General features: G+C 69.7%; 47 protein-coding genes, 2 tRNA genes and 1 rRNA gene (2 of these 50 cut by a window edge). 20 read left to right on the forward strand and 30 right to left on the reverse strand.

Translation table 11 applies throughout. The features are described from left to right. The 4 genes from ACXKZF_RS13750 to ACXKZF_RS13765 form a co-directional block, all read right to left on the reverse strand. Window positions 1–451 (reverse strand): 16S ribosomal RNA (locus tag ACXKZF_RS13750); it reaches 1,071 nt to the left of the window's first position. A gap of 574 nt (window positions 452–1,025) precedes the next feature. After that, window positions 1,026–2,363, reverse strand: coding sequence for a glycosyltransferase family 2 protein (locus ACXKZF_RS13755; protein ID WP_488984564.1), 1,338 nt, complete (start codon window positions 2,361–2,363; stop codon window positions 1,026–1,028). Further along, entirely contained in the window at window positions 2,360–3,352 is a 993-nt protein-coding gene (locus tag ACXKZF_RS13760) for a glycosyltransferase family protein (RefSeq protein WP_488984565.1), read from the reverse strand. Before ACXKZF_RS13760 ends, ACXKZF_RS13755 begins: the two co-directional genes overlap by 4 nt. Next, complete coding sequence (locus tag ACXKZF_RS13765) at window positions 3,352–4,293, reverse strand: WcbI family polysaccharide biosynthesis putative acetyltransferase (protein ID WP_488984566.1); 942 nt, start codon at window positions 4,291–4,293, stop codon at window positions 3,352–3,354. The genes ACXKZF_RS13760 and ACXKZF_RS13765 overlap by 1 nt, the downstream gene beginning before the upstream one ends. A gap of 50 nt (window positions 4,294–4,343) precedes the next feature. On the opposite strand from ACXKZF_RS13765, the gene ACXKZF_RS13770 reads away from it, so the two are divergent. From ACXKZF_RS13770 to ACXKZF_RS13785, 4 genes are read left to right on the forward strand one after another with little or no spacing between them, the layout of a single operon-like run. Further along, window positions 4,344–5,504, forward strand: a complete 1,161-nt coding sequence (locus ACXKZF_RS13770) for a glycosyltransferase (protein WP_488984567.1) — start codon at window positions 4,344–4,346, stop codon at window positions 5,502–5,504. Beyond that, complete coding sequence (locus ACXKZF_RS13775; RefSeq protein WP_488984568.1) at window positions 5,501–6,637, forward strand: glycosyltransferase; 1,137 nt, start codon at window positions 5,501–5,503, stop codon at window positions 6,635–6,637. The genes ACXKZF_RS13770 and ACXKZF_RS13775 overlap by 4 nt, the downstream gene beginning before the upstream one ends. Beyond that, on the forward strand, window positions 6,634–7,638 hold the full coding sequence (locus ACXKZF_RS13780) for a glycosyltransferase (protein ID WP_488984569.1): 1,005 nt from the start codon (window positions 6,634–6,636) through the stop codon (window positions 7,636–7,638). Before ACXKZF_RS13775 ends, ACXKZF_RS13780 begins: the two co-directional genes overlap by 4 nt. Continuing rightward, window positions 7,635–8,447 carry a glycosyltransferase family 2 protein gene (locus tag ACXKZF_RS13785; RefSeq protein ID WP_488984570.1) on the forward strand — a complete coding sequence of 271 codons (813 nt, stop codon included), beginning with the start codon at window positions 7,635–7,637 and terminating at the stop codon, window positions 8,445–8,447. Before ACXKZF_RS13780 ends, ACXKZF_RS13785 begins: the two co-directional genes overlap by 4 nt. Window positions 8,448–8,608: 161 nt before the next feature. On the opposite strand, the gene ACXKZF_RS13790 is transcribed toward ACXKZF_RS13785, so the two are convergent. The 4 genes from ACXKZF_RS13790 to ACXKZF_RS13805 form a co-directional block, all read right to left on the reverse strand. Next, on the reverse strand, window positions 8,609–10,291 hold the full coding sequence (locus ACXKZF_RS13790) for a glycoside hydrolase family 13 protein (protein ID WP_488984571.1): 1,683 nt from the start codon (window positions 10,289–10,291) through the stop codon (window positions 8,609–8,611). 27 nt (window positions 10,292–10,318) lie between these two features. Then, on the reverse strand, window positions 10,319–11,140 hold the full coding sequence (locus tag ACXKZF_RS13795; RefSeq protein WP_055953213.1) for a carbohydrate ABC transporter permease: 822 nt from the start codon (window positions 11,138–11,140) through the stop codon (window positions 10,319–10,321). A gap of 116 nt (window positions 11,141–11,256) precedes the next feature. Beyond that, window positions 11,257–12,171 carry a carbohydrate ABC transporter permease gene (locus ACXKZF_RS13800; RefSeq protein ID WP_055951190.1) on the reverse strand — a complete coding sequence of 305 codons (915 nt, stop codon included), beginning with the start codon at window positions 12,169–12,171 and terminating at the stop codon, window positions 11,257–11,259. Continuing rightward, a complete protein-coding gene (locus ACXKZF_RS13805) occupies window positions 12,168–13,481 on the reverse strand; it encodes an ABC transporter substrate-binding protein (RefSeq protein ID WP_243223552.1) in 1,314 nt (437 codons plus the stop codon). The genes ACXKZF_RS13800 and ACXKZF_RS13805 overlap by 4 nt, the downstream gene beginning before the upstream one ends. 114 nt (window positions 13,482–13,595) lie before the next feature. Between ACXKZF_RS13805 and ACXKZF_RS13810 the strand changes: the two genes are divergently transcribed. Beyond that, the gene (locus ACXKZF_RS13810) at window positions 13,596–14,822 is read left to right on the forward strand and encodes an ROK family protein (protein ID WP_488984572.1); all 1,227 of its coding nucleotides are present in this window, start codon (window positions 13,596–13,598) and stop codon (window positions 14,820–14,822) included. Between the two features lie 139 nt (window positions 14,823–14,961). Next, window positions 14,962–16,245, forward strand: a complete 1,284-nt coding sequence (locus tag ACXKZF_RS13815; protein ID WP_488984573.1) for an alpha-amylase family protein — start codon at window positions 14,962–14,964, stop codon at window positions 16,243–16,245. 40 nt (window positions 16,246–16,285) lie between these two features. On the opposite strand, the gene ACXKZF_RS13820 is transcribed toward ACXKZF_RS13815, so the two are convergent. Both ACXKZF_RS13820 and ACXKZF_RS13825 read right to left on the reverse strand, forming a co-directional pair. After that, entirely contained in the window at window positions 16,286–16,936 is a 651-nt protein-coding gene (locus ACXKZF_RS13820; protein WP_488984574.1) for a response regulator, read from the reverse strand. Further along, window positions 16,933–18,576 carry a sensor histidine kinase gene (locus ACXKZF_RS13825; RefSeq protein ID WP_488984575.1) on the reverse strand — a complete coding sequence of 548 codons (1,644 nt, stop codon included), beginning with the start codon at window positions 18,574–18,576 and terminating at the stop codon, window positions 16,933–16,935. Before ACXKZF_RS13825 ends, ACXKZF_RS13820 begins: the two co-directional genes overlap by 4 nt. Window positions 18,577–18,744: 168 nt before the next feature. On the opposite strand from ACXKZF_RS13825, the gene ACXKZF_RS13830 reads away from it, so the two are divergent. From ACXKZF_RS13830 to ACXKZF_RS13840, 3 genes are all read left to right on the forward strand, one after another. Next, a complete protein-coding gene (locus ACXKZF_RS13830) occupies window positions 18,745–20,271 on the forward strand; it encodes a CitMHS family transporter (RefSeq protein WP_488984576.1) in 1,527 nt (508 codons plus the stop codon). A 149-nt stretch (window positions 20,272–20,420) separates the two neighbouring features. Beyond that, window positions 20,421–21,647 carry an acyltransferase family protein gene (locus ACXKZF_RS13835; RefSeq protein ID WP_488984577.1) on the forward strand — a complete coding sequence of 409 codons (1,227 nt, stop codon included), beginning with the start codon at window positions 20,421–20,423 and terminating at the stop codon, window positions 21,645–21,647. Window positions 21,648–21,769: 122 nt separating this feature from the next. Then, entirely contained in the window at window positions 21,770–22,330 is a 561-nt protein-coding gene (locus ACXKZF_RS13840) for a flavin reductase family protein (protein WP_055951210.1), read from the forward strand. Between the two features lie 31 nt (window positions 22,331–22,361). Here ACXKZF_RS13840 and ACXKZF_RS13845 read toward each other — a convergent pair whose 3' ends face one another. Next, window positions 22,362–23,249, reverse strand: a complete 888-nt coding sequence (locus ACXKZF_RS13845) for a DUF808 domain-containing protein (protein ID WP_488984578.1) — start codon at window positions 23,247–23,249, stop codon at window positions 22,362–22,364. 241 nt (window positions 23,250–23,490) lie between these two features. On the opposite strand from ACXKZF_RS13845, the gene ACXKZF_RS13850 reads away from it, so the two are divergent. Genes ACXKZF_RS13850 through ACXKZF_RS13870 form a run of 5 tightly spaced genes read left to right on the forward strand, consistent with a single transcriptional unit; the run spans window position 23,491 to window position 26,409 of the window. Then, window positions 23,491–24,081: a molybdopterin-dependent oxidoreductase gene (locus ACXKZF_RS13850; RefSeq protein ID WP_055951216.1), complete on the forward strand. Its 591-nt coding sequence runs from the start codon at window positions 23,491–23,493 to the stop codon at window positions 24,079–24,081. Next, the gene (locus tag ACXKZF_RS13855; protein WP_488984579.1) at window positions 24,078–24,809 is read left to right on the forward strand and encodes an FAD-binding oxidoreductase; all 732 of its coding nucleotides are present in this window, start codon (window positions 24,078–24,080) and stop codon (window positions 24,807–24,809) included. Before ACXKZF_RS13850 ends, ACXKZF_RS13855 begins: the two co-directional genes overlap by 4 nt. Beyond that, window positions 24,809–25,069: a DUF6510 family protein gene (locus tag ACXKZF_RS13860; RefSeq protein ID WP_243223561.1), complete on the forward strand. Its 261-nt coding sequence runs from the start codon at window positions 24,809–24,811 to the stop codon at window positions 25,067–25,069. Before ACXKZF_RS13855 ends, ACXKZF_RS13860 begins: the two co-directional genes overlap by 1 nt. A gap of 33 nt (window positions 25,070–25,102) precedes the next feature. Further along, window positions 25,103–25,867 carry a hypothetical protein gene (locus ACXKZF_RS13865; protein ID WP_488984580.1) on the forward strand — a complete coding sequence of 255 codons (765 nt, stop codon included), beginning with the start codon at window positions 25,103–25,105 and terminating at the stop codon, window positions 25,865–25,867. Then, the gene (locus ACXKZF_RS13870; protein ID WP_488984581.1) at window positions 25,864–26,409 is read left to right on the forward strand and encodes a hypothetical protein; all 546 of its coding nucleotides are present in this window, start codon (window positions 25,864–25,866) and stop codon (window positions 26,407–26,409) included. The genes ACXKZF_RS13865 and ACXKZF_RS13870 overlap by 4 nt, the downstream gene beginning before the upstream one ends. Window positions 26,410–26,795: 386 nt before the next feature. Here ACXKZF_RS13870 and ACXKZF_RS13875 read toward each other — a convergent pair whose 3' ends face one another. From ACXKZF_RS13875 to ACXKZF_RS13885, 3 genes are all read right to left on the reverse strand, one after another. Beyond that, window positions 26,796–28,178 (reverse strand): hypothetical protein, encoded by a 1,383-nt coding sequence (locus ACXKZF_RS13875; RefSeq protein ID WP_488984582.1) that lies wholly within the window; start codon window positions 28,176–28,178, stop codon window positions 26,796–26,798. 107 nt (window positions 28,179–28,285) lie between these two features. After that, window positions 28,286–28,374: transfer RNA gene (locus ACXKZF_RS13880), tRNA-Ser, on the reverse strand. Window positions 28,375–28,475: 101 nt separating this feature from the next. Continuing rightward, on the reverse strand, window positions 28,476–29,765 hold the full coding sequence (locus tag ACXKZF_RS13885) for an LCP family protein (protein ID WP_488984583.1): 1,290 nt from the start codon (window positions 29,763–29,765) through the stop codon (window positions 28,476–28,478). Between the two features lie 296 nt (window positions 29,766–30,061). On the opposite strand from ACXKZF_RS13885, the gene ACXKZF_RS13890 reads away from it, so the two are divergent. Both ACXKZF_RS13890 and ACXKZF_RS13895 read left to right on the forward strand, forming a co-directional pair. Continuing rightward, on the forward strand, window positions 30,062–34,909 hold the full coding sequence (locus tag ACXKZF_RS13890) for a 3-keto-alpha-glucoside-1,2-lyase-like domain-containing protein (RefSeq protein ID WP_488984584.1): 4,848 nt from the start codon (window positions 30,062–30,064) through the stop codon (window positions 34,907–34,909). A gap of 152 nt (window positions 34,910–35,061) precedes the next feature. After that, window positions 35,062–36,204, forward strand: coding sequence for a substrate-binding domain-containing protein (locus ACXKZF_RS13895; protein ID WP_243223567.1), 1,143 nt, complete (start codon window positions 35,062–35,064; stop codon window positions 36,202–36,204). A gap of 7 nt (window positions 36,205–36,211) precedes the next feature. Here ACXKZF_RS13895 and ACXKZF_RS13900 read toward each other — a convergent pair whose 3' ends face one another. From ACXKZF_RS13900 to ACXKZF_RS13955, 12 genes are all read right to left on the reverse strand, one after another. Continuing rightward, complete coding sequence (locus ACXKZF_RS13900) at window positions 36,212–37,888, reverse strand: acyltransferase (protein ID WP_488984585.1); 1,677 nt, start codon at window positions 37,886–37,888, stop codon at window positions 36,212–36,214. A 30-nt stretch (window positions 37,889–37,918) separates the two neighbouring features. Then, window positions 37,919–38,548, reverse strand: a complete 630-nt coding sequence (locus ACXKZF_RS13905) for a bifunctional 4-hydroxy-2-oxoglutarate aldolase/2-dehydro-3-deoxy-phosphogluconate aldolase (protein WP_488984586.1) — start codon at window positions 38,546–38,548, stop codon at window positions 37,919–37,921. Then, a complete protein-coding gene (locus tag ACXKZF_RS13910; protein ID WP_488984587.1) occupies window positions 38,545–39,444 on the reverse strand; it encodes a sugar kinase in 900 nt (299 codons plus the stop codon). Before ACXKZF_RS13910 ends, ACXKZF_RS13905 begins: the two co-directional genes overlap by 4 nt. Further along, window positions 39,441–40,289, reverse strand: coding sequence for a 5-dehydro-4-deoxy-D-glucuronate isomerase (gene kduI, locus ACXKZF_RS13915; protein ID WP_082484755.1), 849 nt, complete (start codon window positions 40,287–40,289; stop codon window positions 39,441–39,443). Before kduI ends, ACXKZF_RS13910 begins: the two co-directional genes overlap by 4 nt. Window positions 40,290–40,319: 30 nt before the next feature. Next, window positions 40,320–41,084, reverse strand: coding sequence for a 2-dehydro-3-deoxy-D-gluconate 5-dehydrogenase KduD (gene kduD, locus ACXKZF_RS13920; RefSeq protein ID WP_243223571.1), 765 nt, complete (start codon window positions 41,082–41,084; stop codon window positions 40,320–40,322). Next, window positions 41,081–41,989 carry a fumarylacetoacetate hydrolase family protein gene (locus ACXKZF_RS13925; protein ID WP_488984588.1) on the reverse strand — a complete coding sequence of 303 codons (909 nt, stop codon included), beginning with the start codon at window positions 41,987–41,989 and terminating at the stop codon, window positions 41,081–41,083. The genes kduD and ACXKZF_RS13925 overlap by 4 nt, the downstream gene beginning before the upstream one ends. Then, window positions 41,986–43,173, reverse strand: coding sequence for a glycoside hydrolase family 88 protein (locus ACXKZF_RS13930; RefSeq protein ID WP_243223572.1), 1,188 nt, complete (start codon window positions 43,171–43,173; stop codon window positions 41,986–41,988). Before ACXKZF_RS13930 ends, ACXKZF_RS13925 begins: the two co-directional genes overlap by 4 nt. A gap of 25 nt (window positions 43,174–43,198) precedes the next feature. Next, a complete protein-coding gene (locus tag ACXKZF_RS13935) occupies window positions 43,199–43,873 on the reverse strand; it encodes a ferredoxin-NADPH reductase (protein WP_488984589.1) in 675 nt (224 codons plus the stop codon). 2 nt (window positions 43,874–43,875) lie between these two features. Further along, window positions 43,876–44,829 carry a carbohydrate ABC transporter permease gene (locus ACXKZF_RS13940; RefSeq protein ID WP_082484756.1) on the reverse strand — a complete coding sequence of 318 codons (954 nt, stop codon included), beginning with the start codon at window positions 44,827–44,829 and terminating at the stop codon, window positions 43,876–43,878. Continuing rightward, on the reverse strand, window positions 44,829–45,773 hold the full coding sequence (locus ACXKZF_RS13945; protein ID WP_055951256.1) for a carbohydrate ABC transporter permease: 945 nt from the start codon (window positions 45,771–45,773) through the stop codon (window positions 44,829–44,831). Before ACXKZF_RS13945 ends, ACXKZF_RS13940 begins: the two co-directional genes overlap by 1 nt. 68 nt (window positions 45,774–45,841) lie before the next feature. Continuing rightward, window positions 45,842–47,143 carry an ABC transporter substrate-binding protein gene (locus ACXKZF_RS13950; RefSeq protein WP_055951257.1) on the reverse strand — a complete coding sequence of 434 codons (1,302 nt, stop codon included), beginning with the start codon at window positions 47,141–47,143 and terminating at the stop codon, window positions 45,842–45,844. A gap of 53 nt (window positions 47,144–47,196) precedes the next feature. Continuing rightward, the gene (locus ACXKZF_RS13955; RefSeq protein ID WP_488984590.1) at window positions 47,197–49,191 is read right to left on the reverse strand and encodes a DUF2264 domain-containing protein; all 1,995 of its coding nucleotides are present in this window, start codon (window positions 49,189–49,191) and stop codon (window positions 47,197–47,199) included. A gap of 120 nt (window positions 49,192–49,311) precedes the next feature. Here ACXKZF_RS13955 and ACXKZF_RS13960 point away from each other — a divergent pair, with 120 nt between their 5' ends. After that, window positions 49,312–51,273 carry a heparinase II/III domain-containing protein gene (locus tag ACXKZF_RS13960; protein WP_488984591.1) on the forward strand — a complete coding sequence of 654 codons (1,962 nt, stop codon included), beginning with the start codon at window positions 49,312–49,314 and terminating at the stop codon, window positions 51,271–51,273. Continuing rightward, window positions 51,270–52,382 carry a substrate-binding domain-containing protein gene (locus tag ACXKZF_RS13965; protein WP_055951265.1) on the forward strand — a complete coding sequence of 371 codons (1,113 nt, stop codon included), beginning with the start codon at window positions 51,270–51,272 and terminating at the stop codon, window positions 52,380–52,382. The genes ACXKZF_RS13960 and ACXKZF_RS13965 overlap by 4 nt, the downstream gene beginning before the upstream one ends. Window positions 52,383–52,576: 194 nt before the next feature. On the opposite strand, the gene ACXKZF_RS13970 is transcribed toward ACXKZF_RS13965, so the two are convergent. From ACXKZF_RS13970 to ACXKZF_RS13980, 3 genes are all read right to left on the reverse strand, one after another. After that, window positions 52,577–52,661, reverse strand: a tRNA-Ser gene (locus ACXKZF_RS13970). 115 nt (window positions 52,662–52,776) lie between these two features. After that, window positions 52,777–54,594, reverse strand: coding sequence for an amidase family protein (locus ACXKZF_RS13975; protein WP_488984592.1), 1,818 nt, complete (start codon window positions 54,592–54,594; stop codon window positions 52,777–52,779). A gap of 41 nt (window positions 54,595–54,635) precedes the next feature. Next, complete coding sequence (locus ACXKZF_RS13980; protein ID WP_488984593.1) at window positions 54,636–55,442, reverse strand: cohesin domain-containing protein; 807 nt, start codon at window positions 55,440–55,442, stop codon at window positions 54,636–54,638. Window positions 55,443–55,651: 209 nt separating this feature from the next. Between ACXKZF_RS13980 and ACXKZF_RS13985 the strand changes: the two genes are divergently transcribed. Together ACXKZF_RS13985 and ACXKZF_RS13990 are read left to right on the forward strand one after the other, a co-directional pair. Then, window positions 55,652–56,902, forward strand: a complete 1,251-nt coding sequence (locus ACXKZF_RS13985; protein WP_488984594.1) for a DUF2254 domain-containing protein — start codon at window positions 55,652–55,654, stop codon at window positions 56,900–56,902. 234 nt (window positions 56,903–57,136) lie between these two features. Further along, window positions 57,137–57,361 carry a PLDc N-terminal domain-containing protein gene (locus ACXKZF_RS13990; protein ID WP_243223581.1) on the forward strand — a complete coding sequence of 75 codons (225 nt, stop codon included), beginning with the start codon at window positions 57,137–57,139 and terminating at the stop codon, window positions 57,359–57,361. A gap of 29 nt (window positions 57,362–57,390) precedes the next feature. Here the strand turns inward: ACXKZF_RS13990 and ACXKZF_RS13995 are convergent, their stop codons facing one another. Then, on the reverse strand, window positions 57,391–57,671 hold the 3' end of the coding sequence (locus tag ACXKZF_RS13995; RefSeq protein WP_243223582.1) for an HAD family hydrolase. 619 nt of this gene lie beyond the right edge of the window; the window shows 281 of its 900 coding nt (coding positions 620–900); its start codon lies off the right edge, out of view; its stop codon occupies window positions 57,391–57,393.

The raw sequence follows: 57,671 nt of genomic DNA on the forward strand, positions 1-57,671 counted from the left end.
CGCTTCTTCCCTGCTAAAAGAGGTTTACAACCCGAAGGCCGTCATCCCTCACGCGGCGTTGCTGCATCAGGCTTCCGCCCATTGTGCAATATTCCCCACTGCTGCCTCCCGTAGGAGTCTGGGCCGTGTCTCAGTCCCAGTGTGGCCGGTCACCCTCTCAGGCCGGCTACCCGTCGACGCCTTGGTGAGCCATTACCTCACCAACAAGCTGATAGGCCGCGAGCCCATCCCAGACCAAAAAATCTTTCCAACCCCCACCATGCGATAGAGGCTCATATCCAGTATTAGACACCGTTTCCAGCGCTTATCCCAGAGTCCAGGGCAGGTTGCTCACGTGTTACTCACCCGTTCGCCACTGATCCACCAAGCAAGCTTGGCTTCACCGTTCGACTTGCATGTGTTAAGCACGCCGCCAGCGTTCATCCTGAGCCAGGATCAAACTCTCCGTAAAAGAAAAAAACCACAACACCGGGAAAACGATGCCGCAGCGAGTTCGAAACTGACCAAAGAGAAAACATCATTACTGACGAATCCATAATGCCAACCCCCGGAAGGGCTGGTCTTTGATCCAAAGGAATTCTCACCAGTCCGAAGACCGACGAGGAATAAAATTGGCATTTGACAAGTGCACGCTGTTGAGTTCTCAAGGAACGGACGCACCCACAGAAACAGTCTTCCGACCAACCCGTGAGGCAGTTCACGATATGAATGCCATGTTCGGCTCCCAGACCAGCAGGATCTCACTCCGAGAGGGAGTAGACGAGCTGAAGGTGTGCGCCGAGTGGCAGATCCCAACTGTAGCCGAGCGAGCCGAGACTCTCAAGTACTGGTGTTGGGGGCGGTTCGCTGCTTGAGAGGACGCGGGGCCTTTCGGCCGCTCCGCTCTCCCCTGTGGGGCGAACAAGTAATAACTTACGTGCGCCCGACCACCTCGGCGAATCCGCGCACATCCCGGGCGTGTCGCGACGTGGCGGTCGCAGAACCAGCGGATCGCGTCGGCACCGGACGGCCGCGCGTCTCGGACGTCACACGAAGCGCTCGGCCCCTCCCCAGCCGCCCACCCACGCGTCGACGTGCGGCTCATCGCGGAGGGCGTGCACCCCGTCGACCGTCAGCGCCACCTCGTCGAAACCGGCGGACGTCGCCCACCGGCGCTCGCGTCGGCGAGCGCGCCGCGCATCCGCACGCCCCAGGACGACGCCGTCGTCGCCGAGAAGGGTCATCGATCCGATAGACCCTTGCCCCAGGGAAGCCAGCGCCAACGCAAGGGGGCTGGCATCCTGAATCAGCAGAGCGCGGTCGAGGCGGAGTGTCACCCGCGCGTCGAGTCCGGACCCCTCAGCTCCCACGCGGACGCGAGGGTCGGCCCGCACGAGCGACTCCTGCGTCGGTGCCTGCACCACCACCGTCGCGAGAGGGAATGCCGCGAGCACGGAATCGACGCAAACGAACTCGGCGGACGGCGTGAGCCCCTCGGGGACGTGCACCACGAGATCGGGCGTGGCCGGCAGCAGGCCGCGTCCGCTCGACCCGGGGACGGAGATCTTCTGCGCGAGGAGCAACGACTGCCGATTGCCCTCGCGGACGCGGTCCTCACCGGAACGTCCCGCCCAGTCGGGACCGTCGTGCCAGGCGACGGCATCCGGAACGTGAGCCAGTACGGCCCCGGCCTGCCAAGCGCGATGCGCCCACTCCCAGTCCTCGCCGCCGTAGGAGGAGAACGATTCGTCGAATCCGCCGATCTCATCGAAGAAGGCCCGGGAGCAGGCGGCGACGGCGCTGATGATGAACCGGTATGAGCGGTCGTCGGCATGCAGGAGGTTGTCGCTGCGGGCGTACTCGTCGCGGAGCCACGCGGGCTCGGGCAACTCGCGGGCGGGGCCGACCTCGGCGACCGGCGTCTCGGCATCCAACCCGCTCAGGTCGGCGTGGCGGCGGCGCCCGACGGTGACCGCCTCGGGAAGGAGAGCGGGCAGGCGGGTCAGGCGGCGCACGTACTCCGGCTCGGGCGTGGTGTCGGCGTCGAGGAAGCACAGGACATCGCCCGTAGCCGCGGCGGCACCGAGATTCCGTGCGGCGGCTGCCCGGAACCCGCGGTCGTCCTGACGGACGAGCCGCACACCGGAGGGGACGACCGGCTCCGTCGGCGAGCCGTCGTCGGCGACGATGATCTCGAGGAGCTCGGCCGGGTGGTCTTGGTGCTGCAGGGCGGCGAGCGTCCGCGCCAGCTGCTCGGACTGGTCGAAGTGCGTCACGATGACGCTGACCCGCGGAGGATCCGGCTGCCGGTCGGCGACGAGATCCCACCGGTTGCCCGGGACCCACGGCATCCGGTCACCTGCCTCGGCGGCGGCCGCGCTCACGGGAAGACCTCCGCCCACCAACGCCGGTAGGCGCGTGCCGCGTCGGACCGACCGAACGGTACGGGGTCGAGACCGTGCCAGGTGCGCACCGCCTCGTGGCGGGCGATCGCCACCTCGGCGGCGAGGTCTTCGGGATCGACCACGCGCAGTGCGCCCGGACGCAGCTCGACCATCTCGTCGATGTAGCGATTGCGCACGGCGAGGGGCCGGCGACCCCAGCCGATCCACGACGTCAGCGAGCCGGACGCCGACACGTGCCGGTGGGCGATCACGGGTACGGAGACGCGACGCGCCCGCGCGATCATCTCGGCATCGTCGAGCCATCCCGTCACCTCGACGTCGACGCCCGCGGCGGACGCGCGACGGACGAACGCGTCGAGGTCTTCGGCGTGCCCGTCGGAGGCGCGTCCCAGCACGGTCAGTCGGGTCATCCCCGCCGCGACCGTCGCGGCCAGCGTCTCGTCGTGCCCCTTGCCGGGGTAGAAGTACCCGAGGACGCCGACCGCATCGTCGCCGGCGACGACTGTCGACGGCTCGACCGTCTCGACGGGCAGGGGAACGATCGCGACAGGGCCGTTCCAGACACCCTCCTCGCGGAGGAGCTCCCGCTCGTGCGCGCTGTTCACGGCCACCCCGCGCGCGGCCTCCGCCACCGACCGGTAGAACGCGCGGCGGCGGGGGCGATTGCGTTCGCCGTCCGACGCCTGGGGAACGTCGTGGAAGGTCACCGACAGCGGATGGCGGCCGGCCAGATCGACGACGACACGCGCCGCTTGTTCGGGCGAAGACCCCCACAACCGGTCGGTCACGTGAGCGTGCACGGGCGTGCCCGGGGGGACGGCCGCGAGCGCGTCAGCAGTGCTCAGCCGCGCCGACGGCTGCTGCTCGAGCACCTCGGTCGCGATCTCGCGGGCGTAGGCGGCGACGCCGTGCGGCCCCGGGTGCACGAGGAGCACGGGCGGGGTGGCATCCGGGATCGAGGACGCCATCACGCAGCGGCCGCCCACGTGCGGAGGAGGGGGGCCATCCGCGCGACGACGGCGGCGAGCAGCTCGGGACGTTCGGCGTAGTACGCGAGATGCGCTTCGCGAACGCTCTCTGCCGGGAGCGTCTCGCCCGCGACCGTCCAGTCGGGGCGGGGCGCGGCATCCAGGTTCCAGGCGTCGACGACCCACCGCTCCAATGGCGCGCGGACGCCCGCGAGGATGGGGCGACCGGGATCGACGACGCGACCGGGCGCGCCGAGGGCGGCGACGAGACGCTCCCCGAGCGGGAGGAAGAGGGCGTTTCCGGGATGGTTGACGGTGCGGGCGAGGTCGTCGACGACCGGGGCGAAGAGGTCGGATGCCATGACGTCGAGACCGAGAGCCTCGCGGCGACGCAGCTCGGCGACGGACGCATCGGCGATCTCGTGCACCGCCGCCGGTGGCAGTTCGGCGGGAACGGGAGTTCCCGCGGCCTCGGCGACGACGCGGACGTCGTGGTAGGCGACCAGGGGCGGATCCTCCGGAAACGCGGGCAGACGCAGCACCGCTTGGAACGGGTGCAGTCCTCCGAATCGGATGGCGGGAACCGTCACCAGCCGGGCCGCCGGGGGAAGCGAGGCGCGCAACTGCATCGTGCCGAGCGGAAGGTCGCGGTAGTCGTCGCGGATGGGCTGGGCGACGAGGAATGCGGCCCCGGCGAGGAGGGTGTGAAGGCGCTGCGCGTCGGTCGCGGTGAGCTCGTGCACCGCCGGCACGCGGATGGCGGGAAGAGCGTCGGATGCGATGACCAACCGAAGTGATTCCGCCTGGCAATTGCCCACGACCAGGCCGAAATTCTCCGGCACTGGCATCTCGCCGAAGAATTCTCCGTAGTGCCGCCGCCGCGCTATCACCGCGTCGCCGTGGTCCGCAAGGCTCTGCAGCCGCGCCGTCTCACCACCCATGATGTGAAGGTATCCGTCGGTGTCATCGTCGTCCCAACCGCCCCGTTGCATTGCGATGTGCCTGGCGATGCGGTACGCGTACGCACGCCACGCCACATCACTGCACGAGGAGGAGAGAGATCGTCGCCACCACCGTTTCCCCGGTTCGCGTCGCCGCCGTCCCGTCGTCCCACCCCTACGTCTCCGCCATCACCGACCCTGATCGCGTCAGGCTGCTCGCCGACCCGCCGCCTCCGGGCGCCCCGGCCGGCCAGTGGTGGCCGCCGCAGGTCCTACTGCCGGAGTGGCTCGAGGCTCACGCCGACGAATTCGACCTGGTCCATGTGCATTTCGGGATCGAGTCCTACTCTCCCGACGAACTGCAGGCGACGGTCGCGACCCTTCACCGGCTGGGACGGCCCCTCGTCTACACCGTGCACGATCTCGAGAACCCCCAGCTGACCGCACAGGAGACCCACCGCGCGTCCCTAGCCGTGCTGGCCGCCGGGGCCGAAGCGCTCATCGCCCTGACCGACACCGCCGGAGCTTCGGTGCGGGACATCGTCCGTCGCCCCGTCACCGTCATCCCCCACCCCACACTGCTCGGCGACGCACGACGTCCCACCGGGAATGGCCACGACGCCCTGCGCGTGGGCGTGCACCTGAGGGACCTCCGACCCAACATCGACGGCGTCGGAACGACCGCCACCCTCGTCCGCGCCGTTGCCGACCTGCGGGCGCAGGGCGCGCGCGTCGAGGCCGTGGTGCGCATGAACGAACGGGTCCGCGACGCGGAGGCCGCGGCATCCATCGCCCTTCTCGCCGAGGGGGCCGACGGCGTCACCGTCGAGCGCGGAACCCGCCTCGACGACGACGCCCTGGCCGCGTGGCTCGCCGACCTCGACGCGTGCGTACTCCCCTACCGCCACGGCACGCAGTCGGGGTGGGCGGAGCTCTGCTACGACCTCGCCGTGCCCATCGTCAGCACCCCCGTCGGACACATCGCCGCACAGCACCCCGCCGACTTTCACCCGTTCGACGTGGGCGACCCCGTCTCGCTCGCCCGGGCGATCATGGATGCCACGCACCAGGCATCGTCGGCTCCGGGATCGGCGGCGCGCTCCGCCGAGGTGGAGCGGCGACGAGCGGGGCGCCGCGCGGAACTCGACGGAGTGCGCGCCGCGCACGTCGCCGTGTACCGCCGCGCCCTCGCGGCGGAGGTCGCCGCGTGATCCGCGGGACGCGACCGCTGAGGGTGCTCGTCGTCGCGCCCTCGCGCTACCCCCTGCGCCAGCCGCACGCCGGCGGTCTCGAGGCGTGCGTCTGGGACCGCGTGCGATGGTTGCGCGCCCGGGGCCACGAGGTCTCCCTCTGCGCCGCCGACGGGTCTGATTTCCTTGGTGACGTGGCCGAATTCCGGCTGCCCGTCCCCGAATGGACGCGCCCCGAGCACTCATCGGACACCGAATACCCGGAGGGCTACGCCGTCGACGTCGACGCCGCCTACGACGCCGCCCTCGACCGTCTCATCGCCGACCGCCATCTGTACGACGTCGTCGACAACCACAGCCTGAACCCCGCTCCCATCCGATGGAGCCGCACGGCCGACATCCCGGTCGTCACGACCCTGCACACCCCGCCGCTCGAGCCGATGCTGGAGGCGGCGGCGGAGGTGGTCGACAGCCCGCACCGCTTCGTGGCGGTGAGCCAGGCCACGGCCCGGGCGTGGTCGATCGAGGGTGTCGACGCGTTCGTCTTCCCCAACGGCATCGACACCGAGCAGTGGACGCGCGGCGAGGGCGGGACCTCGTGGGTGTGGTCGGGTCGCGTGGTGCCCGAAAAGGCGCCTCACCTGGCCATCGAAGCCGCACGCTCGGCCGGCGCGCACATCGTGCTCGCGGGGCGGATCGGCGACGCGGACTACTTCCAGCAGGAGATCGTGCCCCGTCTCGGCTCCCACGCGCGCTACGTGGGGCCCCTTCACCAACCGGACCTCTGCCGCCTGGTGGGGTCATCGGCCGTCGCGTTGGTCACGCCCATGTGGGAGGAGCCCTTCGGTCTCGTCATCGCGGAGGCTCTCGCCACCGGCACACCGGTCGCGGCCTTCGACATCGGAGGGGTGTCGGAAGTGCTCGCGGGGATGCCGGGATCGGCGACGGTCATGCCCGGCGACGTGGTCGCCCTCGGACAGGCCGCGGCCCGTCTCGCCGCGGAGGGTGTCCGCGAGCCCCTCACGCGTGTGTGGACACGTCGGGCGGCCGTGCAGCAGCACTCCCTCGCCCAGCGCTACCGCGAGGTGGAACGCGTGCTCACCCACACCGCTCAGCCCGTCGCCGCACGGCGCGTGCCGGCGGTGTCGTGGTGATCGGCTGGTACGTCCACCATCACGGCTTCGGTCACGTCTCGAGATTCCTCGCCGTGCAGCCGCACCTGCGCGCACCGGTCATCGCGTTCTCGTCGATGCCCCGACCCGCCGAGCTCGCGGCCGACGTCGAGTGGGTGCTGCTGCCCCCGGATGCCGAACCGTTCGACGCCCCCGACGGCACGCGGGTGGACCCTCGCGACGCCGAACCGACGGCCCACGGTCACCTGCACTGGGCGCCGCACGGTCACCCGGGCCACCGGGAGCGGCTCGCGACGATCGCCGCGACCGCCGCGTCCCGCGATCTGCAGACGTTCGTCGTCGACGTCAGCGCCGAGGTCGTGGCGCTCGCGCGGCTGCTGGGTGCGCGGACGGTCGCGGTCACCCAGCCGGGCACGCGCACGGACGCCCCGCACGCCCTCGCGTACGGCCTGGCCGACCGGATCGTCGCTCCGTGGCCGGAGGGCGCCGTTCCGACGCCGGGGCTGGCCGCCCACGAAGATCGCGTCGCGTGGACGGGCGGGATCTCGCGCTTCGACGAGCGGGAGGCGCCCGACCCCGTCGATGAGCGTCGGGTGCTGCTCCTCGGCCAAGTGCTGTCTGCGGACATTCGCGGCGAGCTCACCCGCCGCCTGAGCGAGCGGGGATGGAACGTCACGTCCGTCGGGCATGACGACGCCTCGCGCGTCGACGATCCCTGGCCCCTGCTGACGGGGAGCACGGTGGTCGTCAGCGCCGCCGGGCAGAACAGCGTCGCCGACCTCGCGGCATCCGGTGCCCGAGCCGTCGTGATCGGACAGGACCGCCCCTTCGACGAGCAACGAGCGACCGCCGAGAGCCTCGAGGCGTGGGGGCTGGCTCGGCGGGCCGACGGCGACGTGTCGGCCGAAGAGCTGGTCGACCTCGTGGAGCGAGCGGCCGGGGATGCCCCCGACTGGGCCCGGTGGCGAGTCGCCGGCGCCGCCGCGCGGATGGCCGCCGTCATCGAGGAGAGACTGCCGTGAAGACCGCCGTCATCACCGTCGCCTCGGCCGCACGCCGCGAGCACCTCGACCGTCAACGGCGCGTGCTCGCCGAGGTGGCGGGCGACATCGTGCGTGTGGAGGCGTGGCTCGACGAGACACCGCCCGACGGCATCCGGGATGCCGGCACCCTGACGCTGCACGTGCCTCCCGGGCCGTCCGGACTGCGGGTGGGCGAAGGACGCAACCGCGCGGCGGAGGTCGCGATGGCGGCGGGCGCGGAACTGCTGGTGTTCCTCGACGTGGACTGCCTGCCCGGGCCTGAGCTGCTCTCCGCCTATCGCGCCGCGGCCGCCGCACACCCGGAGGGGCTGCTGGCCGGCGCGGTGACCTACCTCGCGAGCGTGCAGCGCCCCTACTACGCCGTCGACCTGCCCTTTCTCACCCGCCCGCATCGGGCGCGACCGTCTTTGCCCGCCGGGGAGACTCGGGCGGCGTCCGAAACGGAGTACGACCTGTTCTGGTCGCTGTCGTTCGCCGTGACGCCTGCCACCTGGCACCGCATCGGGGGCTTCCACCCCGGGTACGAGGGGTACGGCGCCGAGGACACGGACCTGGCCTGGACCGCTCGCGCGCGGGACGTCGAGCTGCGGTGGGTGGGCGGTGCGGACGCCTACCACCAGTGGCATCCGGTGTCTTCTCCCCCGTGGCAGCACCTCGACGACATCCTGCGCAACGGCGCCGCGTTCCACGAGCGGTGGGGCGTGTGGCCCATGGGCGGGTGGCTCCACGCGTTCGCCGCGGCCGGGGCGATCGAGCACCGCGGCGAGGACTGGGTGCGGGTGCGCTGAGGCACGTCGGACGACACCGGTCGAGCGTCCAAGACACGCCGGACCTCCGCGAACCGACCGGCGTGTCGTGGACACTCGACCCCGCTTTCGCGGCGGTCGCGGGCGCGCGAAAGCCCCGGCGCACACGGCACCGGGGCTTCCGCGGCGGGGCGGGCGGCGGGTCAGGCGCGACGCAGCCAGACCGTCGTCTCGGCGGGGAGGGCATCGCCCTCGAGCTCGGTGCTCGACAGCAGCACCTCGCCCGCGGGGAGCGCGACCGACTCGGTGCCGAAGTTCGTCACGACGGTCCACCCGTTCGGACGCGCGAAGGCCACCACGTCGTCACGGTCGGCGTCGACCCACTGCAGCTGCTCGTCGGTCTGCAGCGCGTGCCGCAGGTCGAGAGCGCGGCGGTAGAGCGACAGCGTCGACGCCGGGTCGCCGTCTTGGCGGTCGACGGCGTATGCACCGAACCACTCCGGCTGCGGGAGGTGGGCGCCCCCCGAACCGAAGCCGAACGCGGGGCCCTCGTCGCTCCACGGCAGGGGTACGCGGCATCCGTCGCGACCGAGGTCGACGCCGGGGCTGCGGAAGAACGTCGGGTCCTGACGCTGCTCGTCGGGGATCTCGGCGACCTCGTGAAGGCCCAGCTCCTCCCCCTGGTACAGGTACGCCGAGCCGGGCAGGCCCAGCACGAACAGCGCCGCCGCCCGTGCCCGGCGCTCACCGCGCGCCGTGTCGAGCACCGGCGTCCGCCCCCCGGAGAGCAACCACTCATTGCCGTGTTTGCGCGTGGGACGCCCGTCGTCGCCGCGCTCGGCATCCGGGAGCCCGTAACGCGTGGCGTGACGCACGACGTCGTGGTTGGAGAGCACCCACGTGGTCGACGAGCCGGACTGCGCGGCGAGTTCGAGGTTGTCGGCGACGATGCGACGGAACTGGCCCGCGTCGAAGTCGGCCTCGAGGAGGTCGAAGTTGAACGCCTGTCCCAGGCTCTCGATGCTCGCGTACAGCGGCACGCGGGAGGGGTGCACCCACGCCTCGGCGACAGCCGTGCGCGGCGGGTCGTAGGAGTTGAACACCGCGCGCCACTCGGCGTAGACCTCGTGCACGTCGTCACGATCGATGAGGGGGTGGTTGCCGTCCTGCGGCATCGCGTCGAGCTTCGCCTGCGAGGGCAACGGCTCCGTCAGGTCTTTCGTGAGCATGTGGGCGACGTCGATGCGGAACCCGTCGACGCCCCGGTCGCTCCAGAAGCGCAGAGTCTTGACGAAGTCCGCGCGCACCTCCGGGTTGGTCCAGTCGAGATCGGGCTGCGACACGTCGAAGTTGTGGAAGTACCACTGCCCGTCGTCGACGCGCTCCCAGCCCGCTCCGCCGAACACCGAGACCCAGTCGGTGGGCGGCTCGGCACCGTCCGGTCCGGTGCCCTCGCGGAAGATGTAGCGCCCGCGGGCCGCGGAGCCGCGACCGGCGGCCAGCGCCTCCTGGAACCAGGCGTGCTTGTCGGAGGTGTGGTTGGGCACGATGTCGACGACGACACGGATGCCGTGGGCGTGCAGCTGCGCGATGAGCTCGTCCATGTCGGCCAGTGTCCCCAGCCGCGGGTCGACGTCGCGGTAGTCGGCGACGTCGTACCCGCCATCGGCGAGGTCGGAGGGGTAGAAGGGGCTGAGCCAGATGGCATCCACCCCCAGCTCCGCCAGGTACGGCACGCGCGAGGTGATCCCGCGGATGTCGCCCAGGCCGTCGCCGTCGGTGTCGGCGAAGCTGCGGGGATACACCTGGTACACCACGGCCTGGCGCCACCAGTCGGGGGCGGCACTGAGTTCGCGGGTCTGCACGGAGGGTGCGGCGGTGGTCACGGTTGTTCCTTTCGAGGGGATGGTTGCTCAGCCCTTGATGGCGCCCTGCGTGACGCCGGCCATCACCCATCGCTGGGTGAACAGGTAGGCGACGATCGCGGGGGCCATGGCCATGAGGTAGGAGGCGAAGGCGACGTTGTAGTTGTTGCTGAACTGCGTCTGGAAGAGGTTCTGTCGCACCGGAAGGGTCTGCAGAGCCGGGTCGCTGATGATGAGCGAGGGCATCATGAAGTCGTTCCAGGCATAGAGGAACGCGAAGATGCCGACCGTCGCGCTCATCGGAGCCAGCAGCGGGAAGATCAGCTGCCAGAAGGTCTGCCAGGTGGTCGCGCCGTCGATGCGCGCGCTCTCTTCGAGTTCGAGCGGGATCGAGCGCAGGAACGCCGTGAACAGCAGCACGCTGAAGCTCAACTGGAACATGGTGGCGAGGATGATCACGCCCACGGGGTTGTCGAGCCCCACCCGCCCGGTCAGCTGGATCTGCGGCAGGGCCACCACGGGGAACGGGATGAACATGGCCGCGAGCAGGTAGAAGAACGAGTAGCGGAAGAGCTTGCGATCCCAGTTGCGAGCGATGGCATACGAGGCGAAGGCCGCCAGGATGATCGTCGCCACGACCGTTCCGGCCGTGACCAGAAGGGAGATCGCGAGACCCACCGGGAACCTCGTCAGCGTCCACGCCTGGACGAACCCGTCGAAGCTGATCGGAGAGGGGAACGAGAAGGCATTGCCGTCGACGACCTGCGTGCCGCTCTTGAGCGCCATCGAGACGGTGACGTACAGCGGCAGGAGCACCGTGAGGGAGCAGAGCACCAGGATGGTCGTCGTCGACCAGTTGATGCGTTCCATGCCGACGCGACGCACGCGTCGCCGCGAGGGGCCGTCGCCCCGGCCGTTCGTGCCCTGGCGGCCGGGGACGGCGAGTTCTGCCTGCTCGAACGCGAGCGCGGGCTGGTTGAGAGCGGTCATGACAGGGTGTTCCTTCCCCGGGTGAGGGAGAGCTGGAGGAGCGAGATCACGATGGCGACGATGAAGAACAGCGCCGCGTTCGCCATCTGGTAGGCGTAATCGCCGCCGTTGAAGCCGAGGATGATCGACATCGCGACGCTGCGGGTCGCGGTGCCGGGGCCACCGCCGGTGAGGCCCACGATGATGTCGTAGGCGTTCAAGAAGCCCTTGAAGCCCAGGATGATGTTGATGACGACGTACCCGGCCACGAGCGGCAGGGTGATGCGCAGCAGCTGCTGGGTCTTGCTGGCCCCGTCGAGGCCGGCGGCCTCGTACACGTCGCCGGGGACCGACAGCAGCCCCGCGATGTAGATGAGCAGCGTGCCGGGAATCGCCTGCCACGCGGTGACGATGACGATCGCGACCCACGCGAGATCGGGGTTGGCCAGAAGGCTCGTCTCGAGCCACGGGATGCCGAGCGACGCTCCGGCCTCGGGCACCGAGTTGCTGAAGAGGAAGTTGAAGACGTAGGCGATGATGATGCCCGAGATCACCATCGGGATGACGAAGACCGTGCGCAGCGCCTTCTTGAACCGGATCTGGGAGGTGAGGCCCACCGCCAGCAGGAACGCGGCGACGTTGACGACGAGGACCGTCGCCACCGAGAAGCCGAATGTGAACAGATAGGCCTGCAGGATCGCCGGGTCGCTGAAGATCGCGATGTAGTTCGTCAGGCCGGTGAAGTTCCACTCGCCGAGACCGATGGAGTCGGTGAAGCTGAAGAAGATGCCGATGATCCCCGGCACCGTGATCGCCAGGGTGAACAACACGAGCGTCGGCAGCAGGAACAGGTAGTAGATCGGCTCCACGCGGCGGGTGCTGCGACGCGCGGCCGCCTTCCCGCCCGTGACGATCGTGGTGGTGGTGCTCATCGCGCGTCCTCCTCGACGGCTGCGTCGGTGGTCGAGGCCGGCGGCTGGCGGAAGGCGAGCCGCGACCAGTCCTCGTCCATGGTGCGCAGCGTGCTCTCGGGCGAGGCGCCGAAGATCATCGCCTGCGCGTAGTTGAAGGTGGGGATGGTCTTGGGGACGAGCACCGAGGCGCCCTGGTAGATGCGCCCCTCGTCGTAGTAGGGGATCATCCCGGCGACGCGCGGGTCGCTCGGCGAGGGCGCGTCCTTCGTCGGCGCGAAGCCGAGCTGGGACTCGTTGTAGGCCTCGATGATCTCGGGCGTGTACAGGTACTCCAGGAAGTCGCGCGCGGCATCCTTGTGCCGGGAAGCTTCGGGGATGATCGCCGCGAGGTCCATGTTCACGCGCACCGCGAGGTCGTCGGGGTCGTCGGTCATGGGCAGTGGGAAGGTGCCGACGGGGAGGTCGGGCGCGGTCTTCGCGATCTCGCCGAGCGCCCAGGGGCCCTGTAAGTACATCGCCGCCTCACCCTGCGCGAAGGCGAGGTTGCCGTCGCCGTAGGCCCGGCTCTCGGCATCCGGGTTCGTGTAGTCCCGTGCGAGCTCGAGCATGCGGTCCATCGGCTCGGTGAAATCCTTGGCGAACGAGACCTGCGACTCGGGCCCCACCTCGGCGCCCTCTGCGGCGAGGCCGTCGAAGAAGTCGAGCACGTCGAGAGAGCCCCCGACGGAGTAGTCGTACCAGCCCTGGGCCACGGTCCAGTCGTCTTTGAACGTGCCGTAGAACGGCGTGACACCGTTGGCCTTGAGCGTGTCGGAGACCTGGAGCAGCTCGTCGTAGGTCGTCGGAACGGAGAGGCCCAGCTGCTCGAAGATCTGCTTGTTGTAGATCACCGACGCGGCCATCACCGAGTACGGCAGCGCGCTCGTGCGCCCCTCGCACGAGCCGTACTGATCGAGCAGCGGCTGCAGGTCCTCGCGCACGGTGCCCGCCGCCTCGGTGCCGCTGAGGTCGCTCAGTGCGCAGCGCTGCACGAAGCGGGCGACTTCGTAGTTGTAGTTCGCCAGCATGATGTCGGGCGGATTGCCGCGCACGAAGCTCGCCGAGACCACGTCGACACCCGAGCTGTCCATCTCGACGCGCACGCGGTCCTGCGACGCGTTGTACTCGGCGACGACGTCGTTCATGAACGACAGCGCCTCACGCTTGCTGAAGGTGAACCGGATGGTCTCGCGTCCATCGGTCGAGCACCCGGCGAGCATCGCCGCCCCGAGCACCCCCACGGTGGTCGCCGCGACCCATCGTCGCCTCGCCCTGATCTTCGTCGACACCTTCTGCCTCCTCCGCCGCACTGCGAATATGTTGTATCAGCCAGTAAATCTACTCGCCAAATCAATGTCGTGCAGGCAGTATTGCATCGGAAGCGAAAGGGGTCAAGAGTGACGATGGATGCCACCACGACGACGCCGTCGCTGCGCCGCCACAACCTCGACACGGTGCTCGGCCACGCCTGGGACGCCGAGGCGTTCACCGCCAGCGACGTGATCGCCGCCGTAGGCCTGACCCGGTCGACGGCGATCGATGTGCTCGACGAGCTATCCGCCCGCGGACTCCTCGCCGAGATGCCGAACGCCCGCGCGGTCGGCGAGTACTCCAAGGGCCGCCCGGCTCGCCGCTTCGCCTTCCGCCCGGAAGCCGGGGTCGTGGTCGGCGTCGACGCCGGTCGCGGACACCTCTCCGCGTCGGTGGCCGACCTGCGTGGCCGCACCCTCGGCACCTCGCGACTGACCGTCGACCCCGAGCTCGACGCCCCCGACAGGCGCCGGCGGGCAGCGGAAGCAACGGTGGACGCCGCCCTCACCCGCGCACGACGCACGCGCGGCGAAATCGTCGCCCTGTGCGTCGGGGTGCCCGCCCCCGTGAACAGGGCGGGCCGGTCGCCGGTGCACCACGACGGGTTCTGGGCCCGAATGAACCCGGACTTCGTCGACACCTTCGCCGCCTGGGCGCCGTTGGTGCGCGTCGAGAACGACGCCACCCTCGCCGCCGTCGCCGAGCGTTCGCACGGTGCCGCCGTGGGCTGCGACGACTTCGTCGCGCTGCTGGCCGGGGAACGATTCGGCGCCGGAATCAGCGTCGACGGTCGTCTGCTCCGCGGCACGCACGGCGGAGCCGGCGAGACGGTCGCCTTCGACCGCGTGGAGGGTGTCGGCAGCGCCTGGGGACTCGCACCGCGGTGCGTCGACGCGGCGCGCGCCGCCCTGGCATCCGGTTCGCTGCCGTCAGACAGTGCGCTTCGCGACGTCGACCCGGAGTCCATCGAAGCCAAGACCGTGCTGGATCTGGCAGCCGCGGGCGACGCCGGAGCCCTCGCGGTCGCACGCGAGGTCGGTGGGGCGCTCGCGGGGGTCGCGGCGGTGTTCGGCAGCCTGTTCGACGTGGAGCGCGTCGTGGTGTCGGGCGCGATCGCCGCCGGTGCAGGACCGATCATCGCGGCCGCGATCGACGCGATCCCCGACTCGTTGCACCTCCCGCCGCCGACGATCGTCGCCTCGACGCTCGGGGCCGACATCGTCTCGATCGGGGCGGTGGCCGCCGCGGTCGAAGCCGCGCGCACCCGCGCGCTGGATCTCGCCGCTTTCGCTCTGCCGGAGGACCGGGCGCGGGCGTGAGGGTCCCGCCGTGCGACGTGTCGGGATGACGCCGCGCTTCGGGCCGCGGTGACGGGGACGCAACCCCGGCGGGGCGAAGAGACGACGCCGATAGCGTCGAACCGATCCGGCACCCCTACCGCCGCCCGAAGGAGCACGCATGACCGACTGGCCCGAACACGTCATCTGGTGGCACGTCTACCCGCTGGGCTTCGTCGGAGCGCCGATCCGCGACGGCGTCGATCCGGATGCCGAGCCCGTGCACCGTCTCGAACGCCTCGAGCCGTGGCTCGACCACGTCATCTCGCTCGGGCTCAACGGTCTGCTGCTCGGGCCCGTCTTCGCCTCCGAGACCCACGGCTACGACACCGTCGACCACTTCCGCATCGACCCGCGTCTGGGCGACGACGGGGACTTCGCGCGGCTGGTCGCCGCGGCGCGGGAGCGCGGCATCCGGATCCTGCTCGACGGCGTCTTCAACCACGTGGGGCGGGGGCATCCGGCGTTCGACGCGCTCACCGAGGACGGGCCGCACCTGTTCCGGGGACGATGGACCGACGGGCGGTTCGAGGCCGACGTGTTCGAGGGTCACGACGCCCTCGTCGCGCTCGATCACTCCTCTCCCGCCGCGGTCGACCTCGTCGTCGACGTAATGTGCCACTGGCTCGACCGCGGGATCGACGGATGGCGGTTGGATGCCGCGTACGCGGTGCCGTCGTCGTTCTGGGCCGAGGTGCTGCCGAGGGTACGCGAGCGCTTCCCCGACGCGTGGTTCCTCGGCGAGGTGATCCATGGGGACGCGGTCGAGATCGTCCGCACGTCGAGCATGGACTCCCTCACGCAGTACGAGCTGTGGCAGGGCATCTGGCATGGCCTGAGCGACCGCAACCTCTTCGAATTGAGCCACGCCATCGAGCGACACGACGCGCTGCTCGCGACATTCGTGCCGCAGACCTTCGTCGGCAACCACGACGTCACCCGCATCGCCTCGGCAGTGGGCGTCGACCTCGTGCCGCACGCTCTCGCGGTGCTGTTCGCCGTGGCCGGTACACCCTCGGTGTACGCCGGCGACGAGTTCGGCTGGACGGGTGTCAAGGAGGAGCGACTGGGCGGTGATGACGCCGTGCGACCGGCCTTCCCCGCCCACCCCGGCGAGATCAAGCCCGATCAACGCATCCTGCAGGCCCACCAGGCGCTGATCGCTCTGCGGCGGCGGAAGCCCTGGCTCTGGCGCGCACACACCGACGTCATCGAGGTGTCGAACACCGCGGTCTCGCTGCGCACGGCGGTGGGCGACGACGCGGTGGTGGTGGCGTTGAACATCGGCGAGAAGCCCGTGTCGCTGCCTGTCGCCGACGGGCGGGGGCTGGTGGCCGGGGAGGGCGCACCGGTCGACGGGCGGATCGAGCTGGGCCCGCGCGGGTGGGCGGTGCTGGAAGCCTGAACTTCGGCGGACAGAGACGACGGCGCGGGGACAGGATGGCTCAGGCGCCGGCGCGGAAGCGGTGCTCGGGGCGCCCGGTCGCGCCGTACCGCAGACTCACCTGCACCAGGCCCCGCTCCGCCAGCGTCGTCAGGTGACGCTGCGCGGTCGCACGCGAGACGCCGGTACGCTCGGCCACCTCTGACGCCGAAGCCTCTTCGGCGCCGAGCGCCGCCAGCACCGTCTGCTCGGTCGCCGAGCGGGCCAGCGAGGGCCCTTCGCGCTCCCCGCGCATGACGGACGCCGCCCGGTCGATGTCGTCCTGCGTCAGGGGCCGAGTACTGGCGAGGAGGTTGCGATAGCGGGCGTAGCGGTCGAGCCGCTCCGCGAGCACGCGCGTGTCGAAGGGCTTCACGAGGTAGGCGAGGGCGCCGGCGGTGAAGGCGCGGCGGACGGTCGCGGCATCCGTCGCCGCCGACAGCACGAAGGCGTCGACGCCCGCCGAGCGCACGAGTTCCACCCCGTCACCGTCGGGCAGGTACACGTCGGCGAGCAGAAGGTCGGGGCTGTGCGTGGAGAGGGCTGTGCGGGCCTCGCCGATCGTGCGCGCGGGCTCGAGCGCGACGAAACCCGGGCGGGTCGCCACGGCGTCGCGGTGGAGCCCGGCGACGCGGAAGTCATCATCGACGACGAGCACACGGATGTCGGTCATTCGGCGTCTTCCTCTCTCGATGCGGGGCCGTGATCGGTGCCGCGCAAAACCCCCGGGAGGCGCGCGGCCACGACGGCCCCACGTCCGTCGCCGCCGGGGTCGACGATCCACACGTCTCCGCCGCGGCGTCGCGCGAACTCGCGCGAGAGGGGCAGGCCGATACCGAGGCCGTGCACCGCGGCGGGATCGTCGGAGCGGTCGCGAGCGGCGAAGACGGCATCGACGTCGGCGATCCCCCCACCGGTGTCGGCCACGGTCAGCACGACGGCGTCACCGTCACCGAGTACCGCCACTTCGACCTCGCGCGGCTCGGGAGCGGATGCCGTGGCGGCGACGGCGTTGTCGACGAGGTTGCCGAGAACGGCCACCACGTCTTCGACGTCGTCGACGGTGCCGCGGAGGAACGTGTCGTCGGAGATGCGCAGAGCCACTCCGCGCTCACGGGCGGCGAGCGCCTTGGCTCCCACGAACGACTGGAGCATGGCGTCGCCGACGAGCTCGATGCCGGGCACCGCCCAGTCGACCGAGCCGCGATCGACGAGGTCGGCGAGGAAGGCGCGGGCCTCGTCTGCGCGGGCGGCGTCGAGGAGTCCGACCGCGGCGTGGAGGCGATTGGCGTTCTCGTGGCGCTGCACCCGCAGCGCGTCGCCCATCGCCCGCACGCTGTCGAGCCTGCCCGACAGCGCGGCCACGTCCGTGCGGTCGCGCAGCACCGCCACGCGGCCGAGCGCGCGAGAACCCCGGCGCACCGGGCGGACGTCGATGAAGACCACGCGGTCGCCCACGGGCAGCCCCGTACTCGCCCCCGCTCCGGCCAGCGCCGCGGCGACGACCGGCGCGAGAGCGAGGTCGGCGAGGGGTCGGCCGACGGCGTCCGTGATTCCGAGCAGACGCTCGGCGGCGGCGGTGCATACGCGCACGACCCCCGCGTCGTCGACAGCGAGGACCCCCTCGTCGGCGCTCTCGAGCACGGCGGTCTGGGTCTGCACGAGGGCGGCGAGCTCCTCGGGCTGCACGCCGAGCGTGAGCCGCTCGAGACGGCGACGCATCAGCAACGCGACGAGCGCACCGATGGCGACGGCGAGCAGCACCGCGACGGCGATACCGGCGATCAGGGTGGGCAGGTCGTCGAAGACGCTCGCCCGCTCGAAGCCGACGCTCACCTCGCCCACCGGAGCACCGCCGTCGGGCGGGTAGACGGGAACCTTCGCCCGGGCCGACTCCCCCAGCGTCCCGACCTCCCACGTCACGACCTCCCGGCCCGCGAGCGCGTCGGCGAAGCTCGTACTGACGACCTGGCCGAGGCGATCGGGATCCGGATGGGCGAGACGGATGCCGTGATCGTCGGTGATGACCACGAACAGGCCCTCCGTGCGGTCGGTGACGTCGGCGGCGTATCGCTGGAGCACGCCGTCACGCAGGGTCGTGGCATCCGGGGTCCCGGGGTCGGCGGAGAACTCGGAGACGAGGTCGCGCACCTGGGGCGACTCCGCGACGGATCTCGCGATGTTCAGGGCCGACGAGTCGGCCTCGGCCTTGAGCTGCTGCACCCCGAGCCCGGCGAAGACGGCGGTGCACACGGCGACGACGGCGACCTGGGTGGCGACCTGCACGACCAGCATCCGCGTGGCGAACCGCATGGCGCACCTCTCCTTCGAACGGGATGACCCGTGCGCGAAATGCGCAGAACTCACGGTACGCGCAAAACCCCGCGCAATGCGAGCAAGCGCGCGCCGAGAGGGTCCGCATCCGTAGTGTCACCGCATCGAGAGCGCGAGAGCCGCGCCCGTCCCGACGAAGGAGTCGCGATGACCCCCCTGATCCTTGCGGCTGAAACGGCCGAGTACCCGGTGGCCTACACGCCCGCCGACGGGGTGCTCGTGGCCCTCGGCTTCCTCATGGTCCTGTCGTTCATGGCCCTGATCATGACGCGGCGCATGACCCCCATGGTCGCCCTCATCGTCGTCCCGACGGTCTTCGGCCTCATCGCCGGCGCGGGCTTCGGCCTCGGCGACATGGTGATCGACGCGATCGGCAAGATGGCGCCGACCGCCGCGCTGCTGCTCTTCGCGATCATGTACTTCGGCATCATGATCGACGTCGGCCTGTTCGACCCGCTTATCCGCGTGATCACGCGCTTCCTCGGCGACGACCCGGCGAAGATCGTGCTGGGTACCGCGATCCTCGCCGGCGCCGTGTCGCTCGACGGCGACGGCTCAACCACCTTCATCATCACCACCTCGGCCATGCTGCCGCTGTACCTGCGCCTGGGCATGAGCCCTGTCGTGCTCACCTGCGTCGCGGGCCTGATGAACGGCACGCTCAACATCGTGCCGTGGGGCGGCCCGACCATCCGCGCCGCGACAGCGCTGGGACTGCAGCCCACCGATGTGTTCGTGCCGATGATCCCCTCGCTTCTCGCCGGCCTGATCGTCGCGCTCACCTTCGCCTGGTTCCTGGGGCTCTCCGAGCGAAAGCGCCTGGCAGGGTCCGTCGACACCTCGAAGTTCGGCACCCCCGGTGTCTTCGGTCGCCTCGGCGGACCGGCCCTCGTGCGTGGCGCGGAGCCCAAGCCCGGCGCCGTGGCATCGCTGCGCACCGGCAACGTCGTGACGGTCCGTGGCGGTCGCGACGCCGTCGCCGCCCCGCAGCTCGTGGACGTCGCCGACACCGCGATGGCCGACACGATGCTCGACCCCAACCGCGCGACGCTGCGCCCGAAGCTCATCTGGTTCAACCTGGCGCTCACCGTCGCGGTCATGGTGCTGCTGGTGATGGACATCTTCCCGCTGGCGTTCGTCTTCATGGTCGGTGCGGCCCTCGCCCTCATCGTGAACTTCCCGAAGCTGCGCGGCCAGGCCGACGAGATCGTCGCCCACGCCCCCAGCATCGTCGGCGTCGTGTCGATGGTGCTCGCCGCCGGAGTCCTCGTCGGCGTGCTCAACGGCACCGGCATGGTCACCGCGATGGCCGCGTGGATCACCGACGTCATCCCGTCGTCGATGGGCCCGTTCCTCGCCGTCATCACCGGCGTGCTGTCGATCCCGTTCACGTTCTTCATGTCGAACGACGCGTTCTACTTCGGCATCCTGCCGGTGCTCGCCGAGAGCGCCGCGAACTACGGCATCGCTCCGGTCGAGATGGCCCGCGCCTCGATCACCGGCCAGCCCGTCCATCTGCAGAGCCCGCTGGTCCCGGCGATCCTGCTGCTCGTCTCGCTCGCCGGCGTCAACCTCGGCGACCACCACAAGAAGGTGCTGTGGCGCGCCACGGTCGTCTCGCTCGTCATGCTCGCCGTCGGCGTGCTGGTGGGGGCTGTGCCACTGCTGCGCTGAGCCCGTCGGAGAAGGGCCCGGATGCCACGGCATCCGGGTCCTTCTCGTTCGATGTGAGCAGGAAGACCCGCGCGGCCACCTGCGCGTTACACGTCCGTGACGCCGAGTCCCTATGCTGACGCCGGGGAAACAGCCAGGGGGAAGAACACATGAACAGCGACGCCACGAAGACCGAGCCGCCGTCGACCGCAGGATCGCGCAGGATCGAGGGCCTTGACGGTCTCCGCGGCGTCGCCGCGATGGTGGTCGTCCTTCTGCACTCGCTGCTGCTGTCGGACTCCTTCGTCACCCCCTTCGCCGACCCGCGCCCCACGACCTCGCCCGGCGAGGCGATGTGGTGGCTGACCCACACGCCTCTCCACCTGCCGTGGGAAGGGTCGGTCGCGGTCTTCGTGTTCTTCGTGCTGAGCGGCTTCGTGCTCTGCCTTCCCGCCCGCCACACGCGGATGAACTGGCGCGCCTACTACCCGAGTCGCCTCGTGCGGCTCTACATCCCCGTCTGGGCCTCGGTGGGCGTGGCGTTGATCTGGATCTACGCGCTCCCCGACCTCGTGGAGGGAAGCCGGTTCCTCCAGATCCACATGGATCCGGTGCCGCTCGGCATCCTGCGTGATCTGATCCTCATCGTCCCGGCGCAGCCCGGGATGACGAACACCGTGCTGTGGTCGCTGAAGTGGGAGATCATCTTCTCGCTCCTGCTGCCGCTGTTCATCCTGTTCGCCGCCAAGTGGCGCCGCGGCATTGCTCTGAAGGTCGCGTTCGTTCTGGCGCTGCTGGTCGTCGGTGCGTACGAGGGACCGATCGAGCGCCCCTACGCGCTCGGCGTCCTCTTCCAGCTGCCCATCTTCGCGCTCGGCTGCCTCATCGCCTTCGAATGGGACCGGCTGACGGCGCTCCGCGACCGGCTGCGGAACCCCACGCCGGTCTTCGCTTGGCTGGGCGTGCTGACCGTTCTGTTGATCACCAGCTACTGGATGGTGTTCGCGCTCCCGCTCATCGAGGGCGTCCTCGACCTCGTCGCACCGGCGACCCGCGTGCTGCAGGTGCTCGGGGCCGCACTCCTCGTCATCCTCGTCATCCTCTCGCCGGGCCTGGGCGCCGCCCTCAGCGTGCGCCCGCTGCGCTGGTTGGGCACGCGGTCGTTCAGCCTCTACCTCGTGCACGAGCCGATGATCGTGGCGTTCGGTCGACTGCTGCCCGAGTCCATCAACCCCCTGTTCCTCTCGCCGATCGTGATCGTCGTCGCGCTCGGGTTGGCGGAGGTCTTCTTCCGCCTCGTCGAACGGCCCAGCCACCACCTCGCGCGACGGGTTGCCCGTCGGTTCGGGTCGCCCAAGACACCCCGGCCGAAGGTCGCCGAGGTCGAGTCGGCCTGATCCGGGCCGTCGCCCCGCGCCCGCGGATCGATCCGCACCCCGACACCCCGCAGCAGGAGCCGCGTTTCATCGTGTTGCGCCATCCCGCGCTGTTTCGCCCGGGAGCGCCTACCGTCGTAGGTATGAGCTCGCTTGCACACGGGACCCCCGACAGCACTCCCGCCATCGGCACGTCGGTGTCGGCCGACGACTTCAAGCGCGCGTTCCGGGGTCACCCGGGCGGGATCGCGGTCATCACCGCGTACGGCGAGAACGGCCCCGTGGCCCTCACCGCCTCGTCGGTGTCGTCGGTGAGCGCCGATCCGCCGCTGCTCATCTTCTCGGTGTCGGCGCTGTCGTCGGCGACACCGACGATCATCGCGGCCGACACGATCGTCGTGCACCTGCTCGACGCCGAGGACATCTCGCTCGCCCGTGCGGGGGCGACCAGCGGCCTCGACCGCTTCGCCGACACCTCCGCGTGGTCGCGCCTGGCCACCGGCGAGCCGGTCTACCACGGTGTGCGCGCGTGGTTGCGGTGCAAGGTCGTCAGCCGCATGGATGCCGGCGGCTCCACCGTCATCGCCGCTCAAGCCCTGCAGGTCGACGTCGAACGCGACCTCGAGCCCGGCGAGGCCGGCGCTGCCCTGGTGTACTACAACCGCAGCTGGCACCGCCTCGGCGAGCACTCGCTGCTCGACTGACTCGAGCGTGCGCGAGGCGCCGGCACCGCAGTCAGTGGGCGGCGGGAGCGCCCCGGCGGGTCAGGCGCGAGATACCCATCACCACGCCCACGATGATGAGCCCCAGCGCCAGGCCGAAGACGGCGGAGATAGCCGTCTCGACGATCCAGACCACGACCGGTCCCGCCGCTTCGATGGCGTGAGTGACCACGTGCACGAGGTCGTACGGGCCCGACCAGAACGTCTCGGCGAGGTTCTGCAGCACGAGGTGCCCGCCGACCCACAGCATGGCGACCGTCCCGACGATGCTGATCACGCGGAACACCGCGGGCATGGATGCCACGATGCGCACGCCGAAACGGCGGACCTTGCGCGACGGGCTCTTCATCAGGCGCAGACCCATGTCGTCGAGCTTGACCAGCAGCGCCACCGCGCCATAGACGACGACCGTCATCGCGAGGCCGATGACCAGTAGCGCGCCCAGCGTCATCCAGATCCCGAAGTCGGGATCGAGGCTGGACAACGCGATCAGCATGATCTCGGTGCTGAGGATGAGGTCGGTGCGGACCGCGCCCAGCACGAGCTTCTTCTCATCGCGCGAGCCGTCGTCGTGCGTGCCGTGGTGCACGCCGAACCACTCGAGAACCTTCTCGGCTCCCTCGAAGCAGAGGAAGCCGCCACCGATGATCAACAGATACGGCAGCACCCACGGCGCGAAGGCCGTCAGCAGCAGCGCGATCGGGATGATGATGACGAACTTGTTGACGATGCTGCCGAGGGCGATCTTCCACACCACCGGCAGCTCGCGAGCAGGCGTGAGCCCCTGCACGTATTGAGGGGTGACAGCGGCATCGTCGATGACCACACCCGCGGTCTTGGCGCTGGCCTTGAGGGCCGCGCTGAGGATGTCATCGACGACGGCGAGCAGACCGACCGACATATGCGCTTCTCCCGGGGGTGAGGGATGCGGCGCGTGCACGCCGCGGGACAACGCTAGTGGGTCCTCGGCCGGGCCGCGGCGGGTGGGAGCCTCGGCGAGGGGAGGAGATCCGGCCGGCGGAGTAAGGATCCCGACCCATTCGTCCTCCGCCGCACGGATCTCCTCCGCTCGTCGGCCCCTGTTCCGCCCCCGGACGGATGGCTAAGGTGAATCCACGCATCGACCCCGGCGAAGGGATGCCATGTCGTTCATCACCCGCGGCTTCGGAGGCCGCCGCCGCGAGCGCGATCCGCGACTTCCTCCCGGGCAGAGCCTGGTGACCGACTGGCCCGTGCTGTCCGCCGGCCCCACCCCCACCGTCGCACCCGACACGTGGGAGTTCGCCGTCGGCACCGAGAACGGCGTGCACCGGTGGGATCGTGCGCAGCTGGAGGCTCTCGGGGTGGAGGACGTCACCGTCGACATCCACTGCGTCACGCACTGGACGAAGCTCGACATGCCCTGGCGCGGGGTGTCGCTGGACCGCATCTTCGCGGAGGTCGAGACGGCCCACCGCTTCGCGATGGTGCACTCCTTCGGCGGCTACACCACCAACCTGGCCCTCGACGACCTGCTCGGCGGCAAGAGCTGGATCGCCTTCGAGGCCGACGGCGAACCGCTCAGCGCCGAGCACGGCGGCCCCGCCCGCCTGCTCGTGCCGCACCTCTACTTCTGGAAGAGCGCCAAGTGGGTGCAGGGGCTCATCACGATGCCCACCGACAAGCCCGGGTTCTGGGAGCAGAACGGCTACCACCCGCGCGGCGACCCGTGGCGTGAGGAACGGTACGGGTGAGCCGCCGCCCGGCATCCTGGCACGTCGCGTCGGTCGTGCGCGTGCGTGCCGAGACGTCCACGGCCCGGCGCATCGAGCTCGACGTGCCCACCTGGCCGGGCAACGATGCGGGGTCCCACCTCGACGTCCGCCTCACCGCACCCGACGGCTACCAGGCGAGCCGCTCCTACTCGGTGGCCTCGTCGGGTGAGGGCACCCGTGTCGTGCTCGCGGTCGACGAAGTGCCCGACGGCGAGGTCTCGCCGTTCCTCGTCCACGACCTGCGCGAGGGCGATCGCCTCGAAGTGCACGGCCCCCTCGGGGCGTTCTTCGTCTGGACGCCGTCGGACGACCCCGCTCCCGTGCAGCTCATCGCCGGCGGTTCCGGGGTCGTGCCGTTGTACGCGATGGCGGCCGCGCACTCCGAGAGCAACGATCCGGCACCGTTCCGGCTGCTGTACTCGGTGCGCTCCCCCGGCGACGTGTTCTTCGGCGACGAGTTGCGGGCGCTCGACGGCGATCGCCTGCACCTCGACGTCGTCTACACCCGCGCCGCCCCGCCGGGTTCGACCACCGCCCCCGGACGACTGACAGCCGAGAGCCTGCGCGCCGCTGTCCTCCCCGCCGACCGCGAGCCCCGGGTGTTCGTGTGCGGTCCGACCCCGTTCGTCGAGGCGGTCTCGCAGTGGTTGCTCGCCGCCGGTCACACCGCGGCGCGCATTCGCACGGAGAGGTTCGGAGGTTCCTGATGACCCTGCTCGACGGAAACGCCCTGGCCGGACGACTCGACGACCTCCTCGGGTGGGATGCCACGGCATCCGAGGTCCGCTGCACGCACTGCGGCCTGCGGGACCTGCTCGCGACGGCCGCGGTCTACGCCTCCGCGATGGGGACGGTGGTGCGCTGCCGCACCTGCGACGCGGTCCTGCTCACCGTCGTCGACGCCCCCGACGGACGCTCGTGGCTCGGGATGCCGGGGCTCACTGCGCTGGAGATGCGGCGGCGCTGACGCGAAGCCCGGCGCCCCCTCTACACTGTGGCCGTGAGCGCCCCTCCCCCGGATGACGCCGCCGGCCGTCGCGATCGGTCGACGCGCGCGGCGCGCACCCGCATGCTGGCGGTCGCCGACCGCGTACCGACGGGGTGGTTCGCCGGCATCCTCACGGCGCTGTTCCTCACCGTCACGGCCGCATTCGGCGGCCTGTCGGCGGTGGCCGTCCCACCCGTTCCTGACATCGCGGCGGGCACGGAGCACCGAAACGACCAGATCGCCCTCACCGTGGAACGGGCCGTGCTCATCGACGAACTGCCCGGTTCGGGGACGTCGGTGTCGGACGGGGAGCGGGTGCTGGCGCTCGTGGTGAGCGTTGAGAACGTGTGGGACCGCGCACTCCCGGCCTCGGGCGATGCCGGCGTGGACGCCGCGGTGAGCGTGGACGAGCTCGGCGGTGTCCGGGCGAACTCGGTCGCCCGGCTCGACGATGCCACCCTCACGCCGTATCTGCAGCCGGGCGTCCCGGCGGAACTCGTGCTGACGTGGGCGGTCGATCCCGCGACCTTCGCCGCGGGCGACGTGCTGCACGTGGGCCTCCTCGACTTCACCCTGTACACGGGCCAGCTCATCACGTACGGCGAGTCCTGGATCGACCCGGTGATCGGCGCCCGCACGACGGTCGAGATCAGTGACGTGGGGGCCGGGGCGGACTCGGCCTCCGATTCCGACGCCGACTCCGGCTCGGGATCCCACTCCGGCTCGGGCTCGGGCTCGGGCTCGGGCTCGGGCTCGGGCGAGGAGGCGCCCGGATGAGGCCGTGGGCGGTATGGGCGGTCGGCGCGGGGCTCGTGGCCCTCGCGTGGGGAGTCGTGCAGATCACCCCCGGCGAGGATGCGGCGACGGAGCCGTTCGTGGTGCGGACCGCGGTGGGCGAAAGCGCGGTGGCACGGGCGTTCGAGGTCTCGGTGACCGATCCGAGAATGGGTAGTCGCGCCGTAGCGGGCTCGTGGTCCGCCGATGGCACGTGGCTGGTCGTCGACGTCACCGTCACCGCTCGGGACGACGAGAGGGGGGCACTCCTGCACCACGCGGAGCTGATCGTGGACGGTGTCGCCTACCGGGCGAGCGAGCGGCCCGCGTCGATCTACAGGCAACAGTTGGCCGTCGGCATCCCCCGTTCGGGCAGCCTCGCGTTCGAACTGCCCGCCGCCGTCGCCGACCGCACGGGGTCGCTCACGCTGGGCCTCAGCGATGAGACGAGACTTGACTCGCTCGTGGAGGTTCCGATCGACCTCGGCGCGCTGGCACGAGAAACCGACGTCGAACTGAGCCCTACCGGATGGACGACGCCGTGACCGCGCTGTGGTGGCGGCGCAACGCCATCGCGCTGGCGGCGGTCGCCGTGCTTCTGCCGACCACCGCGGTCGTCGTCGGTGGCAACGAGTGGTGGAACGCGAATCAGGCCGATCCGGCCTTTCCCACGACGGTCGGCCCCGATACGACCATCGAGTTCGGCGGCGCGACCTGGGGTCCCGCGCGCTGGGGCACCGTTGCGGCGGATACCGCGTCCGACGCCCCCGCGGGTGCCCGCGCGGTCGTGATCGAGGTGCCCGTCGATCCCCGCGGGACGATCTTGTCGTGCGGCTCTCCGATGCTGCGCGAGACCGGCGGCGAGAACCGACGATGGATCAACGCCCTGGCCGACGTCGACTGGAGCTACGACGCCCAGAGCTCATGCCCGTCAGACGAGGCCGTGCCCTTCACGATCGAAGTCCCCTACCTCGTCCCCGACGACGCCACCGGACCGTTCGATCTCGAGCTCGCGCTCACCGACCAGCTTCCGGGCTACCTCGTCCTCCGCCTTCCCTGACGGTCCCGGAGTGCCGCCCGACGGCTGACCGGATGACACGACGGGCGCTCCGATCAACGCTCCGATCGTGGCGTCGTAGGCGCCGGCCACGAGCACGGTCCGGAGGGGCTCGATGACGAGCGGCGCGAGCATCAGGGGAAGCGGGCCGAGAACGAGCCAGAACGTGTCGAAATCGTTCGGACCCACAGCCCGCGTGATCGCGATACGCAACCACCCTTCTCCGAGGAGGAGGAGAGCGTACAAGAGCACATACCCCCCGATGAGGATCGGCCCGCTCCGCCACATCAGGACGATCGCCCGCCAGATCGGCCGGAGACGGCTGCCCAGGCCCGCCCCGATGTCGTTCAGCCGTCGCCGCAGGCGCTGGGGCACGACTCCGTAACGGGTGCGGGCGCGGGTCACCAGCTCACCGCGCCATTGCACACCCTGCGGCGACACCGCCTGCCCGTATATCACGCCGGCGACGGTGAGCCACGCCAAGGGCACGAGCAGGATCGTTCCGGCCTGCCCCCCGAGCCAGAGCACGGCGTCCCACACCCAGCCCAGCGGTGCGAACCAGCCGCCGACCCACTCCCGGGCGTCGGCGAGCCAGGCGATCGCCTGACGGCTGTCGATCCAGCCGGTCACCTGTCCGAGCGCCTCGCCGATGAAGTACGCCGCGAGGAACACCCACAGCGCCTCGAGGTAGGTCGCGGGAACCGAGGTCCACGACGGGAGCGACGCCTGCCACCGCTTCCACGCTCCCCGCCCTGCCAGCGCGAGGATCACCACCGCGATGGTCCAGGGTTCCCACGACAACTGGTCGACAGCCCCCGATGTGTCGACGGTCGCTCCGGTGACGATCGCCATGACGTCACGGCCGATCTTCACGCTGAGCGCGGCGTCGAGGTAGGCCGCGACGTCTTCGCGCAGGAACCCGAGCGCGGCGTAGACCGCCATGAACGGCAGGATCGCCGACAGCAGCGCGTCGCGGAACGCCCCGCGACGGCTGATGCGGTCCGCCGGCGGTGGAGCGAGCACGCCGAGGCGCGGCATCCCGTCTCGGAGCACGAGGAACATCGCCACGACGCTGACGATCTTCGCGAGGATCGCGAGCGGCAGCAGAAGGATGCCACCGATAGCCGTGTATCCGCCGACGAATCCTGCGACCTCGAGGCCGACGTACCGGCCGAGCGTGCCGGCGAGATACCAGGCGAGAAGCGCGGGCCAGTGCGCGACGATCAGCCGCCCCGTCATCGAGATCACCGCACGCACCCCCTCACCGTAGCGGCGCGTCAGCGAAGCGTCCACGGCGGGAAGGCCGTCATCCGGAAAGCAGAAAACCCGCGGAAATCCGCGGGTCTCGAGCCAGTGCTTATATGCGGAGACGGAGGGATTTGAACCCTCGGTCCCCGTGAGGGGACTCCACCTTAGCAGGGTGGTGCACTAGGCCGAACTATGCGACGTCTCCAGGTGATCGACGCCTCGCGGCTCGAACACACCCGTCCATACTAACCGGTCGCCGCCCGGCATCCGAACCATGATCCGGATGCCGGGTGGCGCGGGCGCGGATCACTCGCGGACGTTGCCGTTGGAGCAGGTCGCCTGCGCCGCGGTCTGACCGGCGATGCCGTCGGGCAGCACGATCGCCTCGGAACTCGGAACCGGGGTGGGCGAGGGGCTGTCGGCGGGCTCGGGGCTCGCAGTGTCGGCCGGTGCGGGCGTCTCGGCGGGCACCGGGGCGGCGTTCTCGTCGACCACGACGCCGTCGCCGTCGCTGAGGTTGCCCGACAACTCGAGCGGCTGGTTCGCGGCGAGCGCCGCCCACAGCGTGTCGGCGTCGTCGTAGTCGGGGACCACGCGGTTGGCGTCGTACGGGTCGGTGTAGGTCGGGTACTGAATGAAGACGATGTCACTGAACGGCACGTCCTTCACCGCCGAGGCGATCTGCACCAGCGTCAGCGGGTTCGTCAACGACGTCGACGGGTCGACGTTGCGCAGCGCCGTCGAGGCGAGCTTGTAGAGGGTCGCGGGGTTCGACAGCACCTCCTGGCTCTTCAGCTTGTTCGCCAGACGCGACATGTACTGCTGCTGGTTCGAGATGCGCCCCAGGTCGCCGCCGTCGCCGACGCCGTGGCGGGTGCGGAGGAACTGCAGGGCGTCGAGGCCCTTCACCTGGCGCATGCCGGCGGGCCAGTCGATGCCGGTGTAGGGGTCTTGGATGCCGTTGGCGATGCAGACGTCGACGCCGCCGATGGCATCCGTGATGTTGATGACGCCGCCGAAGCTCACCTTCGCGGCGAAGGGGATCTCGAGGCCGCTGAGCTCCGAGACGGTCGCGGCGACGCACGACAGACCGCCGTAGAGGTAGGCGCTGTTGATCTGCTGCTTGCTCATCGCCGAGTTGACGTTGCCGTCCTGGTCGGTGCAGGACGGGATCGGGACCATGAGGTCGCGCGGGAACGAGATCACCGTGACGCGGCGCGGGGCGTCGGAGATGTGCACGAGCATGTTGACGTCGTTGAGGGTGCCCTCGGCGTCATCACCCGTGCAGCGGTCGCCGAACAGCTGGGCGAAGTCGGGTTCGCACTCGTCGGTGCCGACGAGCAGCAGGTTGACCCCGCCCTTCAGCTCGCCGAGGTCGGGCGGCACGGCGGGCTGACCCTTGAGGTCGACGGCGTCGGCGGTGAAGCTTCGGGTGAGGTCGACCGCCGCATACGCGAAGACGGCGCCGCCCGAGACGAGGAGCACGGCGAGCACGATGGCGAGTCCGCGGAAGAGTTGGGCGAAGGGGCCCGGCGACGACAGTCGCCCGTGGCGGGCCGCGGTGCGTTGACCGCGCGGTGTGGTCGTCTTGCTCACTCGTGTCCTTCCGAGACGGATGCCACCGGCCCGGCAGCACGTCGACCTCGGCGGGGCCGCAGGTCGCAGTAATACTAGGGACGCACGGCTGTGAATGGCGTGAAGGCCGGCGGGCCGATCCGCGGTCCGGGTCGAGCGGGTCTCGGCGGTCGCCGACGGTCGCGATGAGCACCGATCGACTGTTCGTATGAGTTCGATACTGCTCGACCGTGTTCGTTTGTCTACCGGATAGCGCTCACCTGTGGTCTGCTACCGACGACCCCCGAATGGGCTTCCTTCAACGACGAGGACCTCCAATGACGAAAGCGTCATCCGCCCGGTTCGCCTGCGCCCTCACCGCCGCCGCAGCGGTGGTGATGGGATCGCTCATCGCACCCCCCACCAGCGCCGTCGCCGCGGGCGCCGACCCGGTTTCCGTGACCATCGACGGTGCCGACGTCGCCGCGGCGGCACAGAACCGCAACGGCCTCACGTTCAAAGGCTTCGGTGTCCTGACCGCGAACTCGACCAGCGCCCTGCTGCTGGACTACAAGGCGCAGCACCCCGAGAAGTACTGGGAGATGATCGAGACGCTGTTCGGTGGTGATCACCCCATTATGAACACAGTCAAGATCGAGATGGGCAACGACAGGAACACCTCCACGGGCCCGAACCCCGCGACGATGCGCTCCAGGGACGAATACCCCAACGTCCTGCGCGAGCCCGGGTTCCAGCTCGCGGCAGACGCGAAGCTGGTCGCCCACGGCGACGTGCACGTCAGCATCCTCCGTTGGCAGCGCCCGACGTGGGTGACGAACCATCAAGAGCAATACGTCTGGTTCAAGAACACCGTCCTCGCCGCCTACCGCGAGTTCGGCTTCATGATCGATTCCATCAATCCGGACACCAACGAGACCACCAACCCGGAGATCCAGCTGTACAAGGACTTCTCGGGATGGCTGCGCAACGACACCACCGGGTTCCAGGGGGCGGGCTCGACCGACCCGAACAACGGTTTCGCCTCGGAGGAGGAGCGCGAGCTGTACACGGCCATCGAGACCGTCGCCGCCGACACCGTCGGCACCCCTCCCGTCTCGTTCGGGAACGCGATGACCGCCCCGGCGGATTCGTCGCTCCGTGACGCCGTGGACGTGGTCGGCTTCCACTACTCCAGCGCCGATGACAGCGCGGGCAACATGAAGAAGGTGGCCGAGCAGCTGGACAAGGAGGTCTGGAACTCGGAGGGGCAGTCGACGTTCTCCAACTCGGCGGACCGCCCGAACAACAGCAACAGCGACGAGCAGGGCGGAGTCGGCACGCAGTTCGGCGGGACGAACAGTGCCCTCGAGATGGGCAACTGGGTGACCACCGGGTTCACCGCATCTCGCCGCACACTGAACATCTTCCAGCCCGTGATCGGGTCCTTCTACGACGGCTTCCAGTACTCCTCCAAGGAGTTGGTCAACGCCCGCGAGCCGTGGTCGGGATGGATGTACTACGACGGCGGCCTGTCGGTCATCGAGCACTTCACCCAGTTCGCCACGCTCGGATGGGAGAACGACGACAACACCGCGGGTGTCTGGCGTGCCATCCCGAAGGCCTCCGGCAGTGAGCTGGGAACCGGCAACCCGCCGAGCGGCGCACGAGCGGGAGGGGCGTCGTACACCACCCTCGCCTCTCCGGACGCGTCGGACTTCTCGACCGTCATCATCAACGACAGCAAATTCACCAAGACGTACCGGATCACCGCGAAGGACCTCGACCTCGGTGCGGACAAGACCGCCGAGGTGTGGGAGACACGCGCAGCCGACACCGGCGACGCGTACGACGCCAACTACCTGATCCCGGTCACCGAGCTGCAGCCCGACGGAACGTCGACCTACACGGTGGAGGTGAAGCCCTTCTCCGCCGCAACGCTCACCACCCTGGACCACGCCACGACCACGAGCAGCGGATCCGTCGTGGCGAAGGACGGGTACGGCAGCTCCCTCCCGTCCAGCCCCGAGTACACCGACCCCGACGGTGGTCGAGATGTGCTCGACACCGACGCGAGCGGCGTGACCAACGGCGTCACGAACGACGACGTCCTGTACGCCGACGATTTCGAGTACACCGAACAGGGCACCATCAAGAGCTACGACCCCGGCTCGGGCCAACTCCTCGACACGGGTGAGAGCTTCCTGGAGAGCCGAGGAGCACGCCCCCAGCCGGAGGGTACGCCCGCCACCCAGCCGGAGGACCTGGGGGTGACCCCGCGCTACACGAACGACACGAACGGTGCGTTCGAGTCCGTCGTGACGACCGATCCCGCGCACCGCCGAGTCCTTCGTCAGCAGGTCGGTCCCGGCATGAACGGCGGCGCGTGGAACGGCGGCGACCCGAAAACGACCATCGGCGACGCGCGGTGGGCCAACTACACCGTCTCGACGGATGTCCTGTTCGAGGCCGGCGGCACCCCGTACGCCACGGTGGGCGCACGTCAGCAGGGTGGCACCGCCAACGGTCAGAACGTCTCGGCTGCCGAGTTGCGAGTGGACTCGACGGGAGCGTGGACGTTCATGCGGTTCGGCACGACCCTCGCCAGCGGTACGGTCGCCAACAGCGCCGCCGTCGCGTTCAGGCCGGGCACCGGCTCGTGGAACAACATCTCCGTGAAGGTGGCGGGATCGGTGTACACGGCATCCGTGAACGGGGTCGAGGTCTCCACCTTCACCGATACCGCGCCGCAGTCGGCCGGTCGGATCCAGTTGGGTTCGAGCTTCACCTTCGTCCAGTTCGACAACCTCAAAGTGGAGACCGTCCCCGGCTACACGCCTTACTACAGCTCGATCATCGACGGCATGCACCAGACCAGCTGGGACGACACCTCGGTCCCCGTGCTCGATTTCGACGCGAACTGGAGCCACGTCAACGGGCAAGGCATGTTCGAGTGGCAGCGCACCGCATCCAAGAGCACCGCCAGGGGCGCCACGATGTCGTACGCCTTCAGCGGCACGGGACTGGACATCATCGGCACCAACCCCGGCTCCGCAACGCTGAACGTGACCGTCGACGGCGTCCCCGTCGCCGCCGCCGCACCCACGTGGTCGGCGGGAAGCGAGCGCACGACCTTCCAGCTCCGCGGGCTCCGCAACGGCGCACACACCGTCGCGCTCTCCACGGCGAACGACAACTCCCTCAACGTCGATGCCGTCGGCGTGATCCAGGCGACAGCCGCCTCGGGGAAGGTCGACACCGCCGCGCTGGCGAAAGCCGTCGACTCCGTCGACGACGCGGTGGAGGCCGAGTACACGCCCGAGTCGTGGGCGCTCTTCTCGGCGGCTCTGACAGACGCCCGCGCCGCTGTCGCCGACCCCGTCGCCTTCGGCCTCGACGCGGAGGGGGCTTCGGCCATCGCGGCGCGCCTGATCGCCGCCGGCGACCAGCTCACGCCGAAAGACGTGAGCCCCGACGTCCTCGATCTCGGCGCCCTGAGCATCACCTCGAAAGACCGGGCCCTCCCGAAGACGGTGAAGATGAACGGCGCCGATGTGCCGGTCACGTGGACGCAGGGATCGCTGGCCAGCGCCGCGGGAACGGCTGAGCTGGGGAGCTTCGTCGCCACCGGGCGTTCCACGCAGAAGGTCGACTCCGGTGTCTATCAGCGGATCACCGCACGCGTTCTGGTCGTTCCGGCCGACCTGGAGTACTTCATCGACTCCGGCTCGAGCGGTGCCGCCGCGGGCTCGGCATACGCCGCGGTCGCGGGTCGTGATGATCTGCGCAACGACAGCGCCGACCAGAAGTGGGATGGCAAGACCGCCGGCAAGACGTGGGGCTACGCCACGGCAGCAACCGCACTCGGCGCCGGGACTCCCCAGGATTGGGCATCGTCGTGGGTGGGGGCGGACTTCAACAAGCCCGTCACTTACTACCTGACACTTCCCGCCGGCTCTTACAACATCGGTGCGGTCCAGGCACCACGGGCCGGACTGACGACCAACATCTACGCCAAGGTCACCGCCGGGTCGTCCTCGACCACGAAATCCGCCGTCTCGCAGGGCGCGGCGACGACCGTCTCGCACTCCATCACCGTCGACGTCGACACCGTCGTCGCGGTGGAGTTCGGCACGACAGGCACCTCCGGCTACAACGCTCGCCTGGCCCTGCTCTTCGTGCAGAGCGTCCCGCGCGATGTGGGTATGCAGGGTGCGCTCGGGGTGAACGACGCCCTGCCCACGTCGGTCGAGATCGCCGGATCGCAGAAGGCGGTGCAATGGGATGCCGTGTCCGCCGAGCAGCCGCGGAGCGAGTACTCGAAGCTCGTCCTGTCCGGACGCCTCTCCGACGGCGGCCAGAGGGTCGTCGCCTCCTACGAGATCGTCCCGACCGGCCTGGTCTACTACATCGACTCGGGTACCGGCGGAGCTGACTCCCCGCAGTACACGGCGGTGAAGAAGTCGGTGCCCGGCGTGATCAACGACAAGGTCGACCAGGTCTCGACCGCACCCACCCAGTGGGGCTACGTCGCCGACGGGATGAAGGTGAAAGGCAGCACGGACGTCAATGACAAGTTCTCGACGGGGCTCTACCAGGACACGACGAAACTGACGTACCGACTGCCCCTCGAGGCGGGCACCTACGCACTGACCGGAGGTTTCACCGAGTGGTGGGGCCTGAACCGCACGATGAACCACACCGTGTCCGCGCAGGGCGTCGAGCTGGCGAAGGGGAACGTCCCCCTGTCGGCGACGAGCACGCCGTTGTCCTCGACGCTCACTTTCACCCTCGACGAGGCCGCGACGGTGGAGTACGTCGTGACCAACGAAGGTGCCGGGGGCGAGAAGCCCGTCATCTCGTGGCTCGCCGTCGCCGACGTGACCCCGCCCGAGCCCGAGCTGGACGTCGCCGTGACCATGAGCACCCGGTGCGTCGCGGGGAAGGTCCTCGTCACGGCCACGGCCGCCAACGACGAGTCCGTCCCGGCAGCCGTGACGGTGACCACTCCCTGGGGCAAGAAGGACTTCGGTTCCCTCGACCCCGGCAAGAAGGCATCGGCCGCGTTCAGCACGCGCGTCGCGTCCATCCCCGCGCAGGCGGTGACGATGACCGCCAGCGCGGAGATCGACGGCCAGAAAGTGCAGCTCGCGAAGGAGATCGATGTAGCGGCGACGACCTGCCGCTGAGGACGAGTCCCACCCGAGAAGAGCATCGAGGCCCTGCCGGCATCGTGGGCAGGGCCTCGATGCACCCGAACCGGCGAGCAGGGTGTTCGCACCGATCGCGCTCGAACGTCGATGCATAGAATCGAGACGACGTGGGTGGACGAGGAGGTCCGATGGACGCGCAGAAGCCCGCCTCGCCTGCGTTCGGACTCTCTCGACAGGAGCGCATCCTGGATGAGCTGCGACGGTCCGGTTCGGTTCGCGTGTCCGAACTGAGCAAGGTGCTCGGCGTCGCCGAGTTGACCGTCCGCCGCGACATCTCCTCCCTGGCCGACCGCGGGCTGCTCACCCGCGTCCACGGCGGCGCGACGCTGCGCAGCCGATTGGATGCGACGGTGCCACGCGCGGGCGCCGTCGCCGAAACGCCGCTGTTCCGAATCGGGATGGTGGTGCCGTCGTTGACCTACTACTGGCCCCAGATCATCATCGGGGCGCGTGCGGCGGCGACCACGAGCGGATCCCAGCTGATCCTCCGTGCAGCGAGTTACTCTCCGGCCGACCAGCGCCGCCAGATCACGTCACTGATCGAGTCGGGGTATCTGCACGGCCTCATCGTCGCACCGGACACCACCGGGCCCGACGGCATCGCGTTGCTGCACTGGCTGGCCTCGCTCCCGATACCGGTGGTCCTCGCCGAGCGGCGAGCGCCGTCATCCCTGGCGTTGACGTCGCTGGAGTGGGCGACGACGGACCACACGCACGGCGGCATCCTGGCGGGCGAGTATCTGGCCTCCCTCGGACACACGCGCGTGGGGATCGTGACCTCGGTCGACTCCCCCACGTCCGCGCCGCTGCGTCGCGGGTGGGAGCGCGCCGTGAAGGACCTCGGTCTGACCAGCCTGGTGGACCAGGACCTCGCGCTCGAAGCGATGGACGGCCACGATCGAGACGACGTCATCCAGCAGGTGCTCTCCCGGTGCCTGTCGACCGAGACGACGGCGTTGTTGATCCATTCGGACCGCCAGGCGGTCCTGGTGCAGCAGTACGCACGGGACAACGGATGGCAGGTGCCGGATCGACTTGCCATCATGGCGTACGACGATGAGGTGGCGGAGAGCGCGGAACCGCCGATCACGGCGCTGCGGCCGCCCAAGCAGGATGTCGGGCGCGTGGCCGTCGAACTGATGCTCGGGCGACTGACCGGCGGTCCGACACGACCACGCCAACGAACGTTCCTTCTGCCGGAGCTGAGGCCGCGCGGCTCCAGTGCGACGCGTGGCCCCCACGACCCCGCCGGTTCCGCCGCACCGGTGTGACGGGGGGTCACCACCCCATGATGTGCACTCCCGAGCGGGTGATCCGTACGGCCGGCTCGGGCCGGTGCACGCCTCTTGGACGGTAGGCCAGAGGCTGAGACTCACCGAGGATGTCGGCGAGGTACCAGATGATGGCGAGCCACATCTCCGTCCCCTGCAGCCCGCATCGTCCTTGCTCCGCGGAGTCCTGGAGACGGAAGGCGAACCCTCGCGTCGGTGCCCACATCGTGAGGGCGTGCTCCAGCATCCGCCTCGCCACAGCCTGCGTCTCATCTGATCGATGGCCCGTTTCCCGGGTGAGCCACAACGGATGGATGACGTCCAGCACGTTGCAGGCGTCATAGGTCTCCGCGGTGAAGTAGGCCTCGTTCGCGGAGTGTTCGAGGACGGTGTCGATGGTGGCGGTCGGATGCGGCAGCGGAATGCCGAACTGGGCGTAGGTTCCGCGAGTCGTCCGGTAGGCGCCGTTCACGAGGAGCAGGAGGTCCCCCCCGGATGCCGCATCGCCCCACATCCCGGTTCGGGAGTCCGCGCGGGTGGTCAGCCATCCGAGGAGACTCTCGACGGCGCCGGGGAGGACGGAATGTCCCGAGCGAAGCGCCCAGTGCAATGCCGTTCCCAAAGCGTCAACCCGGTGGCCCGCGTCCCAGGGGTCCGTGCGCCAGGGGAGCGACTCGCAGAAGCCCGAGATGTCCGCCGGGGTCATCCTCGTCGCCTCGCTGACCGCGTGCGGCAGTTGACCCCGGAGCAGGTCGATCGCGTAGCCGACACTCAGCACGTGATAGGCCGCATCGGCGTCGTTGAACGGCTTCCCGGGAGCGGAATGCACGCCGGGGGAAGGTATCCGCCCATCGGGGCGCTGCGTCGCCGCCAGCCGGGCTCGATGCTGGTGGGAGGTCAGCTGCGGCGGGGCGCCCGGAAGAAGCAGTCGCGCCACCTCGACCGCGTCGCAGTGAGCGCGCAACGACGGATCCACCCCGGGACGATCGGAGTAGACGCCCGACTCCGCATCCCAGGCACGAGCGAGGATCGTCTCCGCGTCGGCGCGGGCGTGTTCGGCGAACTCACGCAACCGGATCGCCAGATCCCGGGACCGATGGGTCGCCGCCTCGGCCGGCGCCACTCTCCATCGGATGAACTTCGCCGGGTTCCCCCCGACGATGGCCCCGGAGGGGACGTCCTTCGTCACCACGGCGCCGGCGGCGAGAACAGAGTGGGCACCGACCATGACGCCGTCGAGGATGACCACGTGAGACCCGATCCACACGTCATCATCGACGACGATCCCCTTCGAGGTCAGCGGTTGTCGGAAGACCGGGGTGCCCGGTTCCATCGAGTGGTTGAACCCGAGGAGGGAGGTGTGCGCCCCGATGCGGACGCCCGCGCCCAGGCGAACGCGTCCGCGGATCACGGTGTAGGGGTTGATGCTGCAGTCGCTGCCGGCGATGAGTTCGCCCGTCAGGTACGCGCCCGCGGCGATGTACGAGCGCTCACCGAGGTGGAGGACGTCGTTGTCCACCGCCGCGGTGTCCGCAACGAACGCGTCCTCCGCGAAGGTGCGGTCGCCCCGCTCGGCGAGGGCGAGCAATCGCTCCCTCTGAGACTGCTTCGCCTCATCGGAGGCCGACTCCCAAAAAGACCACGGAGAGAAGCCGAGCGTCTCGACGCCGTCCTGTCCACCCATGCCCCCACCCTCCCGAATCGCGTGTCCCGGTCAATGCGTCAGCGACGCCCGGGAGCGGAGGACGTCCGCGAGTCGTTCCAGCTGCGCGGCGTCCTCGAGAGCCGATCCGACGGCGGCGACGCGGACGCCGGCGTCGAGGAAATCCGTCACGTTCGCTGCGTCGAGACCCCCGGTCGCGACGAACTGGACGTCGGGGAAAGGACCGCGGATATGCCGGAACCATCCGGACCCGAGCCACGTCGCGGGAAACGCCTTCATCCACACCACGCCCAGCGACACGGCGAGCTGCACCTCGCTGGGTGTCGCCACCCCCGGGAGGATCGGCAGGTTCGCCGCTCGCGCCGCGTCCACGACGCGCGGATCGAGTCCCGGCGAGACGAGGTAGGCCGCACCCGCGGCGCGGGCGACGCTGACCTGATCCGGGTGGAGGATCGTCCCCGCTCCGACGCTCCGGCCGTTCGCCGCGGCCCGGGTCGCCAGCTCGCGCAGCACTCGCTCATCTTCTTCGGTCTGCAGGGGAACCTCGACGGCTTCCACTCCCAGCTCCCAGGCCGTCTCGGCCAGGCGCAGAGACCGTTCCATCCCCATCCCTCGCAGGATGGCCATCAGCGGGGATCCCGCGAAGAGTTCTTCGAGTCGAGCAGCTTCCGCGGCACTCATGCGTAGCTTCCTTCCACGGTGTCGGTGAGGGACATCAGGGTTCGCGCGGCGAAGGCGTGCCCGGCCGTGAGCCGGTCCCGCGTCGACGCGTCCGACAGGAGCGCAGCCACGTAGCCCCCGGCGAAGGCGTCGCCCGCCCCGACCGGCTCGACCACGTCGACGACGAGCGCGGGGACGAACACGCGACCCTCTCCGATGAACGCCGTGGCGCCGACATCGCCGTCTTTCACGACGAGTTCGTCGACGTCGGGCAGCAGGGCACGGACATCGTCGGCGGTCGCCGTCGCCCAGAGGGTCTCTGCTTCGTCGCGGCCGGTGAAGACGGTGTCCGCCCGCTGGGCGAGCGCCAGCAACACGGGCGCTGCGGCTGCTGCGTCCCACAAGGGGAGGCGGTGATTGACGTCGAAGGAGATGCGAACGCCCGCCTCGCGCGCGCGTCTCATCAGCTGCTCGAGGAACTCTCGCGCCGTGTCGGAGATCGCCGCGGTGATTCCGGACACGTGGAGCACGTCGACGCCGGCGAGGTCGATGTCATCCGCGTCCGAGCGCGAAAGTGCGGACGCAGCCGAGCCCCGCCGGTAGTAGGTGACTCCGGCGCCGGGGTTCTTGACGTAGACGCCCGTGGGCCGAGTGTCGTCCCACCCGACCGTGCTCACGTCCACTCCGCGAGACCTCAGCTGCTGGGCGACCCGGTGCCCCAAAGGGTCACTGCCGAGGCGGCTGAACCAGACCGCCCGGTGCCCCGCGCTCGCCACGTGCGTCGCGACGTTGGATTCCGCTCCCCCGGCCTCGACCAGAAAAGACGCCGCGTCCACGACCGAGGTGAACACGCTCGGCACGATCATCGCCATGGTCTCTCCGACGGCGAGGAGCGTGCGGGGTCTCGGAGCGTTCATCGCAGGTCGGTGATGGGCGCGGCATCCATGTCGTCGAACGCCTGGTTCTCGCCCGCCATCGCCCACACGAAGGAATAGGCGGCCGAGCCGACGCCGGAGTGCAACGACCAGCTGGGAGAGATGACCGCCTGTCGATCGGCGACGAGCAGGTGCCGGGTCTCTTCGCGCTCGCCCATCAGGTGCACCACGCGCGCGTCCTCGGGCACGTCGAAGTAGAGGTAGCACTCGGTCCGGCGGTCGTGGGTGTGCGCGGGCATGGTGTTCCACATGGACCCCGGATGCAGCTCGGTCACGCCCATGACGATCTGACAGCTCTTGATGCCGTTCTCGTGGATGTACTGGTTCAGCGTCCGACGGTTCGATGTCAGCTGATCGCCGAGTTCCCGCACCGTTCCCTCGCCGGGCGACACCAGCGCCGTGGGATACGTCGTGTGGGCGGGCGCGGAGAAGAGGTAGAACTGCGCGCCGTCGGCACCGCCGTCGCCGTCGCGGAACCGCACGTCCTCGACGCCGCGTCCCAGGTAGAGGCAGGCGCCCTTGACGAGGGTGTGCTCCTCGCCGTCCGCGACGACGATACCCTCGCCGCCGACGTTGACGACGCCGAGTTCGCGATGCTCGAGGAAGGTTTCGCTCCGGATCTCGGGGTATCCGGTCAGCCGCAGTTCTGCGCCTGCGGGTACGGCCCCGCCGAGGACCACCCGGTCGTGGTGCGTGTAGGTCAGCCGGATCTCACCCGGCACGAAGACCTCCGGGATGAGGTAGGTGTCGCGAAGCTGCTGAGTGGTCAGGCCCGGGATCTGGGCGGGATTGGTCGCGTAACGCTGGGGGATGTGCGTCTCTGTCACGAGAGTCTCCTGTGTGGTCGGTGGGGGCGGTTATCGGACGAGCCAGCCGCCGTCGACGGGGATGACGGCGCCCGTCAGGTAGGAAGCTGCGTCTGAGGCGAGGAACACGAACGCACCCTGGAGGTCGGATGCATCGCCCCAGCGGCCGGCCGGGATCCGAGCGAGGATCGATGCCGCTCGGTCCTCATCGGCACGCAGGGGCGCGGTGTTGTCCGTGGCCATGTAGCCGGGGGCGATGGCGTTGACGGTGACACCCGCGGCGGCCCATTCGTTCGCGAGTGCCTTGGTCAGGCCCGCGACGGCGTGCTTGGACGCGGTGTACCCGGGCACGAGGATGCCGCCCTGGAACGACAGCATCGAGGCGACGTTGATGATGCGGCCGCGCCCGGTCGCGATCATGTGCCGCCCCGCGGCCTGCGACAGGTGGAACACGGAATCGAGGTTGATGGCCAGGACCTCGTCCCAGTCGGTCGCCGAGTGCTCCGCGGCGGGCGCGCGGCGGATCGTGCCGGCGTTGTTGACGAGGATGTCGAGACCGCCCAGTTCCGCGAGGGTCTCGTCGACGGCGCCGGCGAGCTCTCCGGGGGTGGCGCTGACGAGGTCTCGACGGATGAGGTGGGCTCGTCGACCGGTGGCGCGGACGAGTCGGGCGGTGTCGCTCGCGTCCCCGCGGTCGAGGAGCGCGACATCGGCGCCGGCTTCCGCGAGCGCGACGGCGGCGCCCTGTCCCAGGCCCCGGGTCGACCCCGTCACCAGTGCGACCTTGCCATCGAGGCGGAACGTGTCGAGGATCATGCGGTGCCCTCCGGGAGCGATTGGGCGGCTGGGCTCTCCGACGGCGCCGCGATGAAGGTGGTGGTCAGTTCGCCGATGCCGGAGATGCGTACGGTGACCGCGTCGCCCGGCGCGAGCGGGCGATGACCCGCCTGAGCCTCGGCGAGCTTCTGCGGCGTCCCCGTGGAGATGATGTCGCCGGGCTCGAGGGTCAGGACCTGACTGATGTGCGAGATGACGAAGGCGACGCTGAAGATGGTGGTCGAGGTGGACTGGGAGACGGTGACCTCGCCGTCCCGGACGACCTCGACCAGGACGTCCTGCGGGTCGGGGGCGTCATCGGTCGTGACGATCCACGGTCCGATGGGCGCGAACCCGTCGGAGCACTTCCCGAGTGCCCACTGGCTCTGCCGGCGCTGCCATGCGCGGTCGGACACGTCGTTGAGGATGGTGAACCCGGCGACGTGGGACATGGCGTCCTCGATCGAGACGTTGCGCGCACGGGTGCGGATGACGACGGCGAGCTCGCCCTCGTAGTCGACGTCGCGCGCCCCCTCGGGGATGACGACGGCGTCGTTCGGCCCCGCGAAGGTGTTGGGGGTCTTCACGAACACGTCGGGATACTCCGGGTCGTCCGCGGTCGGATCGACACCGTCGGGCGTGTGGCCGCGGTAGTTGTAGCCGAGGCACAGCATCTTGCCCGGGACGATGGGGGCTTCCAGGTCACCGGGGACGAGAGCGGGCAGGTCCTCGACGACCGCGCTCGCACAGCGCGCTCGTGCCGCGCGCATCCGTTCGTCATCGGTGATCAGAGCGAAGACGCCGGCGGCGACGTCGCCCAGATCGACCAGACGATCTCCGTGCGCGGTGCTCAGGACCGCCCCCGGCCGCGTTCCCGATGGCGTTCTGTGGGTGACGAGCCTCACCAGTACTTCTTCCATTCCGGACGGGCGACGCGCATGAGCGCCTCGAGGTAGAAGTAGTCGCCCCACAGGGTTGCTTCGTCGACACCGACGTTCTTCGGCAGGTCGTAGACGCTGTGCAGGATGAGCCCGTCCGCGTCTTCGGGGGTCGCCGGCGTGTACTTCGCGATGAGCGAGGCGAGGATGGTGTGCGCGCGGGCCGCCCACTCGGCTGCCCGCGCGGCATCGGTTTCGACCTGGGCGAGTTCGAGCAGCCCGCAGACGACGATGGCGGCGGATGAGCTGTCTCGGGGGGCGTCGCTGCCGTCGGTGTAGACGAGGTCCCAGAACGGCACACCGTCGGCCGGCAGGTGGCGCAGAAAGTACTCGGCGCACCGTCGGGCGGCGGCGAGGAGGCGCTCGTCGCCGGTGACGGCGTAGTTCATCGCGAACCCGTAGACGCCCCACGCCTGACCCCGCGCCCAGCACGATTCGTCGAACGCGCCCTGTTCGGTGGCACCGCGAAGCGGCGCACCCGTCTCGGCATCCCAGTAGAACGTGTGGAAGGTGGAGTCATCGGGTCGGAGGATGTTCTGCTCGAGTTGAGCGGTGTGACGCCGGACCGCGTCGGAGTAGCGCTCGTCGCCCGTCTCTTCCGCCGCCCAGGTGAGCAGCGGCATGTTCATGAGGCTGTCGATGATGGTACGGCCCCGCTGGAGGGGGTCGGAGAGGTCTCCCCAGGCCTGGATGACACCTGCCGGTTCGAGGAAACGCCGCATGAGGTGGTCAGCGGCGAGGAGGGCATCCGCGCGTGCGATTTCGTCGCCCGTGAGGCGGTGGGCGGCGACCGCGGAGAGGGTGTAGAGGAAACCCAGGTCGTGGGTGTCCAGGTCGATCTCGTCGCGGACGCGGCGGCCGAAGTCCGCGACGTCGGCCTCGGCGGCCTGCCGATAGACGTCGTTGCCCGTGAGTTCCCACGCCAGCCACAGCTGCCCGGTCCGGAAGCTCGTCGTCCAGCCGCGGTTGCCTCCTTCGGGGACGGATCCGTGGGCGGGCCTCGGGTGGTATCGATTGTCGGTGGTGGTGTCGTCCGGGTAGGCGGCCCCGAGAGTGGCGGTGTTGCGTTCGACGGTTGCCACAGCGGCGGCGATGGCCGTCTCGGTCGACACGGCCGGAGAGGTCCGGGTCGTGGGTGAGGTGAAGGTCATCAGCGTCTTTCTCGAAGTGGGGGGATCAGCGTGCGGGAACGGGTGCGGGGTCCAGGACCGGACGGAGGGTGTAGCGGGCGTTGGTCCAGGCGAGGTAGAACGCCGCGGATGCCGTGACGCCGATGCCGATCGCCGGCGCGGAGGCGAACACACCGCCCTGCACGATCAGCGCCACCAGCGAGATCGCGCTGAGGTACCAGCGTCGGAGTCCCAAATAGAGCGCGGCCTTGAAGAGGTCGCGCAGCCGCGCCTCGGGCACCTCGGCCAGCGCGACGAGCGAGACCACGGCGGTGTTCACGGTGAGGATCGCGACCACCGCCAGCAGCGGCACGGTGTACACCGCCACGGTCGAGTCCGACAGGAAGCGGACGTCGACGAGGACGATGACGAGCACGACCGAGGCGAGCGCACCGATGGCCAGGGCGCGGCGCCAGGTGGCCTGCAGGCCCGCCAGGAAGCCACGGATCGGCCCGAGTCCCACCCCCGAGTGCTCGCGGAACGCGCGGAACACGGCCGCGATGACCGGGGCTGTCAGGGGCATCGTCAGCGCGAGCATCGGCCAGGAGAGCGCGGGATCCGTCGTCATCAGGAGGATGAGGAACGGCGCGCTTCCGACGGCGAGCAGCACGTTGGAGATCAGGCCGAGGTACAGCATGCCGATGATGCCGGACCAGGTGTCGTGGGATACGAGGTTCTTCATGATCAGCCCTTGAGCCCGCTGGTGGCGATGCCCTCGACGAAGTACTTCTGGCCGAGCAGGAAGATGATCGCGATGGGGATCACCGAAATGGTGAGACCGGCGAACAGCAGCGCGTAATTGGTGTCGTAGAGGTTGCTGACGAAGCTGCGCAGACCCAACTGGATGGTCCAGAGGTCGGGGTTCCGCAGGTAGATCAGCGGCCCGAGATAGTCGTTCCAGGTGTTCACGAAGGTGAGCAGGGTCAGGCTCGCCAGCGCCGGGACGGACAGCGGCAGCATGATCTTGCGCCAGATCGCGTACTCGCTGAGTCCGTCGATCCGTGCCGCCTCGGAGAGCTCCTCGGGGATCGTCTCGTAGTACTGCTTCATGAGGAACACTCCGAAGGCGCCGAAGGCCTGCAAGAGCACGACGGCCCACAGTGTGTTGGTGACGTTGAAGTTCGTCAGCAGGATGAACTGGGGGATCATGTACGACTGCCACGGCACGGCGATGGTGCCGATGTACAGCAGGAAGAGAACGTCGCGGCCGGGGAATCGGATGCGCGCGAACCCGTACGCGGCGAATGAGCCGGTCAGCACCTGCAACGCCGTCACGACGACCGATAGGAAGAGCGTGTTGCGGATCCAGGTGAGGATGTTCGACTGCGACCAGATGTCGACGTAGTTCTGCCAGATGAAGGTCTCCGGGACCCATCGCAGCGGGATGGAGAAGACCTCGTTCGCGGACTTCAGCGAGCTCATGACCATCCAGAAGAACGGCATGAGCAGCGCCGCGGCGAAGACGATGAGGGCGGCGTAGCCCGCGATCCGAGCCGCTCGACGCGCCGGCGTCAGGGGCGGGGCGTCGACGGGACGCTGACCGCCGCCGGCGAGCTTGAACAGGCCGCGACGCGGAGGGGGCGGCGCGACGATGCTGACCGTCTTCAGGTCCTGCGTGGGGGTGACTGTGCCGACCATCAGGTGCTCCGCTTCTTGTTCCACACGAACTGCACGACAGTGACGATGATGCAGAGGAAGAACAGGGCGACCGACGCCGCGGAGGCGTAGCCGTACTGGCTCTCCTCGAATCCCTTGCGGAAGATGAACTGCGACAGCACGAGCGTCGATTGCCCGGGGCCGCCCTCTGTCATCACGAGGATGAGATCGAAGATCTTGAACGAGTTGATGGTCAGCATCACGGTGACGAAGAACATCGTGGGGCGGAGGCAGGGGATGGTGACGTTCACGAACCGCTGCCACACGTTCGCGCCGTCCATGCGGGCCGCTTCGTGCAGCTCGCGGGGCACGGTCTGCAGTCCCGCCAGGAAGAGGATCATGTAGTAGCCCATGTCGCGCCAGGTGCTGACGATGACGACGGCGGGCATGGCCCATTCGGGCGAGGTGAGCCAGCCCGGGGGGTTCTGGATGCCGAGGAAGCGCAGGCCCTCGTTGATGGGGCCGTACTCCGGGCTGAACAGCAGGTTCCAGACCACGGCGATCGCGACGATGGACGTGATGTAGGGGAAGAACGCGGCGGTGCGGAAGAAGGCGACCCCGCGCAGCTTGTTGTTCAGCAGCAGGGCCAGCCCCAGCGACACGATGATGGTCAGGGGGATGTGCAGCGCGGAGTAGTAAAGGGTGTTGATGACGGAGATCTGGAAGCTTCCGTCGCCGATCAGCCGCTGGTAGTTGGTGAAACCGATCCAGTCGGCCTTGCCGAACACGTTCCAGTTCGTGAACGACATGTAGAACAGCACGACGATGGGGACCAACGTCAGCAGGCCGAAGCCGAGGAAGTTCGGAAGGATGAAGCTCCACCCGACGAGGGTGTTGCGCATCTTCAGCCGCGACCGTCGGCGACGGTCGGGCGCGACCGGCGGCTGCGGGGCGGTTCCGTGGTCGGTGGCGGCGATGCTCGCCATGAGTGCCTCCAGGCAGGTAGGTGGGGTGGCCGGCTCACCGACACGTCGGTGAGCCGGCCACGGGAAGATCAGCCCAGGCCGACCTCGTTGGCGACGCGGTTCTGCGCGTCGGTGATGGCAGCATCCACGGGGGTCGATCCGGAGAGGATCGCCGAGTGCATGTCGAGGAGGATGTTCTGAATGGCAGCAGCCTTGTTCGACGTGGGGTTCTCGGGGAGCGTGTCGTGCTCGGCGAAGGCGAAGCGGGACAGCTCGTCCTGCGGCGCGCCCTCGTTGCTGAAGTAGGTCTCGACGACCCCGTCCGTCAACAGGGCGGGAGTGATACCGATGCCGGCGAGCAACTGGGCTGCCTCCTCGCTCGAGGCGAACGCGAGGAAGTCCTTGGCCGCCTGCACCTTGTTGTCGGCGATCCCCGCGTTGATGCCGAAGCCGGTCGGGTCTCCGAAGGTGACGGGGGTGTTGTCCGTACCGGTGGTGGAGGCGTCAGCCTGCGGGATCGGCGCGATGCCCCACTCGAACTCGTTGGCGTCACCCGACGCCTGCTGGGCGATGAGGGTTGCGACGTACCAGGTGCCCATGGGGAGCATCGCGGCGTTCTGGGTGCCGAACTCGCCCTGATAGGTCAGCTGGTTGGCCGTGCTGGTGTTGAAGTTGACCTGGTCACCGTCGTCTTGGAGAGCGAGGACCCGCTCGTAGTACGGGGCCATGTAGTCGTACTCGCCGCTGAGGATGTCGCCGTCCTTCTGCGCGTTGGCGAACCCCTGGACGGTGGACTGCCAGCGGTGCTGGTAGGTGCCCTTCGCGGCACTGCCCGCCGCTGCGAGACCGTCGGTCAGCTGGGCGGCGGCCGCGTCGTAGTCAGCCCACGTCCAGCTCCCGTCGGGCTCGGCGACGCCGGCCTGGGCGAAGAGGGCCTTGTTGTAGAACAGGACCCAGGAGTCCTGTCGGTAGGGCACGGCGTACTGGGTGCCGTCGACCTGGTACGACGACGCACCACCGATCTCGTCCGACAGTGCGACGTCGGACACGTCGAGGAGCTGTCCACCCTCGACCAGGGTCGGGAGGTACTTCACCTCTTTCTGAGTGATGATGTCGGGTCCGGACCCGGCGGCGAGATCCGTGGTGAGAAGGGTGTTGTAGTCGGCGGCGTCGTAGCCCGTCACCTCGACGGTGACGTCGGGGTTCTTCTCCGAGAACGCGTCGGCGAGCAACTGGAATTCGGGGGTGGTGTCCAGCGCCCACCCCGACAGGGTGAGGGTGACCGGACCACCGGGCTCTGCGGCGTCGCCGTTGGACCCGCCGCTGCAAGCGGCGAGCGAGAGCGTTGCGACAGTGATGACGCCGGCTGCGGCAGCGTACGTGCGCTTCATTGTTGGTTACTCCTTCGTAAGGTCGGGCACCCCACCTTCGGGGACCCTCGGGATTATCGACTCGCGACAGCGGTGATGCCGGTCTGTGTGAGACGACTTGTGGTGACCGTGCCATCCGGCCAAGTGATGGTGACGAGATGTGTCCCGTCGTGTTCCACCGACGCGGACAGCGCGCTGGGCGCGTCGTCGTCGGCGGCGAGCCCGATGAGGGCGTGCAGCCACTCCCCGACGAGCAGGGGGTGCTCGGCGACGGGGACGGCGGACCGGGGACCCAGGGGGCTGGCATCCACGCGGTGTTCGATTCGCGCCCGGGCCTCGGCGTGGAGGGCGACGAGAGAGCTGCGCACGGCACCGGAGCGGGCGAGCGCCTGAGCGCCGTCGACGTCGGAGTCCGTGTCATCCCCCGAGACAGCCCAGCCGCCGACTCGCACGCGGAGCTCCCGAGCATTCAGATGCGGTTCGAGGGAGACGACACGGGTCAGTCGCATCTCCCAGGGCCCGCGGAGGAGGGAGTGCACTTCGACGACGCCGGCCACTTCCACCTCGCCGACCAGGCCGGAGCCGTGTCGGTGCACGGCCGGGGCCGCGCTGATCCAGTGCGCGGCGGATACGGACGCCGCGATCGCGACGTGCCCACCGGCGTCGTTCTGAACGCGTGTGTCGATGAGGCACATGGCGGCCCGGTGGGTGGCACGGCCTCGTCCGTCGACGATGCTGACGCTCTGCTCGAGAGGCTCCTCCCACGCTCGCTCGTTCGCCAGCGGCGCCGTGGCCGTGGAGTACCCGATCCGGGCGTACAGCGGGGAATCCCCGACGAGCGCCCCCTCGAGGGCGTGGTCGGTGCCGTGGTTGGCGATGCGGACGATGCCATCGGCATCCGTTCCCGAGACGACCCACCCGGGCGCCGCGACGGCGCAGAGGTAGTCACCACGTTCGACGGGGAGCTGCTCCGCTTCGGCGGCCCACACCGGGTGGTCGGCCGGCAGCATCACGCCGAGCAGCCCCTTGACGGCCCAGTACGGTGACCCGGGTCCGGAATAGGACTGCGCGAGGTCGCGCCATTCGCCATGCCACCCCAGCGTGAGGATGTCCCGCTCGTCCGGTGCGCCGACGTCGACGAAGTGGCGGACGACCTTCTCGGCCGCGTGGCGGAGCGACCCGAGGGACGTCGAGCGGACACCGGCGAGGACCCCCGCCCAGAACGGAGCGGCGGCGGCGAAGCGGTAGACGAGGCTGCGCCCCTGCATCAGGGGCGAGCCGTCGGCACCGACCAGCCGCACGGCGTCCTCGAGATAGCGGTCGAGCGCGGCGACATCGGCGATGCGCCCGGCCGCGAGGTCCGCAGCCCCCCGCATGCGGGGCCAGAGGACGGGGTAGACGTGCAGCGCCCATCCGACGTAGTGGTCGTAGGAGCGCTCGAACCCGTCGGAAATCCAGCCGTCCGCCCGCGTCAGTTGGTCGTGAAGCGCGAGGTCTGCGGTGAGGTCGTCCTGAGACCACGGTCCCCCGACGGAACGGAGGAAGGTCTGGACGACGACACGGAACCACAGCCAGTTCGTCTTCGGGTAGGTGTCGTCGCCGACGACGGGAGCCAGGTAGTCGATGACGCGCTGCCGGGTCTCGGCGTCCAGCTGGTCCCAGATCCACGGCCGGGTCATGTCGAGCGCGACGGCGAGCGATGCGGCCTCGACCTTGGCCTGGGGGTGCTCGTCCATTCGCACCCACCGGTCGGCGGCTACGGGGTCGACCCCGGCCGCGACGCCGCGGCGATAGAACGCCGCAAGATCTTCCAGGCCGTGACCGTCGTCGCCGGTGAGCCGGAACGCGGCCAGCAGGAAGGTGCGGGCGAACCCCTCGAGTCCGTCGACGGCTCGGCCGTACCCGCCCTCAGCGCCCGGGAAGGTGATGCGGGCGTTGTTCTCGGATGCGTATTCGCGAGCGGCCGAGAGGAGGCGATCGGCGAAGTCCGTCCAGTCACCGCGCGTCCACCCAGGAGCGAACGACGAGGACCTCGTGCTGCTGGATGAAGGGTGCGATGCAACGGACACGGGATCTCCTTTGAACTCGCCTCAAGCGACCGTTTCAGGAGCGTATCAACGCGTTTCGTTCATTGCAACGTCGATTTGCGTTTGTTATGATCACTTCTGATCGTTTACAGGATGGGACCAATGACGCTCACCCCTTCTTCACACGCCGCGTACTCCGGCGTCCTCGCGGAGTTCTGGCGCGCCCAGGATGCCGTCGGTGCCGGCGACAACCTCGCCGATGCCCTTCGACGAACTCTGCGGCCGCCCGAGGATGCCCTCCCCGTCGCGCCCGCGCACGATCGCGCCGTGTGGGGTGCGCACGGAACCGCCGATCAGTCCACCGTTGCGGCGGTCCTCTCAAGAGCCTCGGACGACCTCGGCACGAGCTGGCCGGTTGCGCTCGCGAGCGCAGCCGCACGCGTGCACGGCGACGGGGATCGAGAGAGCTGGGAGTCGGTGGTCTTCGAACGTCAGCGTCGGCTGAGCCGCGCGGTCGTCGCCGCCGCGGTCACGGAGAAAGGACGCTGGCTCGACGAGGTGTTGGACGGTGTCTGGCTGCTGTGCGAGCAGACCTCGTGGTGCTGGCCGGCACACGACGACGCCCACGCCGTCGGCTCGGTTCTCGCCATCCCGGACAGGCCGTTCCTCGACCTCGGAGCGGGAGAGGTGGCGGCGCAGCTCGCGTGGGTCGACCACCTCGTGGGTGAGGCTTTGGAGACGGCGTATCCCGGAGTACGAGCCCGAGTCCGTCGTGAGGTTCGTCGACGCGTCTTCGATCCGTTCACGACGCGCAGGGATTGGCACTGGATCGGTCTCGACGGCGACGTGCACAACTGGAACCCCTGGATCCACGGCAATGTGATCACGGCCGCGCTTCGCTTGCTCGACGGACCGGGCGAGCGGGAAGAACGCGGCGAGATCATCGCCCTCGCTCTCGAGGGCATGGACCGGTACGTCACGGCCCTCCCCCTCGACGGTGCCATCGACGAGGGCTACGGATACTGGTGGAACGGCGCATGCCGGGCACTGGAAGCGCTCGACGTGGTGTCCTTCGCCACGGATGGCCACCTCGACGCCGCGGAGGTACCGGCGCTGTCGGCGACCGTCGCCTTCCCGCACCGCTCGCACCTCGGCGGCGATTGGTACCTCAATCTCGCGGACGGACAGGCGAAGCCACCGAGCGACCAGCCCTGGCACGCGTTGCATCGCAGCGCGCGCGCCGTCGGGGATGACGACGCCGTCGCTCACGCCGCGAGCCACCGCCGGCCCGGAGTCCCCGCCGCGACGGAGACCTTCGGGTTGGGCAGGCTCCTGCGCGGCATGACGGATACGGACTGGATCGAGGCCCCGGCAGTGCCGCCGCCGCTGATCGATCGCGTGTGGCTGCCGTCCACCGAAGTGCTTCTCGCGCGCGGCCGGAGCGGCTCGACGGCCGGTCTCACCGTGGCGGTGAAGGGAGGCCACAACGGCGAGCATCACAACCACAACGACGTCGGCAGCTTCGTCCTCGCTTCGGACGGCGTTCCCGTCGTCGTCGACGTCGGGAGGCCGACGTACACGAAGCAGACCTTCGGACCTGACCGATACGACATCTGGACGATGCAGAGCGCCTGGCACAACACACCCGTGATCGACGGGCGGCAGCAGAGTCCCGGTCCCGAGTACCGAGCCCGCGATGTCACCGTCACCCTCGACGAGGCGACCGTCGAATGGTCCGCCGACCTGGCCGGGGCGTACCCCGACGGAGCAGCCGCGTCCTGGCAACGCCATGTCTCGTTCGGCGAAGGCCGCGTCCGGGTTCGCGACGAATGGCGCAGCGCCGTCGGAGCGGCTCACCGGTGGCACCTCGTGCTCGCTGGCAAAGTGGACGTCGACGCCGGCGGCGCCACGGCGTCCGTCCGTCCGCTCTCCGGTGCGACACCCGTCGTCATCCGCTGGCCCGCGGGCGTGAGGAGCACCGTGACCCGACGCACCCTGGAGGACCCGCTGCTCACCGATGTGTGGGGGACGAGCCTCACCCGTCTCGAACTCGACGTCTCCGACCACCCTGACGTGGTCGTAACCTTCGAAACACACCCTGCAACCACCGAGGAAATCCGATGACGAACCAGGCTACGGCCCCTCTCGCCGCGGAACGTCGCGCCCACGTTCTCGCCATCCTGCGGCGCGAAGGAGCCGTGCGCGTGTCGCAGCTCGTCGACGAGCTGGGGGTCGCACCCGTCACATTGCGGCGCGACCTGGCTCAGATGGAATCCGAGGGACTGCTGGAGCGTGTGCACGGGGGTGCCGTCGCACCGGCGGCAGGTCTGTCGGCTCCGGCGTCGGACGCAGCCCCGCCCGTCTCCGTCTCACCGCCCGCGTCCGTCGCCATGCTGGTGCCGTCGCTGAACTACTACTGGCCAGGAGTCGTTCGCGGTGCGGAGGCCGCGGCCGCCCGTCTCGGCCTCGGCGTCGTCTTGCGCGGGGCCTCCTACGAGCTGCAGGACGAACGGCCCGTTCTCGAGCGCCTCGTTCACACCGATGGAGTGCGTGGCCTCATCGTGGCCCCGAACACCGACACCGCACATGCCCAGGACGTCGTGCAGTGGTTGATCGACACCGGCGTGCCCAGCGTGCTCGTCGAACGGGAGGCGACGGCGTCGCCGGGCGGCGCACCCGTGGAATCCGTCACCACCGACCACGCCCTCGGGGCCGTCTTGGCTGCGCGACACCTCGCCGCGCTGGGCCACCGGCGTGTGGGCCTCATCATCTCGCGTGACTCCCCCACCTCGCGCAAGATCACGGCAGGGTGGCATGCCGCCTGCATCGAGCTGGGGCTCACCCCGAGCGACCACTTCGAATCCATGCTGCCGCCCCGCACCAGCCCCGAGTTCTCCGCGGTCGTCGACGCGACCCTGGACGCGGCACTCACCAACGGAGTCACGGCCCTGGTGGTGCACTCCGACCCCGAGGCCATGGCCTTCGTCGACCTCGCCCTGAACCGCGGCATCTCGGTGCCGGGTGACCTGTCGATCGTCGCGTACGACGACGAGATCGCCGAGCTCTTCACGCCCGCGCTGACCGCCGTGGCCCCGCCGCGGCGCGCCGTCGGCGAGGCGGCCATCGACCTCGTCGCCCGTCGGATGCAGGACCCGGACCGGCCCACCCATCGCGTGATCCTCAGCCCGCGCCTGAACGTGCGGGGCTCGACCGCTCCGCCGCTGCAGCGCTGAGCCGCTGCCCTTCGCGGGGGTAGGGTGCTGGAGCGCGTCCGGCGGAGGGTGTGGGATTCTCCCCACCGCCCCTCCACGCGCCGCTGCGCGACGCGCGGAGCCTCCGGCGGCGTGGGCCCAACTCCGTTCGACTCCCGCTCAACCGGTCATAACGCAGAACGGCGGACCCCTACGGGGCCCGCCGTTCTGCGTTGCGGAGGGTGTGGGATTCGAACCCACGGGACATTGCTGCCCACTGGTTTTCAAGACCAGGTCCATCGGCCGCTCGGACAACCCTCCCGGACGCCCCGAGTCTACCGAGGCCCGAGCCGCGGGTCGCACGCGGCGGCACGCGAGACGCGACGCGCGGCGGCGACCCCGAACCGGTGGGTCCGGACCCGCCGCCGCGCGTGGGTCAGCCGAGTGGACCGTACGCCGCCGGGCTCGTGCGGGCGTGCGTCGCCTGCTCGAAGGAGTACGCGAGGCCGAGCAACGGGCCCTCGGCGAAGTCACGCCCGAGGAACTCGAGGTTCACTCCTCCGGTCGAGGCCTCCCCCGCCACCCCCTGGCCCATCGGCACGGTCACCGCGGGGAGCCCCGTGTTGGGGCTCAGACGCATGTTGGTGCCGATCGTGGAGTAGGGGTTGCCGCTCGGGTAGATCACGGCATCCAGGTTCTGGTCCTCCATCAGGGCGGTCATGATCTCTTTACCGCGCGCCAGTTGCAGGGTGTGCGTCCCCTCGGGGCCCGCCCACGCCTGGTAGGTCTCCTCGGTGATGGCGGCGCGCGCGCCGTAGGGGCTCTCGGCGCGACCGGGCACGATGTTCGGCGACTGCGAGATCTCCAGCAGGCTCCGCGTCGTCACCGCGGGGTTGAGGTACGCGGCGATGTAGTCGTTCAGGTCGTGGTTGAACTCCGGACCGCTGCCGCTGCCCTCACCCACGATCGCGGCGAAGCCCTCGGGCTCGGCCACCTCGACCACCGCGGCCCCCCGCGCTTCGAGCGAGGCCCGCGCCTCGGTGAACAGGCGCTGCGTGATCGGGTCGGTGCCGAGCATCGACGCGATATAGCCGATCTTCGTGCCCGCGAGCGAGTCCGCGTCGAGGTACGACGTGTACGTCCCGGGGACCTTGCCCTCCTGCCGCGCCGTGATGGGGTCGCCGGCATCCTGGCCGACGACGGCGTCGAGCGCGACCGTCGCATCGAGCACCGAACGGGCCATGGGACCCCCGGTGTCCTGCGACAGCGCGAGGGGCACGATGCCGGCGCGGCTCGCGAGTCCGACCGTGGGACGCACGCCCACGAGCTGGTTGTACGTCGACGGGATGCGGATCGATCCGCCCGTGTCGGTGCCGAAGCCGAGCCCCGCGAGGTTCGCGGCGATCGCTGCGCCGGTGCCACCGCTGGAGCCGCCCGATGTCTTGGTCGTGTCGTACGGGCTCGAGACGGTGAGGGCTGTGCCCGCCGGCTGAAGGGCCGACCATTGCGACGAGAGGTTGATGGCGAATTCGTCCATCGAGGCCTTCGCCACGATGACGGCGCCATCGGCGCGCAGACCCTCGACCATGGTGGCATCCGTGGTGGTCTGGTTCGCGTTCCAGCATCCGCAGCCGGCCGTGGTCGGCATGTCGACGGTGTTGTAGTTGTCTTTCAGGGCGACCGGGATGCCGAGGAGCATGCTCGTCATGCCCTTCTCGGCGCGCACGGCGTCGGCCTCGGCCGCAGCCTGCAGCGCCACCGTGCTCGTGGTGATGATGGAGTTCAGCGGGCGCCCTCCGTCTTGCCGCACCACCTTGTCGTACGCCGCGATGCGGTCGAGGTACTGCTGGGTGAGCGACACCGAGGTGATGACGCCGGCGTTCATGGCGGCCTGCATCGCGACCGTGTCGGCCTCGACGAGCTGGAACGGACCATCGTCGTAGATCACTCGCTGCGACAGCAGGGCGAGATCGGATGCCGTGATGGCGCCGTCGTCGTCGAGGTCGGCTGCCGCGGCATCCGACCATCCGGCATCGTCGGACGCGAGCCCGATCCGCGCGGCGAGCACGTCGAGGTCGGCCTCGGTCACCTGCTCGTCACCGGTGAGGTCGAGTTCCGTGTAGTACGGCGCGAGGAACGGTGCCGCGGCGGGCGCCGGGGCCGCCACGGCGGCCGCGGGGACGACCAGCGACTCGGCCGCGACGACGCCGAGGGCGGCCGCGACGGCGAGAGCACGTCGGGAGAGGGGGGTCATGACGAATCCTTCGCGGGACGGAACGGGCGAGGTGCGGGCGTTCATTCGCGCACCCCCTGACGACGACGGGCGACGAGAAGAGCCCCGGCGGCGAGGAGCACGACACCGACGACGCCGGATGTCAGCCAGGCGGCCGCGTCGACACCGGTGGTCGCGAGGTCCGATCCTCCGGGAGCGGCGGCGGCCGAACCGGTCGGCGACGGCGACGCGGATGCCGTCGGGGTGGACGTCGTGGTCGGGGTCGATGTGGGCGTCGCGGTCGATGTGGGTGCCGGCGTCGCGCTGGCGGTCGGCGCGGGTGTCGCGGTCGGCGACGGCGAGGGGGTCGCGGTGATGGAGAGCGAGGTCGACGCCCCGGAGGCGTTCGTCGTCACCTCTCCCGTCGACGAGACCAGGCGCGCGGCCGAGAGCTCGATACGCGCCGTACCGACAGCGAGCACGCGCACGGGCACGCTCGCGAGGACGATCTGGCCGGCGCTCGACAGACCGGGCGATGTGCCGAGACGCGAGTGGCTGATCGTCACCTCACCTGGCGCGGCCACGACGGAGGTGTAGCCCCCCTCCGGTCCTGTCGGGGCGTCGCCCGTCGGCTCGAGGAGGAGATCGTCGGCGGACAGCACGAGGTCATAGGCGTACAGGTCGGTGACACCCGACCCGCGAACGGTCACGACGACGGTGTCCCCCACCGCGGCGGTCGCCGGAGCAACCTCTACGGTGAGGACGGCGGTCGGTGGGGCGGCGTGTGCCGCGGATGCGACGGCGAGCGGCCCGATGAGGGCGAGGCTCGCCACGAGAGAGGCGCCGAAACGGCGCATCCTCGATCGGCGGGCAGATGTGGTCGTGGGCATGCGCGTGCAGGGCTCCTCGGGCAGAGACGGAGACGATCGTCAGCCGCGGGGGTCTGGGCATCCGATCGACGGGGGTGTTCAGACCTTGACAGTTCAACATGTCCGACAAGTTGCGCGACATTTCGCCGACGTGTCGGGCGGGAGGATGCCCCGCATCCGGGCCGTCCAGCCCCGACCCGCTCGGCATCCGACGGGATAACGTCGGCGGAATGGCCACACCGACGCGCAGCTCCCTGGCAGCCTTCTTCCTTCGTCTGGGGAGACAGGTGTGGGTGCGCGCGGCGATCTTCACGGTGGTCGCGGTCGTCGTCGCCCTGGCGGCCGACTACCTCGGTCCCCTGCTGCCGTTCGAGTTCGGGATCGACCTCGCCCAGAATTCCGTCGGGTCCCTGCTCCAGATCATCGCCACCGCGATGCTCACCGTCAGCACCTTCTCGGTGACGGCGATGGTCACCGCGTTCTCGTCGGCGACGACCACCGCCACTCCTCGCTCGACCCCTCTGCTCATCGCCGACCCGACATCGCAGAACGCCGTGTCCACCTTCGTCGGTGCGTTCACTTTCTCGCTCGTCGGCATCGTCGCCCTCTCGACCGGGTACTACGACGCGCGCGGGCGCACCATCCTCTTCGTCGCCACCCTCGTGGTCATCGCCATCGTCGTCTTCACCCTGCTGCGATGGATCTCGCATCTCTCCACGTTCGGGCGCATGGCCGATGTCATCGACCGCGTCGAGAATGCCGCGGCGACATCCTTCGAGCTGCACGCGGAGTCGCCGACGCTCGGCGCGAGGCCGGCCGTCGTCCTGCCCGTGGATGCCAGACCGGTCCACGCCGGTGACGTGGGATATGTCACGCACATCGACGTGGCCGGGCTCGACCGGCTCGCTCGACGGCACGGGATCGACGTGCACGTGCGGGCGACGCCTGGGCGGATCACCGACGCCCGCGTGCCGCTCGCCGTCGTGACGGGGACCATCGACGACGACGTGCGCGCCGGCATCCGCTGTGCTTTCCGCATCGAGCACCATCGCACGTACGAACAGGATCCGCGCTTCGGGGTGATCGCGCTGACCGAGATCGGCAGTCGCGCACTGTCGGCCGCGACCAACGATCCGGGCACGGCGATCGAGGTCATCGCTGCGCTGCAGCGGGTCTTCACCCGCGGTCTCGCCACGCAGGCCACCACGGGATTCGACTACGAGCGCGTGTTCGTTCCCGCTCCGCTGCTCAGCGACCTCGTCGACGACGCCTTCCGCCCCCTCGCCCGCGACGGCGCCGCCGACGTCGAAGTGCAGGTGCGGCTCCAGAAATGCCTGGCCTCGCTCGCGGCATCCGCCCCCGCCCACGCGGGGGTGTTCCGGGATGCCGCACGCGCGGCGCACGAACGCAGCCGGCGCGAGCTCGACCGGCGCGACGGTCGGACGCTCCGCGCGGCGGTACGCGAGGCGTGGGGTCGCTGACGGGAAACGCACTGTCGCCGGGCCGTTCGACCAGCTCGGATCGGCGCGGTGCGGCGGCCGGAGCATCGAGAGGCTCGAGGATCCGAGGAGCAGTCCTCCGCCTGAGCACCCGAGACGACCGGGCTATCGATCTGCACCGAGACGAAGCGCCCCCGTGGACGTGCGACCTCGTCGGGCGTATACCGAGAACATCACCCCACGACCCGCCGGGCCGTCCGAGTTGAGGAGGTCACCATGCTCGTCACCACACTGTCCGCGCAGATCGTTCTCGCCGTTTTCGCGCTCGTGTACGCGGCATCCGTTCTCGCCACCGTCGTCGCCGTGCGCGACCCGCACTCGACGCTCGGGCTGAAAGCCGCGTGGGTCACCGCGCTCCTGCTGCTGCCGCCGGTCGGGCTGGTCGCATGGGAAGCGTCGCGAGTGGTCGAGCATCGCGCGGCTCGACTCGTGCACGCGTAGGGGAAGACGACCCCGGCCGGGGCCGAGCGTCAGAGAGTGCGGAGAGCGGCGGCCACGCCGCCCTCGGTCACCGACAGACCCACCTCGCCCGCGGCCGCGTGCACCTCGGGCGGACCCTGGTGCATGGCGATTGCGCGCCCGCCATTGCGCACGGCCCACTGCATCATCTCGATGTCGTTGCGGCCGTCACCCATCACCAGCACCTGGTGGGGCGCGATGTCGAGCCAGGTGCGCACGCGTTCGAGCGCGGTCGACTTGTCGACGCCCTGCGGGGCGATGTCGAGCCAGGCGGTCCACCCGATGGCGTAGG

It is taken from the genome of Microbacterium sp. ABR10 (assembly GCF_057812175.1).

Coding starts and splice junctions, on each gene's coding strand:
- ACXKZF_RS13835 (WP_488984577.1), top strand. CDS start 20,421: ATGAACAGCGACGCCACGAAGACCGAGCCGCCGTCGACCGCAGGATCG.
- ACXKZF_RS13945 (WP_055951256.1), bottom strand. CDS start 45,773: ATGGCGAGCATCGCCGCCACCGACCACGGAACCGCCCCGCAGCCGCCG.
- ACXKZF_RS13850 (WP_055951216.1), top strand. CDS start 23,491: ATGTCGTTCATCACCCGCGGCTTCGGAGGCCGCCGCCGCGAGCGCGAT.
- ACXKZF_RS13795 (WP_055953213.1), bottom strand. CDS start 11,140: ATGGAACGCATCAACTGGTCGACGACGACCATCCTGGTGCTCTGCTCC.
- ACXKZF_RS13860 (WP_243223561.1), top strand. CDS start 24,809: ATGACCCTGCTCGACGGAAACGCCCTGGCCGGACGACTCGACGACCTC.
- ACXKZF_RS13810 (WP_488984572.1), top strand. CDS start 13,596: ATGGATGCCACCACGACGACGCCGTCGCTGCGCCGCCACAACCTCGAC.
- ACXKZF_RS13980 (WP_488984593.1), bottom strand. CDS start 55,442: ATGCCCACGACCACATCTGCCCGCCGATCGAGGATGCGCCGTTTCGGC.
- ACXKZF_RS13825 (WP_488984575.1), bottom strand. CDS start 18,576: ATGCGGTTCGCCACGCGGATGCTGGTCGTGCAGGTCGCCACCCAGGTC.
- ACXKZF_RS13960 (WP_488984591.1), top strand. CDS start 49,312: ATGACGCTCACCCCTTCTTCACACGCCGCGTACTCCGGCGTCCTCGCG.
- ACXKZF_RS13940 (WP_082484756.1), bottom strand. CDS start 44,829: ATGGTCGGCACAGTCACCCCCACGCAGGACCTGAAGACGGTCAGCATC.
- ACXKZF_RS13985 (WP_488984594.1), top strand. CDS start 55,652: ATGGCCACACCGACGCGCAGCTCCCTGGCAGCCTTCTTCCTTCGTCTG.
- ACXKZF_RS13950 (WP_055951257.1), bottom strand. CDS start 47,143: ATGAAGCGCACGTACGCTGCCGCAGCCGGCGTCATCACTGTCGCAACG.
- ACXKZF_RS13760 (WP_488984565.1), bottom strand. CDS start 3,352: ATGGCGTCCTCGATCCCGGATGCCACCCCGCCCGTGCTCCTCGTGCAC.
- ACXKZF_RS13820 (WP_488984574.1), bottom strand. CDS start 16,936: ATGACCGACATCCGTGTGCTCGTCGTCGATGATGACTTCCGCGTCGCC.
- ACXKZF_RS13965 (WP_055951265.1), top strand. CDS start 51,270: ATGACGAACCAGGCTACGGCCCCTCTCGCCGCGGAACGTCGCGCCCAC.
- ACXKZF_RS13890 (WP_488984584.1), top strand. CDS start 30,062: ATGACGAAAGCGTCATCCGCCCGGTTCGCCTGCGCCCTCACCGCCGCC.
- ACXKZF_RS13930 (WP_243223572.1), bottom strand. CDS start 43,173: ATGACCTTCACCTCACCCACGACCCGGACCTCTCCGGCCGTGTCGACC.
- ACXKZF_RS13815 (WP_488984573.1), top strand. CDS start 14,962: ATGACCGACTGGCCCGAACACGTCATCTGGTGGCACGTCTACCCGCTG.
- ACXKZF_RS13975 (WP_488984592.1), bottom strand. CDS start 54,594: ATGACCCCCCTCTCCCGACGTGCTCTCGCCGTCGCGGCCGCCCTCGGC.
- ACXKZF_RS13830 (WP_488984576.1), top strand. CDS start 18,745: ATGACCCCCCTGATCCTTGCGGCTGAAACGGCCGAGTACCCGGTGGCC.
- ACXKZF_RS13900 (WP_488984585.1), bottom strand. CDS start 37,888: ATGGGTGGACAGGACGGCGTCGAGACGCTCGGCTTCTCTCCGTGGTCT.
- ACXKZF_RS13935 (WP_488984589.1), bottom strand. CDS start 43,873: ATGAAGAACCTCGTATCCCACGACACCTGGTCCGGCATCATCGGCATG.
- ACXKZF_RS13765 (WP_488984566.1), bottom strand. CDS start 4,293: ATGGGTGGTGAGACGGCGCGGCTGCAGAGCCTTGCGGACCACGGCGAC.
- ACXKZF_RS13990 (WP_243223581.1), top strand. CDS start 57,137: ATGCTCGTCACCACACTGTCCGCGCAGATCGTTCTCGCCGTTTTCGCG.
- ACXKZF_RS13895 (WP_243223567.1), top strand. CDS start 35,062: ATGGACGCGCAGAAGCCCGCCTCGCCTGCGTTCGGACTCTCTCGACAG.
- ACXKZF_RS13840 (WP_055951210.1), top strand. CDS start 21,770: ATGAGCTCGCTTGCACACGGGACCCCCGACAGCACTCCCGCCATCGGC.
- ACXKZF_RS13800 (WP_055951190.1), bottom strand. CDS start 12,171: ATGAGCACCACCACCACGATCGTCACGGGCGGGAAGGCGGCCGCGCGT.
- ACXKZF_RS13870 (WP_488984581.1), top strand. CDS start 25,864: ATGAGGCCGTGGGCGGTATGGGCGGTCGGCGCGGGGCTCGTGGCCCTC.
- ACXKZF_RS13910 (WP_488984587.1), bottom strand. CDS start 39,444: ATGAACGCTCCGAGACCCCGCACGCTCCTCGCCGTCGGAGAGACCATG.
- ACXKZF_RS13905 (WP_488984586.1), bottom strand. CDS start 38,548: ATGAGTGCCGCGGAAGCTGCTCGACTCGAAGAACTCTTCGCGGGATCC.
- ACXKZF_RS13845 (WP_488984578.1), bottom strand. CDS start 23,249: ATGTCGGTCGGTCTGCTCGCCGTCGTCGATGACATCCTCAGCGCGGCC.
- kduD (WP_243223571.1), bottom strand. CDS start 41,084: ATGATCCTCGACACGTTCCGCCTCGATGGCAAGGTCGCACTGGTGACG.